Annotated in this window: 55 protein-coding genes and 2 tRNA genes (2 of these 57 only partly in view); 27 read left to right on the forward strand and 30 right to left on the reverse strand. The window is 60.6% G+C overall.

Going from position 1 to position 56,925, the window contains the following annotated elements:
- The 6 genes from ABD653_RS03825 to ABD653_RS03850 all read right to left on the reverse strand — a co-directional run.
- Nucleotides 1–762: the 5' portion of a carbon-nitrogen hydrolase family protein gene (locus ABD653_RS03825; protein WP_160779942.1), read on the reverse strand. 198 nt of this gene lie to the left of the window's left edge; the window shows 762 of its 960 coding nt (coding positions 1–762); the start codon lies at nt 760–762; its stop codon lies beyond the left edge, outside the window.
- A 4-nt stretch (nt 763–766) separates the two neighbouring features.
- On the reverse strand, nt 767–1,273 hold the full coding sequence (gene rimM / locus ABD653_RS03830) for a ribosome maturation factor RimM (RefSeq protein WP_160779943.1): 507 nt from the start codon (nt 1,271–1,273) through the stop codon (nt 767–769).
- 5 nt (nt 1,274–1,278) lie between these two features.
- Complete coding sequence (gene rpsP / locus ABD653_RS03835) at nt 1,279–1,830, reverse strand: 30S ribosomal protein S16 (RefSeq protein ID WP_160779944.1); 552 nt, start codon at nt 1,828–1,830, stop codon at nt 1,279–1,281.
- Between the two features lie 36 nt (nt 1,831–1,866).
- Nucleotides 1,867–3,348: a signal recognition particle protein gene (gene ffh / locus ABD653_RS03840; RefSeq protein ID WP_160779945.1), complete on the reverse strand. Its 1,482-nt coding sequence runs from the start codon at nt 3,346–3,348 to the stop codon at nt 1,867–1,869.
- A 111-nt stretch (nt 3,349–3,459) separates the two neighbouring features.
- Nucleotides 3,460–3,535: transfer RNA gene (locus ABD653_RS03845), tRNA-Ala, on the reverse strand.
- Nucleotides 3,536–3,748: 213 nt separating this feature from the next.
- Nucleotides 3,749–4,075 (reverse strand): TIGR02300 family protein, encoded by a 327-nt coding sequence (locus ABD653_RS03850; RefSeq protein ID WP_160779946.1) that lies wholly within the window; start codon nt 4,073–4,075, stop codon nt 3,749–3,751.
- A gap of 157 nt (nt 4,076–4,232) precedes the next feature.
- Here ABD653_RS03850 and aroA point away from each other — a divergent pair, with 157 nt between their 5' ends.
- From aroA to ABD653_RS03880, 6 genes are all read left to right on the forward strand, one after another.
- A complete protein-coding gene (aroA, locus tag ABD653_RS03855; RefSeq protein ID WP_160779947.1) occupies nt 4,233–5,561 on the forward strand; it encodes a 3-phosphoshikimate 1-carboxyvinyltransferase in 1,329 nt (442 codons plus the stop codon).
- 35 nt (nt 5,562–5,596) lie between these two features.
- Nucleotides 5,597–5,851: a CBU_0592 family membrane protein gene (locus ABD653_RS03860; protein WP_160779948.1), complete on the forward strand. Its 255-nt coding sequence runs from the start codon at nt 5,597–5,599 to the stop codon at nt 5,849–5,851.
- The gene (locus ABD653_RS03865; protein WP_160779949.1) at nt 5,848–6,471 is read left to right on the forward strand and encodes a (d)CMP kinase; all 624 of its coding nucleotides are present in this window, start codon (nt 5,848–5,850) and stop codon (nt 6,469–6,471) included. Before ABD653_RS03860 ends, ABD653_RS03865 begins: the two co-directional genes overlap by 4 nt.
- Before the next feature lie 326 nt (nt 6,472–6,797).
- Entirely contained in the window at nt 6,798–8,504 is a 1,707-nt protein-coding gene (gene rpsA / locus ABD653_RS03870; RefSeq protein WP_160779950.1) for a 30S ribosomal protein S1, read from the forward strand.
- 91 nt (nt 8,505–8,595) lie between these two features.
- Nucleotides 8,596–9,351 carry a hydroxyacylglutathione hydrolase gene (gloB, locus tag ABD653_RS03875; RefSeq protein WP_160779951.1) on the forward strand — a complete coding sequence of 252 codons (756 nt, stop codon included), beginning with the start codon at nt 8,596–8,598 and terminating at the stop codon, nt 9,349–9,351.
- A gap of 5 nt (nt 9,352–9,356) precedes the next feature.
- Nucleotides 9,357–10,331: an NADPH:quinone oxidoreductase family protein gene (locus ABD653_RS03880; RefSeq protein ID WP_160779952.1), complete on the forward strand. Its 975-nt coding sequence runs from the start codon at nt 9,357–9,359 to the stop codon at nt 10,329–10,331.
- Between the two features lie 86 nt (nt 10,332–10,417).
- Here ABD653_RS03880 and ABD653_RS03885 read toward each other — a convergent pair whose 3' ends face one another.
- The 8 genes from ABD653_RS03885 to ABD653_RS03920 all read right to left on the reverse strand — a co-directional run bounded on the left by ABD653_RS03885 (nt 10,418) and on the right by ABD653_RS03920 (nt 16,964).
- Nucleotides 10,418–10,951 (reverse strand): F0F1 ATP synthase subunit B family protein, encoded by a 534-nt coding sequence (locus ABD653_RS03885; RefSeq protein ID WP_407672775.1) that lies wholly within the window; start codon nt 10,949–10,951, stop codon nt 10,418–10,420.
- Nucleotides 10,944–11,438 (reverse strand): F0F1 ATP synthase subunit B family protein, encoded by a 495-nt coding sequence (locus ABD653_RS03890; RefSeq protein ID WP_160779953.1) that lies wholly within the window; start codon nt 11,436–11,438, stop codon nt 10,944–10,946. The genes ABD653_RS03885 and ABD653_RS03890 overlap by 8 nt, the downstream gene beginning before the upstream one ends.
- 87 nt (nt 11,439–11,525) lie before the next feature.
- Nucleotides 11,526–11,753, reverse strand: coding sequence for a F0F1 ATP synthase subunit C (locus ABD653_RS03895; protein WP_011414432.1), 228 nt, complete (start codon nt 11,751–11,753; stop codon nt 11,526–11,528).
- A 43-nt stretch (nt 11,754–11,796) separates the two neighbouring features.
- Nucleotides 11,797–12,555: a F0F1 ATP synthase subunit A gene (locus ABD653_RS03900; RefSeq protein ID WP_160780483.1), complete on the reverse strand. Its 759-nt coding sequence runs from the start codon at nt 12,553–12,555 to the stop codon at nt 11,797–11,799.
- Nucleotides 12,556–12,621: 66 nt separating this feature from the next.
- Entirely contained in the window at nt 12,622–12,960 is a 339-nt protein-coding gene (locus ABD653_RS03905; protein ID WP_160779954.1) for an AtpZ/AtpI family protein, read from the reverse strand.
- Between the two features lie 181 nt (nt 12,961–13,141).
- Entirely contained in the window at nt 13,142–13,531 is a 390-nt protein-coding gene (locus tag ABD653_RS03910) for a YdbL family probable chaperone protein (protein WP_160780484.1), read from the reverse strand.
- A gap of 11 nt (nt 13,532–13,542) precedes the next feature.
- Nucleotides 13,543–13,734, reverse strand: coding sequence for a YnbE family lipoprotein (locus ABD653_RS03915; protein WP_160779955.1), 192 nt, complete (start codon nt 13,732–13,734; stop codon nt 13,543–13,545).
- Between the two features lie 47 nt (nt 13,735–13,781).
- Complete coding sequence (locus tag ABD653_RS03920; RefSeq protein WP_344705280.1) at nt 13,782–16,964, reverse strand: intermembrane phospholipid transport protein YdbH family protein; 3,183 nt, start codon at nt 16,962–16,964, stop codon at nt 13,782–13,784.
- 70 nt (nt 16,965–17,034) lie between these two features.
- Here ABD653_RS03920 and radC point away from each other — a divergent pair, with 70 nt between their 5' ends.
- From radC to ABD653_RS03970, 10 genes are all read left to right on the forward strand, one after another.
- Entirely contained in the window at nt 17,035–17,745 is a 711-nt protein-coding gene (radC, locus tag ABD653_RS03925; protein WP_160779957.1) for a RadC family protein, read from the forward strand.
- An 89-nt stretch (nt 17,746–17,834) separates the two neighbouring features.
- Complete coding sequence (gene purB / locus ABD653_RS03930) at nt 17,835–19,145, forward strand: adenylosuccinate lyase (RefSeq protein WP_160779958.1); 1,311 nt, start codon at nt 17,835–17,837, stop codon at nt 19,143–19,145.
- A gap of 77 nt (nt 19,146–19,222) precedes the next feature.
- Nucleotides 19,223–19,615 (forward strand): hypothetical protein, encoded by a 393-nt coding sequence (locus tag ABD653_RS03935; RefSeq protein WP_160779959.1) that lies wholly within the window; start codon nt 19,223–19,225, stop codon nt 19,613–19,615.
- Nucleotides 19,612–20,286, forward strand: coding sequence for an orotidine-5'-phosphate decarboxylase (gene pyrF / locus ABD653_RS03940; RefSeq protein WP_160779960.1), 675 nt, complete (start codon nt 19,612–19,614; stop codon nt 20,284–20,286). Before ABD653_RS03935 ends, pyrF begins: the two co-directional genes overlap by 4 nt.
- Nucleotides 20,283–21,068, forward strand: a complete 786-nt coding sequence (gene bla / locus ABD653_RS03945; protein ID WP_160779961.1) for a subclass B1 metallo-beta-lactamase — start codon at nt 20,283–20,285, stop codon at nt 21,066–21,068. The genes pyrF and bla overlap by 4 nt, the downstream gene beginning before the upstream one ends.
- Nucleotides 21,069–21,080: 12 nt before the next feature.
- Entirely contained in the window at nt 21,081–21,710 is a 630-nt protein-coding gene (locus ABD653_RS03950) for a phosphoribosylanthranilate isomerase (protein WP_160779962.1), read from the forward strand.
- Nucleotides 21,707–22,921, forward strand: a complete 1,215-nt coding sequence (gene trpB / locus ABD653_RS03955) for a tryptophan synthase subunit beta (protein WP_160779963.1) — start codon at nt 21,707–21,709, stop codon at nt 22,919–22,921. Before ABD653_RS03950 ends, trpB begins: the two co-directional genes overlap by 4 nt.
- Nucleotides 22,918–23,691, forward strand: a complete 774-nt coding sequence (gene trpA, locus ABD653_RS03960) for a tryptophan synthase subunit alpha (RefSeq protein WP_160779964.1) — start codon at nt 22,918–22,920, stop codon at nt 23,689–23,691. Before trpB ends, trpA begins: the two co-directional genes overlap by 4 nt.
- A gap of 12 nt (nt 23,692–23,703) precedes the next feature.
- The gene (accD, locus tag ABD653_RS03965) at nt 23,704–24,552 is read left to right on the forward strand and encodes an acetyl-CoA carboxylase, carboxyltransferase subunit beta (RefSeq protein ID WP_160779965.1); all 849 of its coding nucleotides are present in this window, start codon (nt 23,704–23,706) and stop codon (nt 24,550–24,552) included.
- Nucleotides 24,553–24,560: 8 nt separating this feature from the next.
- Complete coding sequence (locus ABD653_RS03970; RefSeq protein ID WP_160779966.1) at nt 24,561–25,856, forward strand: bifunctional folylpolyglutamate synthase/dihydrofolate synthase; 1,296 nt, start codon at nt 24,561–24,563, stop codon at nt 25,854–25,856.
- On the opposite strand, the gene ABD653_RS03975 is transcribed toward ABD653_RS03970, so the two are convergent.
- Nucleotides 25,834–26,127 (reverse strand): hypothetical protein, encoded by a 294-nt coding sequence (locus ABD653_RS03975; RefSeq protein WP_160779967.1) that lies wholly within the window; start codon nt 26,125–26,127, stop codon nt 25,834–25,836. The genes ABD653_RS03970 and ABD653_RS03975 overlap by 23 nt on opposite strands.
- A gap of 6 nt (nt 26,128–26,133) precedes the next feature.
- Nucleotides 26,134–27,858, reverse strand: a complete 1,725-nt coding sequence (locus tag ABD653_RS03980; protein WP_160779968.1) for an AmpG family muropeptide MFS transporter — start codon at nt 27,856–27,858, stop codon at nt 26,134–26,136.
- 109 nt (nt 27,859–27,967) lie between these two features.
- Here ABD653_RS03980 and ABD653_RS03985 point away from each other — a divergent pair, with 109 nt between their 5' ends.
- Together ABD653_RS03985 and rsmD are read left to right on the forward strand one after the other, a co-directional pair.
- Nucleotides 27,968–28,747, forward strand: a complete 780-nt coding sequence (locus ABD653_RS03985; RefSeq protein WP_160779969.1) for a pseudouridine synthase — start codon at nt 27,968–27,970, stop codon at nt 28,745–28,747.
- A complete protein-coding gene (rsmD, locus tag ABD653_RS03990) occupies nt 28,744–29,298 on the forward strand; it encodes a 16S rRNA (guanine(966)-N(2))-methyltransferase RsmD (protein ID WP_160779970.1) in 555 nt (184 codons plus the stop codon). Before ABD653_RS03985 ends, rsmD begins: the two co-directional genes overlap by 4 nt.
- Before the next feature lie 20 nt (nt 29,299–29,318).
- Here rsmD and ABD653_RS03995 read toward each other — a convergent pair whose 3' ends face one another.
- Both ABD653_RS03995 and ABD653_RS04000 read right to left on the reverse strand, forming a co-directional pair.
- Nucleotides 29,319–29,798 (reverse strand): hypothetical protein, encoded by a 480-nt coding sequence (locus ABD653_RS03995; protein WP_160779971.1) that lies wholly within the window; start codon nt 29,796–29,798, stop codon nt 29,319–29,321.
- Between the two features lie 170 nt (nt 29,799–29,968).
- The gene (locus ABD653_RS04000) at nt 29,969–30,367 is read right to left on the reverse strand and encodes a GFA family protein (RefSeq protein WP_160779972.1); all 399 of its coding nucleotides are present in this window, start codon (nt 30,365–30,367) and stop codon (nt 29,969–29,971) included.
- Nucleotides 30,368–30,461: 94 nt separating this feature from the next.
- Here ABD653_RS04000 and ABD653_RS04005 point away from each other — a divergent pair, with 94 nt between their 5' ends.
- The gene (locus ABD653_RS04005; protein ID WP_160779973.1) at nt 30,462–32,783 is read left to right on the forward strand and encodes an ATP-dependent helicase; all 2,322 of its coding nucleotides are present in this window, start codon (nt 30,462–30,464) and stop codon (nt 32,781–32,783) included.
- Here ABD653_RS04005 and trhA read toward each other — a convergent pair.
- The 4 genes from trhA to ABD653_RS04025 all read right to left on the reverse strand — a co-directional run bounded on the left by trhA (nt 32,780) and on the right by ABD653_RS04025 (nt 36,444).
- A complete protein-coding gene (gene trhA / locus ABD653_RS04010) occupies nt 32,780–33,412 on the reverse strand; it encodes a PAQR family membrane homeostasis protein TrhA (RefSeq protein ID WP_160779974.1) in 633 nt (210 codons plus the stop codon). The two genes, ABD653_RS04005 and trhA, sit on opposite strands and share 4 nt — an antisense overlap.
- 86 nt (nt 33,413–33,498) lie before the next feature.
- The gene (locus tag ABD653_RS04015; RefSeq protein ID WP_160779975.1) at nt 33,499–34,314 is read right to left on the reverse strand and encodes a sterol desaturase family protein; all 816 of its coding nucleotides are present in this window, start codon (nt 34,312–34,314) and stop codon (nt 33,499–33,501) included.
- 52 nt (nt 34,315–34,366) lie between these two features.
- Nucleotides 34,367–35,779 (reverse strand): DEAD/DEAH box helicase, encoded by a 1,413-nt coding sequence (locus ABD653_RS04020; protein WP_160779976.1) that lies wholly within the window; start codon nt 35,777–35,779, stop codon nt 34,367–34,369.
- 113 nt (nt 35,780–35,892) lie between these two features.
- Nucleotides 35,893–36,444, reverse strand: coding sequence for a hypothetical protein (locus ABD653_RS04025; RefSeq protein WP_160779977.1), 552 nt, complete (start codon nt 36,442–36,444; stop codon nt 35,893–35,895).
- A 160-nt stretch (nt 36,445–36,604) separates the two neighbouring features.
- Here ABD653_RS04025 and ABD653_RS04030 point away from each other — a divergent pair, with 160 nt between their 5' ends.
- On the forward strand, nt 36,605–38,053 hold the full coding sequence (locus ABD653_RS04030) for an FAD-binding oxidoreductase (protein ID WP_160779978.1): 1,449 nt from the start codon (nt 36,605–36,607) through the stop codon (nt 38,051–38,053).
- A gap of 85 nt (nt 38,054–38,138) precedes the next feature.
- Complete coding sequence (locus ABD653_RS04035; protein WP_160779979.1) at nt 38,139–38,924, forward strand: SapC family protein; 786 nt, start codon at nt 38,139–38,141, stop codon at nt 38,922–38,924.
- 182 nt (nt 38,925–39,106) lie between these two features.
- On the opposite strand, the gene ABD653_RS04040 is transcribed toward ABD653_RS04035, so the two are convergent.
- Entirely contained in the window at nt 39,107–39,964 is an 858-nt protein-coding gene (locus ABD653_RS04040; protein WP_344705281.1) for an N-formylglutamate amidohydrolase, read from the reverse strand.
- Between the two features lie 185 nt (nt 39,965–40,149).
- On the opposite strand from ABD653_RS04040, the gene cpdR reads away from it, so the two are divergent.
- From cpdR to ABD653_RS04065, 5 genes are all read left to right on the forward strand, one after another.
- Nucleotides 40,150–40,542: a cell cycle two-component system response regulator CpdR gene (gene cpdR, locus ABD653_RS04045; protein WP_160779981.1), complete on the forward strand. Its 393-nt coding sequence runs from the start codon at nt 40,150–40,152 to the stop codon at nt 40,540–40,542.
- Between the two features lie 72 nt (nt 40,543–40,614).
- Nucleotides 40,615–40,689, forward strand: a tRNA-Val gene (locus tag ABD653_RS04050).
- Nucleotides 40,690–40,827: 138 nt separating this feature from the next.
- On the forward strand, nt 40,828–42,045 hold the full coding sequence (locus ABD653_RS04055; RefSeq protein ID WP_160779982.1) for an NADP-dependent isocitrate dehydrogenase: 1,218 nt from the start codon (nt 40,828–40,830) through the stop codon (nt 42,043–42,045).
- A gap of 96 nt (nt 42,046–42,141) precedes the next feature.
- Nucleotides 42,142–43,782 carry a bifunctional GNAT family N-acetyltransferase/carbon-nitrogen hydrolase family protein gene (locus ABD653_RS04060; protein ID WP_160779983.1) on the forward strand — a complete coding sequence of 547 codons (1,641 nt, stop codon included), beginning with the start codon at nt 42,142–42,144 and terminating at the stop codon, nt 43,780–43,782.
- 47 nt (nt 43,783–43,829) lie between these two features.
- On the forward strand, nt 43,830–45,590 hold the full coding sequence (locus tag ABD653_RS04065; protein ID WP_160779984.1) for a cation:proton antiporter domain-containing protein: 1,761 nt from the start codon (nt 43,830–43,832) through the stop codon (nt 45,588–45,590).
- 3 nt (nt 45,591–45,593) lie between these two features.
- Here the strand turns inward: ABD653_RS04065 and alaS are convergent, their stop codons facing one another.
- The 6 genes from alaS to smpB form a co-directional block, all read right to left on the reverse strand.
- Nucleotides 45,594–48,245, reverse strand: coding sequence for an alanine--tRNA ligase (gene alaS / locus ABD653_RS04070; protein ID WP_160779985.1), 2,652 nt, complete (start codon nt 48,243–48,245; stop codon nt 45,594–45,596).
- An 86-nt stretch (nt 48,246–48,331) separates the two neighbouring features.
- Complete coding sequence (locus tag ABD653_RS04075) at nt 48,332–49,162, reverse strand: class I SAM-dependent methyltransferase (protein ID WP_160779986.1); 831 nt, start codon at nt 49,160–49,162, stop codon at nt 48,332–48,334.
- Between the two features lie 286 nt (nt 49,163–49,448).
- On the reverse strand, nt 49,449–50,507 hold the full coding sequence (gene recA, locus ABD653_RS04080; protein WP_160779987.1) for a recombinase RecA: 1,059 nt from the start codon (nt 50,505–50,507) through the stop codon (nt 49,449–49,451).
- A gap of 136 nt (nt 50,508–50,643) precedes the next feature.
- Nucleotides 50,644–53,091, reverse strand: a complete 2,448-nt coding sequence (locus tag ABD653_RS04085; RefSeq protein WP_160779988.1) for a hybrid sensor histidine kinase/response regulator — start codon at nt 53,089–53,091, stop codon at nt 50,644–50,646.
- A complete protein-coding gene (locus tag ABD653_RS04090; RefSeq protein ID WP_234032203.1) occupies nt 53,088–53,672 on the reverse strand; it encodes a DUF2062 domain-containing protein in 585 nt (194 codons plus the stop codon). The genes ABD653_RS04085 and ABD653_RS04090 overlap by 4 nt, the downstream gene beginning before the upstream one ends.
- A 143-nt stretch (nt 53,673–53,815) precedes the next feature.
- A complete protein-coding gene (gene smpB / locus ABD653_RS04095; protein ID WP_160779989.1) occupies nt 53,816–54,298 on the reverse strand; it encodes an SsrA-binding protein SmpB in 483 nt (160 codons plus the stop codon).
- Nucleotides 54,299–54,562: 264 nt separating this feature from the next.
- On the opposite strand from smpB, the gene ABD653_RS04100 reads away from it, so the two are divergent.
- The gene (locus ABD653_RS04100) at nt 54,563–56,497 is read left to right on the forward strand and encodes an alpha/beta hydrolase family protein (protein WP_234032204.1); all 1,935 of its coding nucleotides are present in this window, start codon (nt 54,563–54,565) and stop codon (nt 56,495–56,497) included.
- 15 nt (nt 56,498–56,512) lie between these two features.
- On the opposite strand, the gene ABD653_RS04105 is transcribed toward ABD653_RS04100, so the two are convergent.
- On the reverse strand, nt 56,513–56,925 hold the 3' end of the coding sequence (locus tag ABD653_RS04105; protein ID WP_325065409.1) for a hypothetical protein. It continues 883 nt past the right edge of the window; 413 of the gene's 1,296 nt are visible here — the last part of the coding sequence; its start codon lies off the right edge, out of view; the stop codon is at nt 56,513–56,515.

The following is a 56,925-nucleotide window of genomic DNA, read 5'->3' on the forward strand; positions in this document are numbered from 1 at the left end:
CAGGCTGCGGCCTTTATTGAGCACATCGCCCTCAATCGCCTCGGCCAGTTCGCGCGCTGCTGCGTCGCCGCCGGTTCGCTCGATTCCATCCAGCAAATCGTCTTTCGTCTGAACCAGCCCCGCTGCGAGCACAAAGCACCGCCCCTCCATCGCATAGTGACGGCTGGCGATGGCGTATTGCTCGCGCACGGTCGGCCAGGCGGCGACGTGGACTGCCTCGCCGAGATTGTGCATCGCTGCGCGGGCGAGCGGCATCCAGTGTTCCCAGCAGATCAGGCTGCCGACGCGGCCCCATTCGGCCTGGTGCACGCCCAGCGTCGAGCCATCGCCGCGCATCCATACCAGCCGCTCGCCATGGGTGGGGACGAGTTTCCGATGGTCCAGCACTGGCAATCCCGGGCGGAAGGTCAGCTGGTTGTTGTAGAGCGAATTGCGCACGCGTTCGTGCGCGCCAATGCTGATCACCGCGCCGGTCTCGTCGCATAACTCCTGCAACGGCAGCAGCCGCTCGTCATTGGGAACGACCGCATTCTCCAACAGGATGCGATGCAGCGCCTTGCTACCCGGATGATCCCACAGCGCCGCGCCTGGTGCCTCATCGAGCCACAACGGATAACCGCCGAGGAAAGTCTCCCCAAACGCAACTAGCTGCGCGCTGCCGTCGATGGCTTCTTTGGCGAGCCGGGTCGCTTGCGTAATTCCATCGCCAATGGCGAGCGGGATCGGGCGGCCCTGGACGATAGCGACGTTAAGCGTGGTCATCCGCTCAGCCTTCGGCGAAATCAGCAGCAATCACAAGCCGTTCGCCGTCCCACTCGATCACCGCCTGTTTGGTCATCGGCACCATAAAGGTCTTCATGCCCTTAACCGGCACCGGATCTTTCTCGATTTCGATGACATCGGTTGCGCCGAAGTTCTGGACATCCACCACCTTGCCGACCGTGTTGCCCGTATCGGTGACGACCGCCAGACCCAACAGATCGGAATAGTAATACTCGCCCTCACCAAGCTCGGGGAGGGCATCGCGGGATATGGTGAGCGTGGTGCCGCGCAGCTTCTCCGCCTCGGTCCGGCCGGAGATTTCGGTGAAACGGGCGATTGCGCCGCCCTTGTTGTCGCTGCGGATCTTGCTGAGGGTCAATGCCCCCTGATTGAAGCTGCCGTGCTGTTTCAGGGCATCGATCCCGTCACCCAGCAGCTTCAGGCGGACTTCGCCCGTCACACCGTGCGCACCGGTTACGGCAGCCAGCGTGACGGACGTGTCCTGTGCCAACGGGCTTAGCCCTCGGCCTTTTCTTCGCTGTCGTCAGCCTTGGCGTCTTCGGCCGGGGCTTCTTCAGCAGGAGCTTCCTCAGCAGGAGTTTCCTCAGCGGCAGGTGCTTCTTCCGCCGGAGCTTCTTCGGCCGCAGGCGTTTCTTCAGTCGCTGCTTCTTCGGTTGCTACTTCTTCCTCGGCAGGAGCTGCTTCGGCTTCCTTGGCAGCTTCAACAGCTGCCGCAGCCTTCTCGGCTTTCTCTTCAGCGCGCTCGGTTGCTTTCTCGCCCGGCTTCGCCTTGTTCGGGTTGTTACGGGCTTCACGCTCCATGATACCCGCGGCATCGAGGAAACGCAGCACGCGGTCGCTTGGCTGGGCGCCAACACCGAGCCAGTAACGGGCGCGGTCTTCGTTCAGCGAAACGCGCTTTTCATCATCCTTGGCGAGCAGCGGGTTGTAGGTGCCGATCTGTTCCAGATATTTGCCGTCACGCGGGCTGCGGCTGTCAGCAGCCACGATACGGTAATACGGACGCTTCTTGGCGCCGCCGCGCGAAAGACGAAGTGCAATTGCCATGGTTTAGTACCTTTCCAATCTAAATCTTTGTAATTTCTATTTCTTCTTATTCATCAAATCCTGAAGCTCAGGCGGGATCTCTCCGCCACCGGAACCGCCGAGTCCGGGCAGGCCTGGCGGTGCGCCACCTCCGCCCATGCCTCCGGGCAGCCCTGGCATTCCGCCACCGCCGCCGAACATGGAAGCAAGCCCTTTCAGGCCGCCCATCTTCTTGATCTGTTTCATCGCGCGGGACATCTCCTGGTGCATTTTCATCACCTTGTTGATTTCCTGCACGGTCGTGCCCGAACCGGCCGCCACGCGTTTCTTGCGCTTGGCATTCATCAGGGCCGGATTGGCGCGTTCCTTGGGTGTCATCGAGCCGATGATCGCATCCATATGGACCAGCACTTTGTCGTCCATGTCGGACGCGGCCATTGCAGCTTTGGCCTTTTTCATGCCGGGCATCATGCCCGCGAGCGCGCCGATGCCGCCCATATTCTGCATCTGCTTGAGCTGCATGCGAAGGTCGTTCAGGTCGAACTTGCCCTTCTCCATCCGCTTGGCGAGCTGCTCGGCCTCTTCTTCCTTGATGGTGGAAGCGGCCTTCTCGACCAGGCTGACCACATCGCCCATGCCCAGGATACGGTCGGCCACGCGGCTCGGGTGGAAGGCCTCCAGCGCATCCAGCTTTTCGCCGGTACCGGCATACTTGATCGGCTTACCCGTAACGGCGCGCATCGAAAGAGCGGCGCCGCCGCGCGCATCGCCATCCATCCGGGTGAGCACGACGCCGGTAAGCGGCACTTCGTCGGAGAAATTCTGCGCGACATTCACCGCGTCTTGGCCGGTCAGGCTGTCGACAACCAACAGCACCTCGGTTGGCGCAGAAACACCCGCAACGGCTTTCATCTCGGCCATCAGCGCTTCATCGACATGCAGACGGCCCGCCGTATCGAGCAACAGCACATCGACATTCTGAAGCTTGGCCGATTCCAGCGCCCGCCTTGCGATATCGACCGGCTGCTGGCCATCGACAATCGGCAGCGTCGCGACATCGACCTGCTCGCCCAGCACAGCCAACTGTTCCTGCGCGGCCGGTCGATTGACGTCGAGCGAGGCCATCATCGGCTTCTTGCCGTGCTTCTCGCGGATATATTTGGAAAGCTTTGCAGTGGTCGTCGTTTTGCCCGAACCCTGCAGGCCAACCATCATGATGACGACCGGAGGCTTAGCCTCCAGCACCAGCGGGACATGGCCATCATCACCATCTCCGCCGCCAAGCATCGCCACCAGTTCGTCATTGACGATCTTGACGACCTGCTGGCCCGGAGTGACCGATTTGAGGACAGATTCGCCAACGGCCTTCTCGGTGACCTTGTCGATGAAACTGCGCGCGACCGGCAATGCGACATCAGCTTCAAGCAACGCAATGCGTACTTCGCGCATAGCATCGCGCACATCCTGCTCGCGCAGCGCCCCCCGCCCGCGCAAGCGGTCGAACGTGCTACCTAGGCGATCGGACAGTGCGTCAAACATCGCTGATCATGTCTCCATCCATCCCCAAACGGGGAAAACGCAAAAAACGCCGGCGAACGAAACCTCGTTGGCCAGCGTGCGGTTGGGTAACCGACTTTCTTCTGTTTCGAATGGTGGAGCCTAGCGGGATCGAACCGCTGACCTCAACACTGCCAGTGTTGCGCTCTCCCAGCTGAGCTAAGGCCCCAATCATTCGTGTGCAGTGAGCCTTACAGCACACCGACCCTTGCGGGAAGCGGCGCTTTATGAGGGCATTTTTCCTTTCGCAAGGAAAAAGTGCCTCCGCACGCCATCCGGCGCGCGATATCCTCGCACCTGCGGTGCTACGGGCGGGCGGTCGCCCGAGCTTATGCGAGGCAGCAAGGGGCGCGGACGCGTCCCGCCCGCAGGGTCAAAAAAATCAGGATTCCGGCTCTTCGTCGTCGCCTTTGCCCTTGGATACGCCAAGGTCATCGTCGCCACCCAGATCCACTTCGTTGTCCGGGGAATCATCGTCCTCGTCGACGTCGATATCCAGATCATCATCGGCAAGGTCGCTATCAGCTTCCTTGTCCTTTTTCTTCTCGTCTTCCTCGAACGGGATCGGCTGCTTGGTCTTGAGCACAGGCTCCGGAGACCATTCTTCACCGCACTCGATGCAGGTGACCGGATCTTCCTTGCCGAGATCGTAGAAGCGTGTCCCGCATTTGGGGCAGCTGCGTTTTGTGCCCCACTCTGGCTTAGCCATTCTCACTGTTCCTTTGGTCGGGCCCGGCACCATTCGGCGGGCCGCGCATAAAAATTCTCTATCTTGATGGGTAGCAATAGGCTCCGAATCAAGAGCGCCGCGCGCCTTGCCATAGGGGCATCCCCCTGTCAAAAGCCGCGCCCCGAAAGAGGCCGTTTTGCAAGACCATTCCAGACCCCATCGTTTCCTGCCATCCGGCCCCCTCACAGGCCGTGTGCGTGTGCCTGGCGACAAGTCGATCAGCCACCGGTCGATCATGCTTGGTGCACTCGCTGTCGGCGAAACCCGGGTCGCCGGCCTGCTCGAGGGTGAAGATGTCTTGGCCACCGCCGCCGCGATGCAGGCAATGGGCGCGCAGGTCGAACGCAAGCCCGATGGCAGCTGGTCAATACATGGCGTGGGGGTCGGTGGATTGCTCCAGCCCCATTCCTCTCTCGAAATGGGCAATAGTGGTACCTCCACTCGCCTGCTGATGGGCCTGGTCGCCAGCCATGGCATCACAGCGACTTTCACGGGGGACGCGAGCCTTTCGGGCCGCCCCATGGGCCGCGTTACCGAACCGCTCAGCCTGATGGGCGCACAGTTTCATGGCAATGCGCGCGGAACGTTACCGCTGACCACGGAGGGTATTTGCCCTGCCGTACCGATCGCATATCGCCTCCCTGTCGCCAGCGCGCAGGTGAAGAGCGCAATCATGTTGGCCGGGCTTAATACACCTGGCATTACGACCGTGATCGAGCCTGTGCCGACCCGTGACCATTCGGAACGCATGCTGGCAGGCTTCGGTGCCAAGGTCGAAATTGAAGAAGCTGACGGAGAGCGCATCATCCGGGTCCACGGCGACGCCGAATTGCGCCCGCAAGAGATCGAAGTGCCCGGCGACCCTTCATCCGCTGCCTTCTTCGCCGTTGCGGCCTTACTGGTCGAAGGGAGCGACCTCGTGATCGAGAATGTCGGTCTCAATCCTACGCGCGCCGGGCTGTTCGACGTGTTGCGGAAGATGGGTGGGTCGATCGAGGAACTGAACGCCCGCGAGGTTGGCGGGGAACCGGTGGCCGATCTGCATGTGCGCCACTCGCTATTGAACGGTATAGACGTCGATCCGGCAATCGCCCCCAGCATGATCGACGAGTTTCCTGTGCTGTTCGTCGCAGCAGCGCTGGCCAAGGGGCGAACCACGACCACCGGACTGGAAGAGCTTCGGGTCAAGGAAAGCGACCGGATTGCCACTATGGCCGCCGCCTTGAGCGGTGCCGGCGCACAAGTCGAAGAGCGCGACGACGGATTGGTTATCCATGGCACCGGCGGCGCACCTCTGCGCGGCAGCGCGAACAGCCGGACCAAGACCCGCCTCGATCATCGCATTGCCATGAGCATGGCAATCGCCGGTCTAGCGAGTCAGGACGGCGTAGAAGTCGACGACACGCGCCCGATCGCCACCAGCTTTCCCAATTTCATGGACTTACTTGCCGGGGCCGAAGCATGAGGCCCCTCATTCTCGCAACGCAGGAAGGTTAGGCCATGCCACTCGATTGGGCCTCTCTTGTCGGGTTTGTCGGCACCGCATGCATCATTGGCGCCTACGCCTATCTGACGCTGCACGAGGCGCCCAACCCTTTCATCCTGCACGGCACCAATTTATGTGGCGCGGCACTCCTCACCATCTCACTGGTCGTCCACACCAACTGGCCCAGCCTCGTTCTTGAAGGTTTCTGGGCGGCTATTGCGATTGTGGGAATTGCCAAGGCTCTGGCAAAGCGTAAGAGAACCGAATGATTATCGCCGTCGACGGCCCGACTGCCTCTGGCAAGGGCACAATTTCCAAAGCGCTGGCCCACCATTTCGGGCTGCCCCACCTCGATACCGGACTGCTATATCGGGCTGTCGGGCGGCAGGTTGCACTCAATGGGGGCAATCCCGACAATCCTCGCGATGCCTTGAAGGGCACAGAGTTTGCCGATTTGTTGCTGGAAGACGATATCCTGCGCAGCGAGGGATCGGGAAGCCTGGCAAGCCGGGTGTCGATCCATCCCGAGGTGCGCCAAGCCCTGTTCGAACGGCAGCGGAATTTTGCCACGCAGGACGGTGGCGCTGTGCTTGACGGACGCGATATCGGCACCGTCATCGCACCCGAAGCCGAGGTGAAACTGTTTATCACTGCCAGTGTCGATGCCCGGGCACAGCGGCGCCATGCCGAAATGATTGAACGGGGGGTGGAGAGCGGGCTGCAGGAAATTGCGGATGACCTGCGCCGCCGCGACCAGCGCGATATCGGGCGCAAAGACGCGCCCCTGATTGCCGCGCCGGATGCTCTTGTGCTGGACACTTCGACGCTCGGCAAAGACGCAGCTATCGCGGCCGCTATTGCCGCAGTAGAACAAGCGATGTCCAACTGAGCCCAGTGGCTCACCAGACAAACCCGCAAATTGGCGGTTTTGCTTGCATTTGAAGTAGTCCTCGCCTACCTGCGCGCCCGTCTGAAGGGCAAAAACAGGTCCGCAGGCAGGCTATTCTCGCATGGCCGGATTTATCAGGGCGCATTTGCCGCCCTTCCCATGCGTTGGTCCTGTCGCTCCGTTTCGCCCCAAAGACGCCAGAGGTGGCATTCGGCCCCGCTGGCAGTTCGGCCCTCTTGGCCCGCATAGGCAATCCCGCCGAAGCGGAGAAAAGACCCCGGGAAAACCGGTGGCCGGAAGCAAAAGTGAACAGGAATACCAACCCTATGGCGACTTCTGCCAATCCTACGCGCGACGATTTCGAAGCGCTTCTCAACGAACAACTCGGCGGCGCCGGCAATGAAGGCTTTGAAGGCCGCGTTGTCAAAGGCACCGTAACCGCCATCGAAGCAGGCATGGCGATCATCGATGTGGGCCTCAAGAGCGAAGGCCGCGTCGATCTCAAGGAATTCTCGCGCGTTGATGGCGAGCACGGACTCGAAGTCGGCTCCGAGGTCGAAGTGTATGTCGACCGCGTCGAAAATGCCGACGGTGAAGCAATGCTCAGCCGCGACCGCGCCCGCCGCGAAGCGGCTTGGGACAAGCTGGAAAGCGAATTCGGCGAAGGCAAGCGCGTCGAAGGCCGTATCTTCGGGCGCGTCAAAGGCGGTTTCACCGTCGACCTCGACGGCGCTGTGGCCTTCCTGCCCGGTTCACAGGTCGATATCCGTCCCGTACGCGATGTCGCTCCGCTCATGGACCAGCCGCAGCCGTTCCAGATCCTCAAGATGGACCGTCGCCGCGGCAATATCGTCGTTTCGCGCCGTGCTGTCCTCGAAGAAACCCGCGCCGAACAGCGCAGCGAGCTGATCGAAGGCCTGGCCGAAGGCCAGATCACCGACGGTGTGGTCAAGAACATCACCGATTACGGTGCGTTCGTTGATCTGGGCGGAATCGACGGCCTGCTCCACGTCACAGACATGAGCTACAAGCGCGTCAACCACCCGAGCGAAGTGATCGAGATCGGCCAGACCGTGACCGTTCAGATCGTGCGCATCAATGCCGAAACGCAGCGCATCTCGCTGGGCATGAAGCAGCTCGAAAGCGATCCATGGGATGGCGTGGCTGCCAAGTACCCGGTCGGCATGAAGCTGACCGGACAGGTCACCAACATCACCGAATATGGTGCGTTCGTGGAACTGGAAGCTGGCATCGAAGGCCTGGTCCACGTTTCCGAAATGAGCTGGACCAAGAAGAACGTCCACCCGGGCAAGATCGTTTCGACCTCGCAGGAAGTCGAAGTCATGGTGCTCGAAGTCGACTCCGAGAAGCGGCGCATTTCGCTCGGCCTCAAGCAGGCCCAGCGCAATCCGTGGGAAGAGTTCGCCGAGAAGCACCCGATCGGCACCGAAGTCGCTGGCGAAGTCAAGAACGCCACCGAATTCGGCCTGTTCATCGGTCTCGATGGCGACGTCGACGGCATGGTCCATATGTCCGACATTGCCTGGGGCATCTCGGGCGAAGACGCCCTGGCGCTTCACCGCAAGGGTGAAGAGGTCAAGGCGATCGTTCTCGATGTCGACACCGACAAGGAGCGCATCAGCCTCGGCATGAAGCAGCTCGAAAAGGGTGCTCCGAGCGCCGATGGTGCCGACACCAGCGCATTGCGCAAGGGCCAGACTGTCACCGTTACCGTCCTCGAAGTCCGCGATGGCGGCCTCGAAGTACAGGTTGGCGACGACGGCGCGACCGGCTTCATCAAGCGTTCGGATCTGGGTCGTGACCGCGACGAACAGCGTCCCGATCGTTTCCAGACCGGCAGCAAGGTCGATGCCATGATCACAGGCTTTGACCGTTCGAAGAAGCCGAACTTTTCGATCAAGGCACGCCAGATCTCGGAAGAAAAGGAAGCTGTGGCACAGTTCGGTTCTTCCGACAGCGGCGCATCGCTCGGCGACATTCTGGGCGAAGCGCTCAAGAAGTCCGACGACTAAGCAAGACCCGCATCGGCGGTTTCGGAAAGGCCCGTCTGCTATCGAGCAGGCGGGCCTTTCCTACGTCTGCAGGAAACGGTAGGCTTGGCAAATGCTTCAGATCCATCAGTTCCCCTGCCTGTCCGACAATTACGGCTTCCTCATCCACGATCCCGACAGTGGTGAGACTGCCGCAATCGATACGCCGGAAGCGAAGGTCTATCTTGCCGAGGCGGAGAAGCGTGGTTGGGCCATCACCCAGATCTGGAACACGCATTGGCATCCCGATCACGCGGGTGGAAACGAGGATATCAAACAGACCACCGGCTGCACCATCGTGGCCCCGCAGGAGGTGGAAAAGCTCTCCCCCATCGACACTCTCGTCGCGCATGGCGACACCGTTTCGCTGGGCGGTTTCAATGCTCAGGTGATCGATGTCAGCGGCCACACCAATGGCCACATCGCTTTTTACATTCCCGAAGCTGGCGTCGCCTTTGTCGGCGATTCTGTCTTTGCACTGGGTTGCGGGCGAATGTTCGAGGGCGAGCCTGCGCAGTTCTGGAAAAGTCTGGAGCGGATCAAGGCCCTGCCCCCGGAAACAATGCTCTATTGCGCCCATGAATACACGGCGGCCAACGCGAAGTTTGCCTCGCATGCGGACCCGGAGAACAGCGCGCTGGCCAATTATGTTGCCGAGATCGAGGCCAAGAGATCACGCAACGAACCGACCGTGCCGACTCAGTTGGAGCGGGAACTGGCGACCAACCCCTTCCTGCGCGCCGACGATGCTGCGTTAGCGGCCCGTTGGGGCGGTTCAGAACCACACGAGACCTTTGCCGCCCTGAGGGCCGCCAAGGACAGTTTCTGATCCGCATGCAGGCTCTACGCGTCGAGACCTTGTCGGACGATTTTTCCGGTGTACTCCTCACCGACCTGCCGCGACCCGAGCGCGGCCCGGGCGAGGTGCTGGTGCGAATTCAGGCCGCTTCGCTCAACTATCCCGACCTGTTGATGACGCAGGGCAAGTACCAATTCAAACCCGAACCTCCCTTCACCTCCGGCATGGAATTGGCCGGGGAGGTCATCGCAGCGGATCACGACGGCCCTTTCGCCACTGGAGACCGGGTCATGGGGGGTGCCAAGACGGGCGGATTTGCCGAGTTCGCGAGCGTCCCTGCGCGATCCCTGCGCAAAGTGCCCGAGGGCATATCTTTTCCAGCTGCTGCGGCCATGGGAGCTGCCTACAGCACCGCCTATACCGGTCTGTTCGAACTGGGCGGCCTGGAAGCCGGGCAATGGGTGCTGGTCCATGGTGCCAGCGGGGGCGTCGGCCTGGCTGCATGCGACCTTGCAAAAGCTCTGGGCGCTAAGGTCATTGCTGCGACTCATCGCGAGGACAAGATTGAGCGCCTGCAGGCAGCTTCGGGCGCTGACGCGGTGATCCTGAACCACGGCCGTTTCCGCGAACGCGTAAGCGAGCTGACAGACGGGAAGCTGTGCGATCTCGTGTTCGACACCGTCGGCGGTGATATTTTCGATGAGAGCACGCGCTGTGTCGCTTTTGGCGGCAAGTTACTGGTGGTGGGCTTTGTTGCCGGGCGCATTCCCGAGATTTCCGTAAATATACCGCTGATCAAGGGCTTCTCCGTGGTCGGCGTAAGAGCCGGGGAATATGCGCGCCGCTTTCCTGATCGCGGTGCCCGGATCATGGGCGAAATCCATAAGCTGGCAGTAAGCGGTGCGATCACACCGTATGTCGACGCCACCTTGCCATTGGCGCAATGGCGCGATGCCTTCGCGGCCATGCAAAGGGGCGATCTGATCGGCAAGATCATCCTGCAACCTTGAGTCGCCAGGCCTTGGCCAATTGATCGCCCGGAACGAAAAAGGGCGGCACACTGGCCGCCCTTATCCAGAAGACCTCAATACGCGGCTCAGATGCCGGCAATCACCTTGTCTGTCAGAGAGATGTCTGCGCTGGCGTCGTGCTTCTCGGCGATCAGCTTGCGACTGGCAGTGGCCGCAGCCCTCGCGGCAGTAGCCCGCACTTCGTCGATCGCATCGCGTTCGGCAGCGGCGATCTTGTCTTCGGCCATGCGCTTGCGGCGCTCGATCAGAGCCTTGCTGTCCGCTTCGGCCTTCTCGACCAGCGCTTCGGCTTCGTGCCTGGCATTCTCGATCATTGCTTCTGCGTCTTTTTCCGCATTGGCGATCTTGGTCGAATACTCGTCACGAAGCGCTTCGGCTTCGGCCCGCAATTTCTTCGCTTCGTCCAGTTGTTCGCGGATCGATGCGATCTTGGCATCCAGCCCGCCGGTGATCATTCCGGGAACCTTCTTCCACACGAAGATCGCAATCAGCACGACCATCGAGATCGACACGATCTGATAAGGCTCAAGCCCCCACAGACTCGGGCCGAGCGATTCAGGAATGTCCGTCGTGGTGAAGACTTCAGGTGCGTTAGACACGGGCCATTGCCTCCTTCACAGCCTTGGCGGCAGACGGCTTAGTTACCTTCACACCGGCCAGGCGCTGGACGATATCCTGCGCCGCTTCGGCAGCAACGCCCTCGACTTCGGCCATGGCTTCGGCGCGTGAAGTCGCAATGCGTTCCTCGGCCTCTGCCAATTTCTTGTCGAGACGCTTCTGCGCCGAAGCGATCTTCTTTTCCGACTTGTCAGCCGCATCGGCCTTCGCCTCGGCAACGATCGCCTGCGCAGCAGCGCGGTTTTCGTTCTCGCGGGTCCGCCAGGCTTCTTCCTCGGCATCGGCCTTGTCGCGCGCAGCCTGCGCAGCAGCGAGATCATCACTGATCTGCTGGTCGCGCTGCCCGACCGTCTCCATTACGCGCGGAACCATGCCGCGGCCGACAATGAAGAATGTGAACCCGAAAAAGACCAGCAGCCAGAAGATCTGGCTGGAATAGGTCTCTGCGAGCTGGGCTATCTGGGGCATGAATCCGGTCCCGGAAAGTCAGTCAGAAAGAAGGTTCCCGACGGGCCGGAACGCAGAGTCCCGACCCGGTCAGAAAACGAAGTGTCGTTAGGCGACGAAGATCAGGATCATCGCAACAACGAATGCCAGCAGGCCGAGAAGCTCGGCAGCGGCGAAGCCGATGAACAGGCGACCCTGCTGGCCGTCTGCTGCGCCCGGGTTGCGCAATGCGCTCTCGAGGAAAGAACCGAACACGTTACCCACACCGATAGCGGCCATGCCGGCACCGATAGCTGCGAGACCCGCACCAACGAGCTTTGCTGCTTCTGCGTCCATTGTAATAACTCCTTACGTAAAGTCTTGTTTGTTGATCAGTAACTTAGTGAAGATTCTCGGCGTCGTTGATATACAGCGACGTCAACAATGCAAAAACATAGGCCTGGATGCCGGCAACGAGGATTTCCAGCGCGCTGATGCCGATCATCAGGATGAAGCTGGGAACACCGACCAGGGCAGCGAAAGCCGGCCCGGCATTGGTGCCGTCAATCACGAAGCTGGACAGAACCTTGAGCAGGACGTGGCCTGCCATCATGGCCACAAACAGTCGCAGCGCGAGGCTGAACGGGCGCACCAGGAACGAGATCAGCTCAATCGGGAAGATGATCGGGATCATCGGCAACGGGGTACCGCTGGGCACGAACAGGCTGAAAAAGTGGAAACCGTGCTTCCAGAAACCGACAATCAGCACAATCGCGAAACTGATAATCGCGAGGACGCCGGTCACGGTGAAGTGGCTGGTAAATGTGAACGGATGGACACCGACAATGCCGAGCGGCAACAGGCCCAGCAGGTTGGCGAACAGGATGAACATGAACAGCGAGAAGATATAGGGCACATACTTGCGCCCTTCCTTGCCGATATTCGCCTCCAGCATGTCGTCGATAAAGCCGGTGAAGCTCTCCACCATCATCTGCCAGCGGCCGGGCACGAGCTCGCGCTTCATGCCGCCCCAGACGAACACAGTCAGCACGATGGTGGTAATAAGCATCCACATCGAGCTGTTGGTAAAAGCGATGTTGTAGCCGGCGATTTCCCACGTTTCCGAACCGAGAATCGGTTCGATGTGAAACTGGTGCATCGGGTCGACTTTGCCTTCTTCGGCGGCCACGTGAATTCCCTGTTCGTTTGTAAATGCGTTTCCCGGTCAACCTTCGTCGGAAGGCGTCTCGGTCGGCGCATTCGCCATCCGGAAAATATTCCTGAAAGCCACGATTATCCCGAGGAACAATCCGACCAACAGGCCCCATGGAGACGTTCCCGTCAGGGCATCGACTGCCCAACCGATAACGACACCACCCAGGATCCCACCGAGTAAATCCGCCAGGACCCGGTTGCCGCTGCGATAATTCGCATCAACTCCGGTGCCCGCTTGCGGCTGGTTGCGTTCCTCTTCACGCTCGCGTGCGGCTTTCAGCCGCTCTTCGAGCGCGTCAATTCGCGCATCCTCGGCAATGGGTTCCCGTGCGGGCTTTTCATCGCTCATGCTTTGCTCCTTTGTGAAGGTCTGCGCAGCACGGGCAACTCCTGCCCGCCAAGGGCGCCGCCCCCTTAGAAGGGGGGCATATGCAAGTCAACCGGACAGCACGGGATTCCGCACGTCCGGTTGAGAAAAATTGTGCACTGCAAGGTGCTTCGCCGAACCCGGGCCTATCTGCCCGAAAACTCTACGGGCAGCGAGGGTCACGCTGCGGCGGTGCACTGGTACGGGTTGCCCAAGAGCCGTCGGGCGCCTGGTAACGCTCGCCCGGCACGGTCCGGGCGATCAAAACGCATCCCTGGGTGAAGGCATATTCTTCCAGAGTCGCATTCTGCGCTTGCGCCCGCTGGGTGTAATTCGCCCGGCGTTTGATGTTCAGGTCGCGGACCAGAGCCTGCGTTGCAGACGACTGGCTGCCCACCGTGCCCAGATACCCGTCCATTTTCTCGCCCACCTGCCCGCTGGCGCGCGCAGCTGCATAGGCGGGATCACGCTGGAAATAGGCCGAGGCTGGCACTGCAAGCGCCAGTCCAAGAGTTGCAGCAATGGCTGCCTTGCCAAAGTTTGAAATCGTCATCATTCCCATCCTCAAAAGATATCCGGGTTCTCGTCGATGTTATCCTCAACATCGGCCGCGAGCCGGTAAATCACTTCCTGCCGGATATTGATGTTGAGCTCGATCACGATGGCTTCCTCGGGCGCATTGATATTGATGCACCCACCCAGCGTGACCAGCCCGACGACCGGCGCCATACTCCAGACGCGCTTCTGCCTCTTCATGTTGCGTTTCATTGCAGCGCAGGCAGAGAGCGTCAAATTGCATGTCTTCATGGCCTATCCTCGCTTTCGGGGTCCTGAATGGGTGGTTGGGCAGCGCTAACATCAGGCTGCCGGAATTCTGTGCCGTCGTCGGTCAGCAGGCCGACTTCGCGCGGGTCCCGAACAAAGGCGGGATCGTAGATCGACCGCACATTGGTCAACAATTGGTAGAACGGGGCGCGGATGTTGACGTTGAACCGGATCGGCAGCTTGCCCAACCGGCGGGTTACGAAATTGCGGCTTGCCCCCTCGCCCTGGCTTACACCTTCGAATGTCACGCGAGTCACGATTTCGCCGGTCAATGGGCCATCGACGCCGATGCGCATCTGGCGGTAATCAAGCGACCGCAAGGAATTGAATGCGAAATTGGCGATCGCCCCCATGTCTTCGTAAGTCAGCTCGCCTACATAAGAGAGGTTCCCGCCGGGTGCGCGCGAAAGCAGGAGCCCGTCTTCGATAAAACCATTGCCAACCTCATCGAACACGACCGAGATGGTCCCGTCGAATGTCCCGCGGGCGCTGAGATTGGCCAGTTCCAGCCGTTCTATGAACAGCGCTGCTTCGACCCCCTCGACCTCAAACGCATAGCGTCGCGTTTCCGGTCTGGAGAAATTCAACAGCACGGGCCGCATCGTCAGTCTGCCGCCAAGCCAAGGCCACTCGCCCCCCGCAACGTCGAGGATCTGCCCGTCCCGCAATGCGAACCGGATGACACCGTCATTCACTTCGATGCCGGGATTGATCGACTTGACGAAAAGCCGCTGATCGGGCGCAGTCGTGAGGGTGAGAAGATCGGTGAAGTTGATTGTACCCGATGCGCCCTCGACCGGTCCGAAAGCTGCGGCGAAATCAAAGTTCTTCGTGCTGAACTGACCAGAGCTTGTAATGTCCTGATCGTTCCAGTCGATCCTGCCGGTGCCAGTAACAACACCGTCGGCCAAAGCGATCACACCTATCGCGAGATCAGAAAGGTCGACCGGTTGCAGCGCTTCATCGAATCGCACGCCAGCAACGTTGAGATCAGCAGATCCAACGCCGCCGGAAAGATTGTGCCGCAATGTGAGGTCCACAATGGGCCGATCGCTCGAGGGCTCACGCAGCAAGGCTTGTGCACTGATCCGGCTATTTTCGAGACGCAAGGTCGCATCGCGCCCATGCAACGGGTTGAACAAGTCTTCTTCGGCCCGGTCTTCCACGATGAAGGCGCCCTCATCCAACTGCAGGACGCCATCAATGTAACTCCACCGCCCGTTGGCCTGAAGAATATCGAGCGGGACAGCGTCCAGCCGGATATCCGCATCGGCGATGGTGCCGGCAATCTCGCTCCCCAGATCGGCGTCGAGATTCGTAACCTTGAAACGGGCGGCATTGTCCTGGGGGCCGAGCACCAGATCAAGCTCGCGTGCGATCAATTGGCCCGGCCATGCAAAACCGACCGGTCCGCTCGACAATTGCACCGGCGTCCCCGCGAGCGAACCCGTCAAGGCCAGCCCCGGAACTCCGGCTGCAAGAGCCAGACCACGGCGGTCATAACGCAGGATGGGCGCTCCGTTGGCCGGGCACAGGGTCAGTTCTTGGTTCTCGAGCGTGAGTTCGGCGTAAGAGAGCGTACGGAATGCGATCGGAGTGCACTGGTTCCACATGCGCACATCACCTGATGCCGCGATAGTTCCTGTAATCGGCAGTGACAGTCCGCGTGCCTCGCCGCCTGGCAAGGGCCCGTCGGCAAGCATCGTGCCATCGACCGTAAAGGACCCGTCCCGCAACTGCGCCACCCGCAAGTCGGGAATCGCCAGCCTGCTTCCCTGCGCCTCGTAAGGGGCCATGCGCAGGCGGAATTGCGATTGTCCGTTGGCGCCACGCTCCATCCGGCCAGAGATTTGCGGCAAGCCTGCGCCGCCAATACGGATATTGCCAGCAATGCGCGGGGTGGACCCGCCGTCAAACCGCGCCTGGACGCGGGAGAGCGCGGCCAATGTGGTGCCATCCTGACTGCGCAAGGCGATCCTGGGCGCCACCGCCGTCATGGCGCCATCCATGCGCCTCAATGTCAGGTCGGCAGAAATGCCCCCGCCCTCCACGCCCTGATTGATAGCCCGTCGCAATCGCGCAAGAAGAGGCTCTATCAGCGATCCGGAAGCGGATTGTTGTGCGCTCGCCAATGCCGAGCCGAACTGGTCGCTGAGCGCGATGTCCTCGCCGCGCAGTTCGAGATCGGACTGTATTTGCGCAAAGCCTGCATCCGAGCGCATTGTTCCGCTCGCATTGACCTGAGACAGCGCAACGGCCTCAGCGGCAACGCGATTCATGGCGATGTCGTAACGCGAAACGATCCGCCCATCACGCAAGGTCAGGCGCGCATCGACTGCACTGTCCCCAACAGCCAAACCCGCAGCAGCGAGCGCGTTTACCCCGCCCTCAATCTCCGCATCGAAACCGTCGAGCGTCGGGTCGCCGACCAGCGCGAGCGAGAGATCTGTCTGCCCCGCATCAACACCGAGCTCTTCGCAAGCCAGCTGCGACATGCGAGCAGGCCCGGAGAATGAAGGGGCGCCATCGGCAACCGCAACTTTCCCGAACAACGTGATGCGATCGGCGTTGCAGCCTTCGAATGCGAACTGGGGTGCAATGGCTGCCAGAGTCCCCGTGAAACCATCGTCGAGCCGACCTTCGCCATTGGCCTTTACTCCGATGGTGCCCCACGGTGACTCGATCCGCGCACGCCCGTCGACCAGTTTGATGTCGAATGCCGGCAGAGCCGGCGGGTCGTCACTTTCGGCAAACAGCACCTTATCCAGCGAGCCGAAACTTACCCCATCCGGAGAAATCCGGCCGAACAGCCGTGGATTGATCAACTCGATCCTGCCCACTGACGGAAAACCAAACTGGAAATCGAGGTTCACGCTGACCCGATCGATCGTCAGATCAGGTGCAGCGGCATCGCCGATTACGACATTGGACAAAACCTGCTGGGACGGCCCGATCGATTCAATATCGTAAGTGGCCGGCAGATCATTTGCTTCGATCTGTTCGGCGATCACGTTCTCGGCAATCTCTTCGCGCGAGAACCAGACAATCGCCAAGCCCACCAGCAGCACGGCAAACAGCACCAGCACGCCGCGCAGTGCAACCTGCGTGGCGCTGCGGTGCGTCCGGGCTGCCGCGACCAGTGTTTCCTCGCCCTCTGCCATTGCTGTCCACTTGCGCGTTTCGCCCGCCAAAGGCAATGCAATCAAAGCAATGCGTCTAGTGGGAGCCAACTTGCCCGAAGCTGACCAGGAAAAGCACGCCAAGCAGGCGCCCCATGGTGGCACCGGCCATCGCACGCGGTTGCGCGAGCGTCTTCTCAACGGCGGAGCAGAGGCTCTCGCCGATTATGAAGTTCTGGAATACCTGCTGTTTGCAGCCTTTCGCCAGGGCGATACCAAGCCGGTTGCCAAGGCATTGATCGCGAGGTTCGGATCGCTTGCCGGGGTCCTGAATGCAGAGCCGGGCGCTCTGGCCGAAGTCAAAGGTATGGGCAAAGCCAGCGCTGCGGCGCTCAAGGCGGTATCGACCGCTGCACGCCGGATGGCCCGCAACGAAGTGCAGCAGAAGCCTGTGCTTGGCAGTTGGCAGGCCCTGCTCGATTACTTGACGGTGGACATGGCGCATTTGACGGTAGAGCGCGTCCGTGTGCTCTATCTCAATGCGCAGAACCGGTTGATTCAGGATCATCATGTCGGCGATGGCTCGATCGACGAAGCTGCGATCCACCCACGCGAGGTGATCAAGCGGGGGCTCGATATCGGCGCAACGGCCCTGATCCTTGTTCACAACCACCCCAGCGGCAACCCGGAACCGAGCCGAGCTGACATCCAGATTACCAGCCGTATCGCCGAAGCCGGACGATTGCTGGGGATTACTGTCCACGATCATGTAATCGTCGGGCGCGAAGGCCATGTGTCTCTACGGGCGAAGGGATTGATCTAGGGGGACTGATCCAGGGGGCTTGATCTCACCCGCCCGCCCGCTTAGCCGCCGCGCAACAGTTTCAACCTCACACATCCGGAGTAGACCCCATGGTCCCCCGCTATTCTCGCCCAGACATGACTGCCCTTTGGGAGCCAGAGGCAAAATACCGCATCTGGTTCGAGATCGAGGCGCATGCGACGGAAAAACTGGTCGAGCTCGGCGTCGTCCCTGAAAGCGCGGCGAAGGCGCTGTGGGATTGGTGGGCAACCGATCCGAAAATCGACGTAGCCGCGATCGACGCGATCGAGGCTGTCACCAAGCACGACGTCATCGCTTTCCTGACCTGGGTGGCGGAGAACGTAGGCGACGAAGCCCGCTTCATGCACCAGGGCATGACCAGCAGCGATGTGCTGGATACGACGCTGGCGGTGCAGCTTGCGCGCTCGACTGATATCCTGCTCGAAGACCTCGACGCGTTGCTGGCCGCGATCAAGCGCCGGGCCGAGGAGCACAAGTACACCCCTACTATCGGTCGCAGCCATGGTATCCATGCGGAACCGGTGACCTTCGGCCTCAAACTGGCACAGGCTTATGCCGAATTTGATCGCTGCAAGACGCGCTTGCTGGCTGCTCGCGAGGAAATTGCCACCTGTGCCATCTCCGGCGCGGTCGGCACGTTCGCCAATATCGATCCGTCGGTGGAAGAACATGTCGCAGAAAAGCTTGGCCTTACGGCCGAACCGGTGAGCACGCAGGTCATCCCGCGCGATCGCCACGCAATGTATTTCTCCACCCTCGCCGTCATTGCTGGATCGATCGAGCGCCTGGCGATCGAGATTCGCCACTTGCAGCGCACTGAAGTCCTCGAAGCCGAGGAGTATTTCTCGCCCGGCCAGAAAGGCTCGAGCGCGATGCCGCATAAGCGCAATCCGATCCTGACAGAGAACCTGACCGGCCAGGCCCGCATGATCCGCGCCTATGCGATGCCCGCGCTGGAGAATGTCGCACTGTGGCATGAACGCGATATCTCGCACAGTTCGGTAGAGCGTTTTATAGGGCCCGACGCCTGCATCACGCTCGATTTCGCCCTTGCCCGGCTAACAGGTGTCGTGGACAAGCTGCTGGTCTATCCGGAACGCATGCAGGCCAACATGGATCGCATGGGCGGCCTGATCCATTCGCAGCGGGTCTTGCTGGCGCTGACCCAGAACGGCGTCAGTCGCGAGGATGCTTATCGCCTGGTTCAACGCAATGCGATGAAGGTGTGGGAATCGGACGGCAAGCTGATGCTGCTCGACCTGCTGAAGCAGGATGAAGAAGTGACCGCAGCCCTTTCCGAAAGCGAGTTGGAAGAACGTTTCGACCTCGAATATCACTTCAAGCAGGTCGATACAATTTTCCAGCGCGTGTTCGGCTAGGTCACTAGCGACGGCACCCGCACCTAGACGCAGGCTGCATCGCGGCCTAGCATCAACTGCAAAAAGGAGGTTTAACCTTGCAGATCGTCCGTACCGCCGTCTGGGTCCTGATCCTTTTCGCACTGCTGCTGTTTTCCTGGTTCAACTGGAACCCGGTCGAAGTGATGATTTGGGAAAACCTTCTCATCGAAACCAAGGTGCCGGCGCTGGTGATCGTATCGTTCCTGCTCGGCCTCGTTCCGATGTGGATCTATCATCGCGGCGTTCGCTGGACCTTGTCACGCAAGGTTGCCTCGCTGGAGAACGCTGCGCGAACCAATATCGCGCCGCCGGTTTCGGCCAAACCGACCCCCGCTCCTGCAGCAACAGACACGCCCAAACCCGCGCCAGCTCCATCTCCCGAGTCCGGTTCGCCAGCACTACCCCAGGACGAGAGCGAAGATCTCAAGCCAGAGAGCAAGGCACCGTGAGCAATCCGGTTTTCCTTGCGCTTGACCTCCCCCGGCTCGACGCGGCCAAGGAACTGGTCAACAAGGTCAAAGCCCATATTGGCGGCGTAAAGCTGGGCATGGAATTCTTCTACGCCCATGGCCATCACGGGGTCCACGAGATCGCCCATTGCGGCCTGCCCATTTTTCTCGACCTGAAGTTGCATGACATTCCAAACACCGTCGCGGGCGCAATGCAGGCGATCCATGTGTTGGAGCCCGCCATTGTGACGGTCCATGCCGGCGGTGGGCGCGCGATGATGGAAGATGCCAAGGCGGCGGCCGCCGAGGGAACCAAGGTCGTGGGCGTGACCATGCTGACCAGCCTCGACGAACGCGACATGACCCAGACCGGGATCGGCGGCAGCTCGCACGATCAGGTCATGCGACTGGCCGAACTGGCCGATAGCGCCGGGCTCGACGGGATCGTCTGCTCTGGCCACGAAGTCGGTGCTGTCCACAAACAATGGAAGAAGGGTTTCTTCGTAGTCCCCGGGCTGCGTCCAGCCGGCAGCGCAACCGGGGATCAAAAGCGGGTCGTGACGCCCCGTCAGGCCCGCGACGATGGCGCCAGCGTGCTGGTGATCGGGCGTCCGATCAGCAAGGCTGCCGACCCGGTGCAGGCCGCGCGCGACATCGAGGCAACTTTGTGATCCGGAAATTGGCTGTTCTCGCAACGGCCCTGATTCTGACTGCCTGCATCCCGGGCGAAATCCGCGCGCCTATCGCGGTGCAGGAGGCGGAACGCGATGTTGTCAGGTTCGGCGACATTTCCTTCACCAAACTGGCCGATGGGGTGTGGCAACACACATCTTACCTCGATCTTCCCGGCATCGGCCCTGTGCCGTCGAACGGATTGCTGGTTGTCGATGGCGACCGGACCTTGCTGGTGGATACGGCCTGGACCGATGCTCAAACCGATTTGATTTTGCGTTGGGCCGAGACAGTTCTCACCAAGCCTGTCAGCACTGCGTTGGTGACCCACGCCCACAAAGACAAGATGGGCGGGATCGCGGCCCTGCATCAGGCCAACATTGCGACCTGGGCGCATCCCGTGACCAATGTCGACGGCCCCGCCAACGGGTTCGAACCAGCCCGCAACACATTCCGTTTCAATGGCGATGGTTGGGCGACGGGTGCTGGCGCTGCGTCTTTCTCTCCGCTCAAGATTTACTATCCGGGCGGCGCGCACACGGCGGACAACATCACGGTTGGCATACCTGCGAAGAGCATCGCCTTTGGCGGGTGTATGATCAAAGCGAGCAGCTCGCGTACACTTGGCAATCTCGCCGATGCTGTGCCGGAAGCCTACGCCCAATCGGTGCGCAATTTCGACGCTGCGTTCCCCGACGCGGCGATCATCGCGATGAGCCATTCGCCGGCAGAAAGCCGCAAGGCGATTGCGCGCACTATTGATCTGGCGGACGATCTCTAGCAACGCCGCTGCATGACCAAGATCAAGATCTGCGGACTTTCGACTCCCGAGACCATCGAAGCTGCCGTCAATGCGGGTGCAACCCATATCGGTCTGGTAAATTACCAGAAAAGCCCGCGCTTCGTTTCCGTCGCCGATGCTGCGCGGCTGCGTCAGACTGTGCCGAAGCATGTGAAAACGGTCTTGCTTCTCGTCAATGAAACAGCCGAAAACACCGCTCGTGCTATTGGCGCGATCAAGCCGGATATCGTGCAGTTTCACGGCGGTGAGACACCAGAATGGACGAGCCTTGTGCGCAAGCAGACCGGCCTTGAAGTGTGGAGAGCGCTGGGTGTGCGCGATGCGGCAACCCTGGAAAAGTCGCGGCGTTTCGAAGGTGCGGTAGACCGCATCCTGTTCGATTCTCCGGCCAAGGCGCTGCCGGGAGGAAATGGCGAGACATTCCGTTGGGACGTGCTGGCCGGCTTCGACCATCGCACACCCTGGGGCCTCGCCGGGGGGCTGACGCCGGACAATGTCGCCCAAGCCATCCGCGAAACCAGAACCGAACTGGTCGATGCTTCGAGTGGATTGGAAAGCGCGCCGGGCGTCAAGGACGTGGACAGAATCGCCGCCTTCTGCAAAGCGGCGCGCTCTGTATGACAAACCAACCCAATTCCTTCCGCACGCAACCCGATGACCGAGGGCATTTCGGCGATTTTGGTGGGCGTTATGTCGCCGAAACTCTTATGCCGCTGGTGCTCGATCTGGAGCGCGAATATCGCGCAGCGCAAGCCGATCCGGCGTTCCAGGCCGAATTCGACGACCTGATGAAACACTATGTCGGGCGCCCTTCCCCGCTCTACTTTGCAGAACGGCTGACGGAAGCGCTGGGTGGCGCGCAAGTGTGGTTCAAGCGCGACGAGCTCAATCACACCGGCGCGCACAAGATCAACAATTGTATCGGGCAGATCCTGCTCGCGATCCGCATGGGCAAGACCCGCATTATCGCCGAGACCGGCGCAGGCCAGCATGGTGTTGCCACGGCGACCGTGTGCGCCCGCTTTGGCCTGCCCTGCGTAATCTATATGGGCGCGGAGGATGTGAAGCGGCAGTCGCCCAATGTGTTCCGCATGAAGCTGCTCGGCGCGGAAGTCGTCCCCGTCACCAGCGGCGGCGCGACTCTCAAAGACGCGATGAACGAAGGGCTGCGCGACTGGGTCGCGAATGTCCACGACACCTTTTACATCATCGGCACGGCGGCAGGACCGCACCCCTACCCGGAACTGGTCCGCAACTTCCAGAGCGTGATCGGCACCGAAGCGCGCGCACAAATGCTCGATCGCGTCGGACGCCTGCCCGACCTGCTTATAGCCTGCATCGGCGGCGGATCCAACGCGCTCGGGCTGTTTCACCCCTTCCTTGACGATAAGGACGTCAAGATGCTCGGCGTCGAAGCGGCGGGGCACGGCCTTGATGGCAACGAACACGCGGCAAGCCTGCTCGGCGGGTCACCCGGCGTGCTCCATGGCAACAAGACTTACTTGCTACAGGACGATGACGGCCAGATTACCGAAGGCCACTCGATCAGCGCCGGCCTCGACTATCCCGGCATCGGCCCGGAACACGCCTGGCTCAAGGACACGGGCCGCGTGGAATACACCGCCGTCACAGACGACGAGGCGCTGGACGGTTTCCAGCTGCTGTGCCGCACGGAGGGTATCATTCCAGCGCTTGAGCCGAGCCATGCCATCGCTGCCGTCGCCAAACGCGCGAAGGAAATGCCGGACGACCAGATCATCCTGATGAATCTGTGCGGAAGAGGCGACAAGGATATCTTCACCGTGGCGGAGAAGCTGGGAGTGAAGATGTGAGCAGGCTAAGTGCCGCCTTCTCGAACCCCGCCCTCGTCTGCTTCATTACCGCAGGCGATGGCGACACCGCAGCCAATCTCGACGCGCTCGTCGCAGGGGGGGCGGATGTGATCGAGCTGGGCATGCCTTTCACCGATCCGATGGCCGATGGCCCCGCGATCCAGGAAGCCAATCTGCGCGCGCTTGGAGATGGCATCACAACGGCGGACATTTTTGCGCATGCGAGCGCTTTCCGCACCCGACACCCCGACGTGCCGCTTATCCTGATGGGCTATGCCAACCCGATGGTGCGGCGCGGGCCGGAATGGTTTGCCGATGAGTGCGCGAAAGCGGGCGTCGATGGCGTGATTTGCGTCGATATCCCGCCCGAAGAAGACGAGGCGCTTGGCCCTGCCCTGCGTGCCAGGGGCATTGCCCCGATCCGGCTGGCTACCCCCACCACCGATGCCGCGCGTTTGCCGCAAGTGCTCCAAGGTTCGGACGGGTTCTTGTATTATGTCTCCGTTGCCGGGATCACCGGCAAGCAACAAGCCGCTATCGAATCGATCGAAGCCAATGTTGCCCGCATCAAGCAATCGACCGACATTCCGGTAGCGGTCGGGTTTGGTGTGCGCACACCCGAACAGGCGAGCGCCATCGCCAAGGTCGCCGATGGTGTCGTCGTCGGCTCCGCCCTGGTCGAACTGGTCGGCGAATTTGGCAAGGATGCCCCGGCCAAGCTACAAGAGCTGACGACCGCCCTCGCAAGCGCCGTGCATTCGGCGCGCTAAGGAAAATTTGCCATGAACTGGATTTCCCGCGTCCGTAATTCGCTGCCCTTCGGCAACAAGCGTGAGACGCCCGACAATCTGTGGGTCAAGTGCCCTTCTTGCGCAGAGATGCTGTTCACCAAGGAATTCGAGGACAACCAGCAGGTTTGCCCGCGGTGTGACCATCATGGCCGGATCGGTGCAGACGAGCGGCTGAGCCAGATGCTCGACATCGGCTTTGAAGTTCTGCCCCAGCCCGAAGTGACTGAAGACCCGCTGAAATTCCGCGATTCGAAGAAATATACCGACCGCATCAAACAAGCCCGTGCGAAGAACCCGCATGCTGATGCTTTCACCGTCGGATCGGGCGAGATCGAAGGTCATCCCGCAGTCGTCGGGGTGCAGGATTTCGGCTTTATGGGCGGAAGCATGGGCATGGCCGTGGGCACCGCCTTTTGCGCCGGGGCCGAACGCGCGCTGACCCGAAAATGCGCGTATATCGTGGTGACCGCTGCTGGCGGCGCACGGATGCAGGAAGGCATCCTGAGCCTGATGCAGATGCCCAAGGCCACGGTGATGACCCGTCGCCTGAAAGCTGCAGGACTACCGTATATCGTCGTGCTGACCGATCCGACCACGGGCGGTGTGACCGCCAGCTATGCCATGCTCGGCGATGTCCAGATTGCCGAGCCTGGTGCGCTGATCGGCTTTGCCGGGCAACGGGTGATCCAGGACACGATCCGCGAGCAATTGCCCGAAGGCTTCCAGCGCGCAGAATATCTGCACAAGCACGGCATGGTTGACCGCGTCGTCCACCGCCACCAGCTGCGGGAAGAACTGGCAACCCTGCTCGGTTACATGCAGCCCAAGGCTGCGGCGTAAGCGCCTCTATGCGGGACTTCGCCCGCTCCGATCATCCCGGGGTCCAGGCCCAGCTTGACCGGCTGGGCCAATTGTCTGTGCCCGATGGCCGACTAGGGTTGGAGACCACGCGCGCCCTGCTGTTACGGCTGGGCGATCCGCACACGCAGCTGCCGCCGGTATTCCATGTCGCCGGGACCAATGGCAAAGGGTCCACCTGTGCCTTTCTAAGCGCCATGCTGGAGGCCGATGGCAAGCGCGTGCACGTCACCACCAGCCCGCATCTGGTCCGCTATAATGAGCGGATTCGCTTGGCAGGACGATTGATTGAAGACGATCCGCTGGCCGCATTGCTCGCGGAGGTTCTCGATGCAGGGGAAGACCTCAACCCCAGCTTCTTCGAAGTCACCATTGCGGCTGCCTTCCTCGCCTTTTCACGTGAGCCCGCTGATGCTTGTGTCGTCGAAGTGGGTTTGGGCGGACGTTTTGATGCGACCAACGTGCTGGAGCCAGACGTGCTGGCGGCTTGCGGGATTGCGGCGCTCGGGATCGACCACGAACGGTTCCTCCTCGCACCTGAGGAGGGCGTGCCCAAAGATCCGATCAGCCGGATCGCGTTTGAAAAGGCGGGGATTGCGAAAGACGGTGTGCCCCTGGTCACCCTTTCCTATGATGACGGGTCGACGCGAGAGATCGAGCACGCTGTGATGCGAAGCGGCGCTACTCTCAAAATGCGCGGAAGAAATTGGAATATGGATGGTGCTGGTGCCGAACTGAATTACTCGGATCAGAACGGCCTGCTCGAACTGCCACTCCCCGCTATGGCGGGCCAGCATCAGGCGGAGAATGCAGCGCTAGCCATTGCGATGCTGCGCCACCAAGATCGCATTCCGGTAACTCCCGAGGCTTTGTCGCAGGGGATGCGCACGGCTCAGTGGCCTGCGCGAATGCAGCGTCTGGCAGATGGGCCGTTGGCCAAACAGCGTGAGGTCTGGCTGGACGGCGGCCATAATCGCAGTGCGGGCGAAGCCATCGCGCGCCACTTTAACGGCCAGCGTGTTCACCTGATCATTGGAATGCTCGACAACAAGGACCCGCGCGCGCTGATTGATCCGATGGCGGAGAGAATAGCCAGCCTTACCGCCGTTCCCATACCGACCCATGCCAGCCATCCAGCGACAGCATTCGGTTCCAGTACGAAGGGGGCGAGCGATGTGCCTGCCGCCCTCTCCGCTTTGCCGGACGATGGACTGCCGGTACTGATCGCTGGCTCGCTTTACCTCGCTGGCGAAGTCTTAAGACTCAATCATCAGATTCCGGCTTAGCTAGCTTCGGGCGCATCGCGATCCAGCTGAGAATCAGAATGACCGCACTGATGGCAAGGATCAGACCAAATTCCTGCGTACCCGTCATTCCTTGTTTGAACTTGAAATAAACGAGGTAGGCAGTGATCGCCAAAGTGGCTGTCCCCGCCTTGGGGACGACCAGAAGCCTGCCGCAGCCCCTGCAATCAAACGGCTTGTGAAGCCCCCAGAACAAGAGCTTGGGTGAAGCCGGATGCTCGCACGCGGGGCAGCTCGGGATATGCGTCGGCACTCGCTATTATTCCGCTGGCTCGGCCTTGGCCTCGGGGGCTACCACACCGGCGGCCTTACCCAGTCGCGCCTGCCTGATCCACTCGATGATGCACAGGACCACTGCGCCCATGCCGATCAGTGTCGTCAGGATGAAGACGTCGAAATAGCCCTGCTCTTCGATCATCTGGCCCAGTGCTCCGCGCCCCAGCGTGCCGACCAGCAGAGTGAGCGATGACAGGAGCGCATATTGCACTGCGCTGTAACCCTTGGACACGATGCTGGAGAGATACGCAACGAAGGCTGCCCCGGCGACACCAACGGCGATGTTCTCGCCCGCAATGGCCATCATCAGCTTGGCCAAAGCCGGATCGCCGCCCAATTGGGAGACAAGCCAGGTAAAGCCGCTATTGTCCGCCACAGCCTGCACAACCGCTCCGCCGCGGGCAAGATCGGCGTAGAGGAGGTTGGTCGCTGCCGCGAAGAATGCCCCAAGCGTCAGGGTCAGCATACGTCCGATGGCCGTGAGCAAATAGCCGCCCAAAGCAAGACCCACCAACAGCGCACCAACGCCGAAGAACTTGGACGCCACAGCGACCTCATCTTTCGTGTATTGCAGTTCACCGAGATAGAAGGGGTAAGCAAAGCTGCCCCAGATCGCGTCGGTGATGCGATATGTCAGGACTAGCGCAATCACGATAATCATCGCCCAGCCCAAGCGCCCGATCAGGTCGGTCAGCGGCAGTACCAGTGCGCGGTAGAGATGATCGATCGCCCTGTCAGCGCTGGATTGCGCCGGTGCAGCCTCGGTCAGCAAGTTGGTGCCAGATCGTTCCTGCCGCACCAGCCACGCCGCGATCAGCGACGGTATCACCACCGTTGCCACCACGATCAGTGGCCCCATGGTCGAGATGAACTCGACCGAATCCGGACGCGTGTCGGGGTTGCTCGAAAGAGAGCGGACCATGAAGACGCCTACGGTCACCAGTGCCCAGCCCCACAGCAAGGCCACGGCGCCAAGTGACCAAGCCCGAAGGCGCGGCGCCAATTGGCCGGGCTTGCGCAGGCCGTATGGGTCGTTCTTGTCCTCGTCGCCGGTCGCCTCGAGCGCAGTCGCGTCGGCATCCGGTGCCCACAGGCCGGCAAATCCTACCACCAGCATCAATGCCCCCATGGTGAGATAAACGGTCGGCCAGTCGGTCCGCTCAGCCAGGAACAGCGCGAGGGCGCCACCGACCAGCGCCGCGATGCGATAGCCCATCTGGTAGACGGTCGAGAGGATATCGATGGTCGCGACCTCGTCTGCGACATCGACGCGCCAGGCGTCGATCACCACGTCCTGAGTCGCACTGGCAAAGGCTGCGAGGCCCGCCAGCAGACTGAAGATGCCGATTGTCTCGTTGCTGGGCGCGATGAAACTGAGCGATGTCAGCGCTGCGCCGATCACCAATTGGGCCGTGACAATCCATTGCTTGCGCTTGCCCAGCTTGCTCAGCACCGGAATATCGACCCGGTCGAGCGCCGGCGACCACAGGAACTTAAAAGCGTAAGCGAGCCCGATCAGCGAGAATACGCCCATCGTCTCCAGATCGATTTCGCCACTGTCCGAAAGCCAAGCGTAGAGCGTGCCCAACACAAGGGCATAGGGCAGGCCGGCAGCAAAGCCGAACAGCAACATATAGGCTGTCTTGCGCTGACCCAACGCGGCCAGAACGGCACGCCAACCCGGCTTTTTTGCGGCTGCATCAGACATAGAGGATCCCTTTACTCCCGTTGCGGCGACACTAGCGCGGTTCACGTGCGAGGGAAGCCCTTGTGCTTCGCGCTTCCACCGGCGTGAACAGGCGTGTAGGGGCGCGAGCATGACATCCAGCTATGATCCCCTCGATGAACGGCCCCCGGGCGATCGCATCGCGAAACTCCTCGCTCGGGCCGGCGTTGCCAGCCGCCGCGAGGTAGAGCGCATGATCGCCGACGGCCGCATCGCGCTTCATGGCAAGATTGTTGAAACGCCCGCGACCTTCCTCGAAAGCTTGCGCGGCATCACAGTGGACGGGAAGCCGGTGGGTAAGGCAGAGCCGACACGTCTGTTTGCTTTTCACAAGCCGACCGGCCTGCTGACGGCCGAGTTCGACCCCAAGGGGCGCCCGACAATTTACGATGCGCTGAAAAACGCCCTACCCAAGGATGCAGGGCGGGTGATGCCAATCGGGCGACTCGACTACAATACCGAAGGACTGTTGCTGCTGACCAATGATGGCGGGCTCAAACGCCGGATGGAATTGCCGTCTTCGGGCATCCCGCGCACATATCGTGCCCGCGCCTTTGGCGAGATCGCCCAGGAACAACTGGAAAGCCTGATCGAAGGCATCACGATCGACGGCATCCGCTACGGGCGGATCGACGCCAATATGGAACGGCGCACAGGCCGCAACCAGTGGATCGAGATGACGATCACCGAGGGCAAGAACCGCGAGATTCGCAAAGTCCTCGAACATTTCGGGCTGGAGGTTAGCCGCCTGATGCGCACTGCCTATGGCCCGTTCGAACTGGCCGATTTGCCGCGCGGCCAAGCGGTCGAAATCCGCAAGGGCGATCTGGGGCGCTTTGTCAGCACATTGAAGAAGTCGCCCAGCAAATGAGAATTATCGCTGGCGAATGGCGGGGCCGGAAGCTTGTCTCGCCCAAGGGCGACAGCACACGCCCCACAGCCGACCGCACGCGTGAAACGTTGTTCTCCATGCTGACCAGCCGTCTGGGCACGTTCGAAGGGTTGTCGGTCGTCGATCTGTTTGCAGGATCCGGCGCATTGGGATTCGAGGCTTTGTCACGGGGCGCGGCGCACTGCCTCTTTGTCGAGCAGGACAAACCGGCTCTCGACGCCATTCGCGCCAATATCGCGACATTCGATGCCCGCCGTCGCACCACCTTGAATGCCGGTTCGGTCATGGCTCTTGGCCCGGCCAAGGCACCATATGATCTCATCCTGCTCGATCCGCCCTACGAGACAGGGGCTGGCGCTGTGGCGCTCGACCGGCTCCTTCGCTTGGGCTGGATCGGTGAAGCAACATGGGTTGCGCTGGAGACCGGCGCCCGGGAGGACATCAAGGTCAAAGCCTTCGATGTCCTCGCCGAACGCCGGGTCGGGAAGGCCAAGCTGACCTTGCTGAAGCACCTCCCCGACTCCGACTGACGCATTTCACCACCGTCGGGTTAGATCCCGCGCGGCTCCGCCTTGTCATCGAGTAAGGGCGGGGTTGGATCTGGTGGTGACTGCGCATCGTCAGCCGCCATGTCTTGCGTCCCTTCAGGTCCGCTCGAAACCGGCGGGTCGTTGGAAAGCATGCGCTCCTCGACCATTTCCCACGCAGCAGCACGATCCGGTTCACTCATCGCGGTCAGGGCAAGCTTGTCATTGTCCGAAATGCGCCAGAACACTTCCTGCCGCGGCGGGGACAAGGTCCAGTAATAGGCCTGGGTATCGCCCGGCCAGGCGTCATACTGGGTGCGCTGCTCGGCGCTCCAGCTTTCATAGGCAGCCAGCCGTTCAGGCGTCAGCTGCGCGCCTGTTGCTCCCTCGGCTGCTTCGCTAGCGGGCCCGGCCGGTGGATCTCCAGGCATATCCTGCGCCACCAGCGACGCAGGGACGACCAGACCGGTCAGAACACACATATTCAGGGTAAATCTACGCATGGGATGCTCCTTAAAATTCCCGTGCGTGACGAACGCGACCCATCTCGTTTCGAGACAGTCACGTGATGGTCCACTTGTATGATCCCGACAAGCCAACCAGCCTGCGCTCATCGCGCAAATCCGGCCAATCGCCTGTTTCCGTGCCGCAAACGCGGCGAAATGCTTGCGGCCTATTCCTGTGGCGGGAAGCGCTCGAATTCCGGCAGCGTATGCACATCCTTCATCCACGCAATCCGGTCCGCCGTCTGGATATGGGCCTGCGCAGGCAAGGCTTCGGGTTCGTCTAGCGTTGCAGTCTGGGTGTCGACCAGCCCCGGCAGATTTTCGGCATTGGAATAGAACAAGCCGGTGCCGCACTGGACGCAGAAATAGCGTCGGCCATGTTCCGAGGAAGCATAGATGGAAGGCTCGCCGGTGATGGTCAGGTTTTCGTCGCTGGTCATGGCCCAGCCCACCATCGGCGCGCCTGTCGCCCGGCGGCAATCGGTGCAGTGGCACAGGGAGTGATTGATCACTTCACCCTTGATCTCGTAACGGATCGCCCCGCAATGGCAGCCTCCTGTCAGCATCTTACCCTCCTCTTCCTGTCTCTACCCATCCGGTAGAATGGCAGACAGCGCGCTTGCGGACAATGGCGATGTTCCCTAACTGTTCACTGATCGCATGACTGACACATCCCCTGCCCTCTACCCGCTGGCCGAAGCTGCCGGAGATGCCGACCTTCCGCCTTATGCGGAACGGCTGAACATGCCGCAGCGTGAGGCTGTGTTGACGACTGAGGGCCCGGTGCTGATGCTGGCCGGAGCGGGTACTGGCAAGACCGCCGCACTAACCGCCCGGCTTGCGCATCTGATTGCAACGCGCAAGGCCTGGCCGAGCGAGGTGCTATGCGTCACCTTCACCAACAAGGCCGCACGTGAAATGCGGCACCGTGTTGGACAACATATCGGCGATGCGGTGGAGGGTATGCCTTGGCTCGGCACGTTTCATTCGATTTGCGCCAAGATGCTGCGTCGCCATGCCGAACTTGTCGGATTGCAAAGCAATTTCACCATCATCGACACCGACGACCAGTTGCGCTTGCTCAAACAACTGATCCAGCAGAACGATCTGGACGAGAAACGCTGGCCTGCGCGGCAATTGGCCGGGCTGATTGACCGGTGGAAGAACCGCGGGCTCAATCCCGGTGATCTCGATGCAATCGAGAACGAAAGCTACGCCGATGGCAAAGGCAATCACTTCTACACATTGTACCAGGATCGTTTGAAAGCGCTCAACGCCTGCGATTTCGGCGATTTGTTGCTCCACATGCTCAACATTTTCCGCCGCGAACGTGGTGTGTTGGAGGAGTACCAGCGCCGCTTCAAATATATCCTGGTGGACGAGTATCAGGACACCAACGCCGTCCAGTATCTCTGGCTGCGACTGCTTGCGCAGGAGCGCAAGAATATCTGCGTGGTCGGCGATGATGACCAGTCGATCTACTCCTGGCGCGGCGCAGAAGTCGCCAATATCCTGCGGTTCGAAAAGGATTTCCCGGGGGCGAAAGTCATCAAGCTGGAGCAGAATTATCGCTCCACCCCCTATATCCTCGCGGCTGCATCGGGCCTGATAGGTGCCAATAGCGAGCGGCTCGGCAAAACGCTGTGGACCGAGATTGATGGCGGCGAAAAAGTTCGCGTGATCGGCGTTTGGGACGGCCCCGAGGAAGCGCGGCGCGTTGGCGAAGAGATCGAACGGCTGGAGCGTGAAGGCGCACCGCTGGATGAAGTTGCGATCCTCGTCCGCGCGCAATACCAGACCCGCGAATTTGAAGACCGCTTCATCCAGATCGGCCTCAATTACCGGATCATCGGCGGCTTCCGCTTCTACGAACGCGCAGAAATCCGAGATGCGCTCGCCTATCTGCGGGTCATCGCCCAGCCGCAAGACGACCTTGCGTTTGAGCGGATCTACAACCAGCCCAAACGCGGGCTTGGAGCCAAGACGTTGGAGAAGATGCACCAGCATGCCCGGCGCACCGGCCTGCCCCTAGCGGCTGCGTCACTGCAATTGGCAGATAGTGACGAGCTGCCCAAACGCGCCGCGGGCACGATTGCGGGGCTGATGGGCCAATTCCTGCATTGGCGTGAACAGGCCGAAGTAACGACCCCGTCGGAATTGCTGCGACAGGTCCTCGACGACACCGGCTATACCACCATGCTCGAAAACGAGAAATCGGCCGAGGCCAAAGGACGGCTCGAAAACCTGTCCGAACTCGCTCGCGCGATGGAAGAATACGAGACGCTGGGCGATTTCCTCGAGCATGTCAGCCTGGTGATGGACAATGACGCCAACCCTGATGACGAGAAGGTCACCATCATGACCATCCACGCCGCCAAAGGTTTGGAGTTCAACCACCTCTTCCTGGTCGGCTGGGAGGAAGGCGTATTCCCGAGTCAGCGTTCGCTCGACGAAGGCGGGTTGGCCAGCCTCGAGGAAGAACGCCGCCTCGCCTATGTCGCGATCACCCGTGCGCGGCGGCGCTGCACAATCCTGCACGCTGCCAACCGGCGCATTTATGGCCAATGGACCAGCTCCATCCCGAGCCGTTTCATTGAGGAATTGCCCGAAGACCAGATTGAGCAGGAAACAACCATGACCGGTGGTGCCTCGCTCTGGCGTGCCAATTGGAGCGAAAGCGACGATCCCTTCGCCCATGTCAGCGGGTCACGCCCCGATCGCTCAAACGCCCGCGGCCCCGGCTGGCAACGCGCCTTGTCGAGCGGTTACGACACCAAACAGGCCGTGGTGAAGGAAAGCCGGCGAAGCGCCGCCAGCTTCGCCGCCAAGCCGCGCACCGACATCGCCGTGGGTCAGCGCGTGTTCCACGACAAATTCGGTTACGGCTTCGTCATGGACCAGGAAGGCAACAAGCTGGAGATCGAATTCGAGACCAGCGGTCTCAAGCGGGTCATCGACAGCTTCGTGAAAGCGGCGGACTAGCTGGAAATCGCCACCCAGATCGCAGCAAAGAACGAGCCGCCACCGAGCGTGCCGAAGGCATGCCAGATCGGGTAGCGATAGCTGAGTCCTTTTTTGCGGTAGAACAGCGTACCGATCGTGTAAAATATCCCGCCTGCGGCAATCGCTGCAGTCGTAAATCCCGGAAGCTCGGCCCAGAAGTCCGGCAGAGCGATCAGGGCGAACCAGCCTAGCCCGAGATAGGAAACAAGCGACCAGCGCGAGTCGATTTCGGTAGCGAAGAATTTGAACCACATGCCCATGAGCGCGAAGAGCCAGATTACGGCCAGAATCATGCTCGCAGTCCAGGTCCCTGCCTTGACCAGCAGTGGACTGAACGTACCCGCAATAACCAGGTAAATGGCCGCATGGTCCCACCTGCGCAGTGTCGCCCGCCAATGGTGGCGGGGCAACAGGTGGTAGGCAAAGGAAATGCTGATCGAGAACAGCGCGGCAACGACATAGATCGCAGCTGCGATTTGTACCGATTGGTCGTCCAGCAGCGTCGTCTTTCGCAGCAGGAACACGCCCGCCACCAACAGGCCAACAAGGCCAATCGCGTGGACAATTCCATCTGCGATGCGTTCTGGCGGGGTCTTGCTCGGATACATGGCGGCTCCCTTAAGGCCGCCGACTCCAAAATCAAACCAGTGCCTTGATTGAATCGGCCTGATGCTTGCGCGAAGATTCGCGCCGGTCAGGCCGCTTTGGTCGTCGTGTCAGCGCGGCGAGTGCCGGCCCATGCTTCAAATGGCCGTGCGATCTCGCCCACAAGGCCGCGTGATCCGCCGTCTACGCCAGTGCGGCAATTCACATAGGGCGCAGGGTCGATATAAGTGCCGAACAAACGGTCCCACAGGGTGAGCACACCGCCATAATTGCTGCCGCACAGCTGGAGATCGTCGATATGGTGGAGGCGGTGTGCGGCTGGCGAGATCAACCATTTGCCAACCGGACCGAGAGTCCATGGCACGTCGGCGTGAATGAAATGGCCCCACCACGCGCGTACCAGTGCGCACGCTGCGATGGCCCATACCGGCAAGCCCAACAGCAACAGCGGCGCAGTATCCACGAACAGCGCGAGGATGTACGCCAGTGGATGTTTCCGCAGCAACGCGAGCCAGGTCATCGCTTCATCGGAATGATGGACGGCATGCATTGGCCATAGCGCCGGAAGATGCTCGATGCGGTGGCGCCAGTAGATCACGAATTCGCCCAGAAGCAGCGTGACGACCAATGTCAGGACAGGAGTTGCACCCGCCCAAAACGCGGCAAGCGTCTCGCTGACAACCAGCGCATCGGCCCACCATGCAGCGGCGCTGGCGAAAAAGGCTGCGAGGATCACATAGTTGATGATGACGAGGCCCAAATTGACCTCACTCTCATGCCGACTACGCTTCAGCGCATCCCAGACCGCGCCGCGCTTCACGACGAGCGCAAGCATAGCGAACAATACGGCCATCGGGGCCAATTTCGCGATTACTGCGAGAGTGGTGGCGGCAAGCACGTCCATATGGAGGCTCTTGCCAGAATCATCGCAAACAACCCGTTAACGGGCCGCGATCTTACTTGGTTGCCGAAACGCCGAGAAATCCGGGCTGCGGACCGTTCCACTCACCCGGCTCAGTCGGCTCTTCGTGTTCTTCACGCCGAGGCTTCCCGCCGCCACGCTTGGTTTCCGATCGCTTGGGCTCTTCCTCACGCTCTTCACGCTTCTTGCGTGGCTTGCGCTCGCGCGGAGCCTCGTCGCCAGTTTCTTCGCGTGTCTCTTGGCGGGCCTTGCGCGGTTTGCGTTGCGGCTTCTCGTCGCGCTCGTCGTCATCGGCAGGCTTGGACGGCGCCTCTTTCAGTTCGACCCGCACATCATCCTTGCCGAACACAGGGATCTTGGATTTGGTCAGCTTTTCGACATTGTCGATTGCTTCTGCATCTTCGTCAGTCACAAATGTAAATGCGCGCCCCTTGGCCCCGGCACGGCCCGTGCGGCCAATGCGGTGAACGTAGTCATCGGGGTGCCATGGGGTGTCGAAATTGAACACGTGGCTGACGCCCTTGATGTCCAACCCGCGCGCCGCAACATCACTGGCAACCAAAATGTTGATATCGCCGGATTTGAAGCGATCCAGTTCCTGCTGGCGCGTTGCCTGGTCAATGTCGCCGTGGATTTCGCCACTGCTGAAACCGGCGCGCTGCAAATGCTTGTTCAGTTCGCGCACAGTCGTCTTGCGATTGGAGAAGATGATCGCCGTTTCGACGTGGTCGTTGCGAAGCAGCCATTCCAGCGTTTCGCGCTTCTGCCGCGGCTTCACATTGACCCTGAAGGCCGTGATATCCTTGTTCGTCGTCGCCGCCCGGCTCACTTCGATCCGCTTGGGATTGCTCATGAACTGCTTCGACAATTTCTCAATCGGCGGCGGCATGGTCGCGGAAAACAGCATCGTCTGGCGCTGTTCCGGCAGTTTCGAGCAAATGAACTCGATATCGGGAATAAAGCCCATATCCAGCATCCGGTCGGCTTCATCTATCACCAGCAGCTCACACCCGTTGAGCAGGATCTTGCCCCGCTCGAACAGGTCCATCAGGCGGCCCGGAGTGGCAATCAGGACATCAACGCCTTCGTTCAGCGCCTTGATCTGGTCACCCATTTGAACGCCGCCAATCAGCAGCGCCATTTTCAGGTCGTGGTTTTCGCCATACTTTTCGAAATTTTCAGCAACTTGCGCGGCCAATTCACGAGTCGGCTCTAGGATCAGGCTGCGCGGCATCAGCGCCCGGCGACGGCCGGCTGCCATGATATCGATCATCGGAAGCACAAAGCTGGCGGTCTTGCCAGTCCCCGTCTGCGCGATGCCGATGATGTCTTTCATCATCAGGACGGGCGGGATCGCCTGGGCCTGGATCGGGGTCGGTTCACTATAACCGGCCGCATCAACCGCTTGCATCAATTCAGTTGAGAGGCCGAGATCGGCAAATTTCATTCAAATGTCCGGAGTTGGGTCGCCCGTAAGGGCGAGATTTCAAAGTGATGCTGCGAGAGAGCAGACCACAGGCGCGCCATTTGCCAGAACACCCCGAAATGTCAAGAAATGGCCTAGTTTCGAACGGGGACCATTTGGCGAATTCGCGACAATTCACACTTCGCACCAGTGCGCGATTGCAGCTTGTCCCGGTTGATGCAGAGATTTCCATCATCGCTCGGTTCGACATAGAAACCCGAATAGAAATCCCGCGCGCGACATGCTTTTTCAAGTTGCGCGCTGATCATACGGCGATCGCGCAGAAACAAGATCAATCGGCTGGCCCCGCCTGTCTGCACCGCCGCCACGCTGCGCATAGGGAAACACTTGCCCATCTTGCGTTCGGCAAAACGGTCGGGGAAACGCCGCGGCAAATCGGCCAGAACCGCTGCATTGCTAGGGCGGGCGGGCGATACCCGGATCACGACGCGTCGTTCGATCCGCACCTGCATCGGATACCCTTGTGGGCGCCAGGCCTCGAATGCTGTCCATTGCTGGTCAGATGCAGACGCTTCGGCAATCGGCTTCTTGGGGCCCAGCTGCGCTGGATTTGTGGCATCATCGGCAGTGCCTGCTGGGGGCAGCATCAGCGCTAATGGCGCGAACAAGGCTGTCCAGCTGAACATCGCGATCGAGTTTCCTGCCTCCCTTTGGTCGCCCGAAAACCGGTCGCGACCCGAATGATGTCGGCGGCAATAGCACCGACAATTGAATGGCGGCTTAATTGAGTTTTCAGGCAACGCAAGTTCTGGCGGGCACAGGGCGGGCTGTGCCATAGGCGCGATCATGAGCAACACCGAATCTTTCCTCGCCGATGCGCAGGCCCTGCTGGGTGCGCGTGGCCTGACCTCCGATCCGGACCTGATGGAGCCGTGGCTGACCGATTGGCGCGGTCGCTACACCGGGCGCGCCATTGCCCTGGCCTCCCCCAAAGACACCAGCGAAGTGGCTGGATTGGTGAAGCTGTGCGCGAAGTATCAGATCCCGATCGTTCCCCAGGGTGGCAACAGTGGCATGTCCGGCGGCGCGACACCCGACGATAGCGGCGAGGCGATTGTCCTCTCCCTGCGGCGGATGGATGCGATCAGGGATCTCGACACAGATAGCGGGCAGGTCGTTTGTGACGCCGGCGTCATCTTGCAACATCTGCACGAGGCCGCGGAAAGGGAAGGTTTGCGCTTTCCCCTGACGCTGGGTGGCAAGGGTTCAGCCACCGTCGGCGGACTAATTGCGACCAATGCGGGCGGTACCCAGGTGCTGCGCCACGGCACTATGCGCGCGCAGGTTTTGGGACTGGAAGCAGTCATGCCCGATGGTGGCATTTTCGATGGCCTAGTACCGCTAAAGAAAGACAATCGCGGGTTTGACCTGAAACAACTCCTGATCGGTTCGGAAGGAACGCTGGGAATCGTCACCGCAGCCAGCCTTCGGCTCCTGCCGGCCATTGGCAGCAGGACAGTGCTGTGGGCCGGATTGCCCAGCCTTTCGGCAGCACGTCAATTGCTGGTCCATTCGCAGAAGACCGCTGGCGAAGCGCTAGAAGGGTTTGAAGTGTTGCCCCAGCACAGCCTGGAAGCGGTACTGGACCATTTGCCCGATGCACGTGATCCGCTGACAGAGCGCCACGCATGGTATGCGTTGATCGAACTGGTGGCTGGGCAGAATGGTGAAGAAGCCCTCGCCCAGTTGTCCGAAGATCTTTTGGCCAGCGCACTGGAAGAAGGCTTGCTCGACGATGCAACGATTGCTGCCAACGAGACCCAGGCCGACGAACTGTGGCTGATCCGCGACTCGATCGCACCAGCGGAGCGTGCGATCGGGCCAGCGATGCAGCACGACATTTCTGTCCCCGTCGACAAGATGGCGGATTTCGTGGAATTCGCGGCGCCCGAAATGGAACGCCGCTTCCCGGGAACGACTTCAGTAGCCTTTGGCCACCTTGGCGATGGCAATGTCCATTTCCACATTCTGGCGCCTAAGGGAGCGGTACGGGGTGCGTGGGAAGAGAGTGAAGGCAAACTGATCAGTGCCGCTGCGCACGATCTCGTCACCGAATGGGGCGGATCAATCAGTGCCGAGCATGGGATCGGCCAAATGAAGCGTGATGAACTGGGCCGGCTGGGTGATCCCGTATCGCTCAAACTGATGCGCAGCATTAAAGACGCGCTCGATCCACAAGGGCTCCTGAACCCCGGTAAGCTTGTCCCGCTTGCACCGGACGCAATCACGCCTTAAAGCGCAGCCTTATCTAGCGTGGCGGCCCAGTCGCAAACCTTGTCGCCGCTCGAGACCATATTCCAGACTATTTCGGAGACCGTTCATGGCCAGCGCGCCTCAGCAGCCCAGCCTGCCCCTGTTTTACAATGACTTGATGCCGCTCAACACACGGGATCACAGCAATTTCAAGAGCAAGACCTTGGAATCGGCCAAGTGGTTGGCCGCGCAGCATGCGATTCCCTTGACCGTCGACGAATTCGTCCAGGCCCAGCGCGATTTCCCGATTGTTTTCTCTTCGGGCGACAATCCGCTCCCGCTGGCATTGATGGGCCTCAACGAGGGCGTGAACACGTTCGTCGATGACGAAGGCAAGATTAACGATCCGATCTACCTGCCAGCGTATATCCGCCGCTATCCCTTCCTTCTCGCGAAGCTCAACGAAGACAGCGACGACCTGTCGCTTTGCTTCGATCCGACTGCGGAATCGATTGGCGAATTCGAAGATGGCGAGCCTATGTTCAACGAAGATGGCTCGACGACCCAGCCGACCAAGAACATTCTCGAATTCTGCGAGAAATTCGAGGAAGCCGGCCTGCGCACCAAGGCGTTCGTCGACCAGCTGAAGGAAAACGACCTTCTGATGGATGGTGAAATCTCCATCGAACGCGTCGAAATGCCCGGAAAGCCCTATGTTTACCGTGGCTTCCAGATGATCAACCAGGAAAAGCTGCGCGAAGTCAAAGGCGAAACGCTGGAGACCTGGAACCAGAACGGCATGATGGCCCTGATCTACGGTCACCTGTTCTCGCTCGACCTGATGCGCTCGATCTTCGCGCGCCAGGTCAATATGGGCAAGGTTCCAGAACCGGCTGAAGAAGCCGCAGTATAGACAGCTACATTTTCGGCGGCACGGCTTCTTGAAGAATGTGCCGTCGATTACGATATTGAGGGTGACCGGGCGGCCATACCCCCCTCATCGGTTGTCCGGTCTGGTGCATTACGGTGCACCACCTCCCTGAACCTTGGCCTCCTCGTGCGATCTTCGCACGGGGAGGTTTTTTCTTTGAGGGGCTATTCTGCCGCGATCGGGAGGCCCTTGTCGCGCTCTGTACGTGAGACTTCGTCGGCCAAATTCCGGACCAGGCCCGCCAGCATCTTTGCAAGCGCGGGCAATCGGGCGCTGGGCTCCGACAGGCGCGAATCGAGATAGAGTGTGCGGCAGATTTCCAGCTGGATGGCATGGATGCCCAGTGACGGCTTGCCATGGCGATCCAGCACATACCCGCCTGCATAAGGGCGATTATGCGCCGCTCGCCTGTCTTGGCGAGCCAGATAACGCAGGGCAGCCGCCGAAAACATGCCGTCGCTAGAAGCACCGAACCGGTCGCCGATCACAAATTCCGCCGGTGTATCATCCGGATGGCGTTTCTTGAGGGGCGGCATGGAATGCATGTCGATGAGCAGAGCAGCACCCCATTGTTGCCTCAGCGCAGAAAGCGCCTGCGACACGGCCTTGTGATATGGCGCATGGACCGACTCGATCCGCGCAGTGACTTCGCCATGATCGATCCGCTGGCGCCAAATCTCACCCAACCCTGAAAGGCGGCGCGGAATAAGACCTAACCCACTGCGGGCACGCCGGTTGGAGCGGGAATGGCTCCCTCGCGTCGGCGACCCGTCGGCTATCATGGACCAGTCCATGTCATCATCGGCCCGGTTCAGATCGAGCATCGCACGCGGCGCGTGTGCAACAATAAGAGGGGCGCCGGTCTGTCCGGCCAGGTCGCGTGCCAGAACATCTACCATGCGATCTTCCAGTCGCAGGGTGGAGAATTCCGGGTCTCGCATCCTTTCACGCAGCGATTCAGGATAGTGACGCCCCGCATGCGGCACGGCCAGCAGGATCGGAACTGCAGACTTTTCAGCCATTTGGAGCGTGAACGCAGGGTGATTCGAGCCGGGAATCTGTCCCCCGTCCGTCACCCTGATCGACCTGCCCGGATCGCGTTTCGTCATGTGCCTTGTGCTGAACCGGATCGTACTGTGTGTCAAAGCAGGTCGCCTGATATGTCGCGAAAGATTTCTTAAGCGGTTCGATGTATAGGGGCCAGCATATGACACACCCAATACCTTCCCGCCGTATCCTGCTGGCAGAAGACGAGGAGGCCATGCGGACCTACCTCACGCGTGCCCTCCAGAATGCCGGATATGATGTCGTATCGGTGGATCGCGGCACTGCTGCGCTGCCGGCGCTCGAATCCGAACATTTCGATCTTCTCCTGTCCGACATCGTCATGCCGGAAATGGACGGAATTGAATTGGCACAACGCTGCAACGAAGTGAGCCCGCATACCAAGGTGATGTTTATCACAGGTTTTGCTGCCGTTTCGCTCAAGGCGAGCCGCGACCAGCCGCGGGCCAAGGTCCTGTCGAAGCCATTCCATCTGCGCGATCTGGTGCTGGAAGTGGAGCGCGTGTTCGAAGAACGCGAGCAGGCAACGGTTTAGGCCTTGCGCCCATAGAATCGCGTCGCTACATGGCGCGTCCTGTCACGGCCAATCGTGGCAGTCCGATGGTGCGGGCGTATAGCTCAGTGGTAGAGCACTGTATTGACATTGCAGGGGTCGGAAGTTCAACTCTTCCTACGCCCACCATCAGCTGAAAAGCCCGCCCGACCGGCGGGCTTTTTCGTATCGGAATGACCACATGCATCCGATCACCTTGCGTGAAACGGCCCCTCTGCTAAAGCGCGCGCAACCCAGAATCTCCCCGTAAGAGGCAACAGGCACATCATGCAGAAAATTCAGGTCAAAAACCCGGTCGTCGAGCTCGATGGCGACGAAATGACGAAGATCATCTGGCAGTGGATCCGCGAGCGGCTGATCCTGCCCTATCTCGATGTTGACCTGAAATACTACGATCTCTCGATCGAGAGCCGTGACGCAACCGATGACCAGATCACCATCGATGCGGCGAACGCGATCAAGGAACATGGCGTTGGCGTGAAATGCGCCACCATCACTCCCGACGAGCAGCGCGTGGAAGAGTTCGGATTGAAGAAAATGTGGGTCAGCCCCAACGGCACGATCCGCAATATCCTCGGCGGTGTGGTATTCCGCGAGCCGATCGTGATCGACAATGTCCCGCGCTTGGTCCCCGGCTGGACCGACCCGATTGTTGTCGGCCGGCACGCGTTTGGCGATCAATACCGCGCCAAGGACACGCTGATCCCGGGTGCCGGCAAGCTGCGTCTTGTTTTTGAAGGTGCCGATGGCGAGAACATCGATCTCGATGTGTTTGAATTCCAGTCCAGCGGCGTCGCCATGGCGATGTACAATCTCGACGATTCGATCCGCGACTTCGCCCGTGCCAGCTTCGCGTATGGCCTCGACCGGAAATGGCCGGTGTATCTCTCGACCAAGAACACGATTCTCAAGAAATACGATGGCCGGTTCAAGGATCTGTTCGAAGAAGTGTTCAATGCAGAATACAAGGACAAGTTCGAAGAGGCTGGTATCCACTACGAGCACCGCCTGATCGACGACATGGTCGCAGCGGCCATGAAGTGGAACGGCAAATTCGTCTGGGCTTGCAAAAACTATGATGGCGACGTGCAATCGGATGTGGTTGCGCAGGGCTTCGGCTCGCTCGGACTGATGACCTCGGTTTTGATGACGCCGGATGGCAAGACGGTGGAAGCAGAAGCTGCCCATGGCACCGTCACCCGCCACTATCGCCAGCACCAGCAGGGCAAGGCGACTTCGACCAACCCGATCGCCTCCATCTTCGCATGGACCCGCGGCCTGATGTATCGCGGCAAGTTCGACAACACGCCCGATGTCGTGAAATTCGCCGAAACGCTGGAGCGGGTCTGCATCGAGACCGTTGAAAGCGGCTCCATGACCAAGGATCTCGCCCTGCTGATCGGCCCGGAACAGAACTGGCTGACGACCGAGCAGTTCTTCGAAGCAATCGTCACCAATCTCGAAAGCGAGATGGCCAAAGGCTGACGACCAAGAATTTGGCCGGCATTGGCCACATGGCAATAGGGCGATCTATCCGGCAGGGTGGATCGCCCTTTGTCCTTTCTGACGGAATCACAAGTCATGACCCAGTCGAGTAGCAAAGCCCGTTTGGAAGTCCGCCAGGCAGAGCTCGCCGATGTGCGCGCCATCGCCGATCTCGTTCGCAGAGCCTACGCGGACCTGCCCGCTTACACCCATGGCGAAATCAGGGGGCAGCTGAACAACTATCCCGAAGGATGCTTCGTGGCGAAGCTGGATGGCAAGCTGGTTGGCTATTGCGCGTCGATGCGCCTTTCCGAGAGAGTAGCCCTCTCCGATCACAGTTGGGACGAGGTCACCGGCAATGGGTTCGGCAGCCGGCATAATGCCAAAGGCGATTGGCTATACGGCTATGAAATGTGCGTTGATCCGAAAAGCCGCGGCACACGCATAGGCCGTCGCCTTTACGAAGAGCGCCGCGCGCTTGCAGAACGGCTCGAGCTGAGCGGGATCGTGTTTGGCGGACGTATGCCCAACCTAGCCAAGGCGATGCGGCGCAAGCGGCATCCGGTAGATGGGCCGGAAGACTACCTCGCCCAGGTGACAGATTCAAAAATCCACGACCCGGTCCTGCGCTTCCAGCTCGCCAACGGGTTCGAGCCTCAGGGCATCATCAGCAACTACCTGCCGGAGGATAGGCAATCCAAGGCATTTGCCGTCCGGATGGTGTGGCGCAACCCATATGTCGACAGCGATTCCCCGAAGAAGCATCGCGTGCCGCGCGATGTGCAAAGCGTGCGGATCGCCACTTGCCAGCTCCAGGCGCGCGCCGTGTCCGATTTCGATGAATTCATGAAGCAAATCGAATATTTCGTGGACGTCGCAGCGGATTACGAGGCCGACTTCATTGTCTTTCCAGAGCTCTTCACGCTGATGCTGTTGAGCGCGGAGGACGAGGAACAGGCCCCGCTGGAATCGATCGAATTGCTCAGCCGGTACACACCGCGTATCCGCAAGGCGTTGAGCGAATTGGCGCTCAACTACAACATCAACATCATCGGCGGTTCGCACCCGACACGCATGGAGGACGGGGACATTCACAATGTCGCCTATGTCTGCCTGCGCGATGGATCGATCCACGAGCAGGAGAAGATCCACCCGACCCCGAACGAGGCCTATTGGTGGAATATCAAGGGCGGCGACAGCATCGATGCCATTCCGACGGATTGTGGCCCGATTGGCGTGCTGATTTGTTACGACAGCGAATTCCCGGAACTCGCGCGCAGGCTGGTCGATGAAGGGGCGCGGATCATCTTTGTGCCGTTCTGCACCGACAGTCGCCAGGGCTATATGCGGGTGCGCTATTGTGCGCAGGCGCGGGCCATCGAGAACCAGTGCTATGTCGTGATGAGCGGCAATGTCGGCAATTTGCCCAATGTCGCCAATATGGACATTCAATACGCACAAAGCTGCATCCTGACTCCGTGCGATTTCCCGTTTGCTCGGGACGGGATCGCCGCGGAAGCAAGCGAGAATGTCGAGACGCTAACGATCAGCGATGTGAACCTCGCCGACCTCAGCTGGGCGCGCGCCGAAGGTACCGTCCAGAATCTCGCGGACAGGCGGTTCGACCTCTATCGGATCGAGTGGGACAAGCGCGTTGGCCAGATCAGCCCGCGCATCGGGGAGGAACCGGACGGCTCTGCCCCTTCCACCGGCCGTCACGCAGGCCGCGGCGGATAAGCTTCGCACAGGCGTGACGCAGCGCAACACATTGCTATAGATGGGCAATGGCCGGCGAACTCTCCCCCTCCCCGATCCTTCAGGATGCGTTGGTGATTCTTGGAGCGGCAGGGATTGTGATCCCGGTTTTCGCCCGCTTCAAGATCACGCCCGTGATCGGGTTTATCCTGATCGGCATCCTAGTCGGGCCATTCGGCCTGGGCGCGCTGGTCTACGATTATGACTGGCTGCAATATATAACGATATCCGATCCCGAGGGGTTGGACCCCTTTGCCGAATTCGGGATCATCCTGCTGCTCTTCACAATCGGGCTCGAACTCAGCTTTAACCGCCTGTGGCAGATGCGCAGGCTGGTGTTTGGCCTAGGCGCCATGGAATTGTTGGTAATCGGCAGTTCCCTTGCCTTTGTCCTGGCCATGATGGGGCAATTCTGGATTGGCGCGCTCGCGCTGGGCTTCGCCCTCGCATTCTCTTCCACCGCCATTGTGCTGCCGATATCAGGCACGCGATCTCCGGTTGGCCGCGCCGCACTGTCCATGCTTCTGTTCGAAGACATAATGATCGTTCCGATCGTCTTCATTCTCGGCGCGCTGGCCCCTTACGCGCAAAGCGATGGGGACAGCAGCATCGTCACTGTGTTGTGGCAAGGCGGGCTGGTGGTCATCGCGCTGCTCGTCCTGGGCCGGATTGCCCTGCCGCGCCTGTTTGCCCAGGCTGCGCGAACGAAAAGCCCCGAGCTGTTTCTTGCCGCCTCGCTCCTTGTCGTCATCGGGGCGAGCCTGGCTACGGCGGCGACGGGCCTCTCCCCTATTGTCGGCGCGCTGATTGCTGGCCTGCTGATCGCTGAAACCGAATATCACGGCGAGGTCGAGAGCATCATGGAGCCGTTCAAGGGCCTCGCGCTCGGGATCTTCCTGATCACAGTCGGGATGAGCATCGATTTGCGCAGCATTTGGGAGAATCTGTGGCCGATTGTGGCCGCTGTCGTGCTGGTGCTGGTGTTTAAGGCGCTGGTGACCGGCATGTTGTTACGGTTCATGGGGGCACGGCGCAGCACCGCTGCCGAAACAGGCATCCTCATGGCAAGCCCGTCCGAAACGACGCTGATCGTCTTGTCCGCCGCCGGCTCAGCCATGTTGATCCAGCCCGGCACAGCGCAATTCTGGCAGATCGTAACTGCCATCGGCCTGACCGTCACACCGCTGCTGGCCATGCTGGGGCGCGCCATTGGTCGCCATGTCGAACCGGTGCCGGAACTGACCGAGGAAGAGCGCGGCGAGCCACGCGTGATCATCATTGGCGTCGGACGGGTCGGGATGCTGGTGGCCGACATGCTCAAGGCGCATGATCGCCCTTATGTGGCGATCGACAGCGATGCAGACCTGATCTCGGAAGCCCGCAAGCTCGGCTATCTCGCCACATTCGGGGATGCGGCGCGTGGCGACGCCTTGAGCAGGCTGGGGATCGAGAGGTCCCCGGCAGTCGTGCTGACCATGGATGAGCCGGTACTGGCGCAGCGCCTCACCCACAAATTGCGCAAGGCCTATCCGGATCTGCTCATCGTTGCTCGTGCGCGGGACAGTGTCCACGCTGCCGATCTGTACCGCGCCGGTGCCAGCCATGCGGTGCCTGAAACACTCGAGAGCTCGCTGCAACTATCCGAAGCAGTTCTGGGGGATATCGGCGTCCCGATGGGGCCGGTGATCGCCTCTATTCACGAGAAGCGCGACGAATTCCGGGACCTAATCCAGAAAGATGCAGGGCTGGAGCACAAGCCCAAACTGCGCACCAGCTCGCTGCAGAACTAGGTCTTAGCCGGCAATAATCGCGCGCACTGCATCGAGAGCCGCCTCACCTTTCGATCCGTCGGGGCCGCCACCCTGGGCCATATCGGGCCGGCCACCGCCGCCCTTGCCGCCAAGCGCCTCGACGCCGGCCTTTACCAGATCGACCGCGCTGAAACGGTCGATCAGATCATCAGTCACCGCTGCTGCAAAAGCTGCCTTGCCGTCATTCACCGCACAAATCGCAGCCACGCCCGAACCGATACGTTGCTTGGCTTCGTCCAGAAGGCCGCGCAGATCCTTGGGATTGAGACCTTCGATGACTTGTCCGCTGAAGGTGACATCACCAATGGTCTCATCCTGCGGCCCGCTTGCGCCAGCACCGCCGCCCAGAGCGAGTTGCTTCCTCGCTTCGGCCAATTCCTTTTCGAGCGTCTTGCGTTCGTCCAGCAGTGCCGAAACACGGTCTGCGACCTCTTCCGGATTGGTCCGCAATGCAGCGGCAGTCGCCTTCAATGCATCTTCGCGTTCGACCAGCCATTGGCGCGCCGCATCGCCGGTCAGCGCTTCGATCCGGCGGACACCGGAGCTGACCGCACTTTCCGATACGATCCGGAACAGCTGGATATCGCCAGTAGCACGGACATGGGTGCCGCCACACAGCTCGACCGAATAACTCAGCCCTTCTGTGCCCGGACGCCCCATCGATAGCACACGGACTTCCTCGCCATATTTCTCGCCAAACAGGGCCAAGGCACCCGCTTCGACGGCATCGTCCGGGCTCATCAGACGTGTGGTGACCGGTTCATTCGCCCGAATTTCCGCATTCACCTCCGCTTCGATCGCAGCGATATCGTCCTCGCTTAGGGGTTTCGGATGCGAGAAATCGAACCGCAGGCGCTCTTCGGCTACCAAGGAGCCTTTTTGCGTAACATGGCCACCAAGCCGGTTGCGCAAGGCCGCATGGACCAGGTGGGTCGCAGAATGGTTGGCGCGCACGCGATCGCGTCGGTCTGCATCGACATCAAGATGAAGCGTATCGCCGGTCCGGATAGTGCCGGTTTCGATTTTGCCCTGATGCGAATGCAAGCGCCCGAGGGGCTTGCCCGTATCGGTGATGTCGATCTTCACGCCATCAGGCGTGGACATTGTCCCCATATCGCCGGTCTGACCGCCGCTTTCGCCATAGAACGGCGTCTGGTTGGTCAGGATGATCACTTCGTCACCTGTTTCCGCAGTCTCGACCTCGGCGCCATCCCTGACCAGCGCGACGACCCGGCCTTCGCCGCTTGTCGACGTATAGCCGGTGAATTCGGTCGCGCCTTCGCGCTCGGCAATGTCGAACCAGACTTCACTGTCTGCCGCCTGGCCAGAACCCTTCCACGCTGCCCGCGCGGCTTGTTTCTGGCGTTCCATTGCAGACTGAAAGCCGGCCTCATCGACGGAGATGTTGCGGGCCCGCAGCGCATCCTCGGTCAAATCGTAGGGGAAGCCGTAAGTGTCGTAGAGCTTGAACGCGGTTTCGCCATCGAGCCGGTCGCCTCCACTCATCGAGCCAGTGGCTTCGTCGAGCAGTCGCAATCCCTTGTCGAGCGTCTGGCGGAACCGGGTTTCCTCGCGTTCCAGCGTTTCTTCGATAAGATCCTGGCCGCGCGTCAGCTCGGGATAGGCCTGACCCATTTCGGTCACCAGGGCAGGTACGAGCCGGTGCATCAGCGGTTCGCTTGCACCCAACAGATGCGCGTGTCGCATGGCGCGACGCATGATCCGGCGCAGCACATAGCCGCGCCCTTCATTGGATGGCAGAACTCCGTCGGCGATCAGGAAACTGGTGGAACGCAGGTGATCGGCGATGACGCGGTGGCTTGCGGTTTGGTCACCCTCTGCCTTCACGCCAGTCAAATTCTCGGACGCGCCGATCAACTCCTTGAACGTGTCGGTGTCGTAATTGTCATGGACACCTTGCAGCACGGCCGCGACGCGTTCGAGGCCCATGCCGGTATCAATGTTCTTGCTGGGCAACTCGCCAGTGACCTGCCCGGCAGCCTGCACGTTCTGCATGAAGACGAGGTTCCAGATCTCGACAAAGCGATCGCCGTCTTCATCCGGCGATCCCGGCGGACCTCCGAAGATATGATCGCCATGGTCGAAGAAGACCTCAGAACACGGGCCGCACGGGCCATCATCGCCCATCGCCCAGAAATTATCCTTGGTTGCGATACGGATAATCCGCTCTTCAGGCAGACCTGCGACCTTCTTCCACAGGTCGAAGGCTTCATCGTCGGTGTGATAGACCGTCGCAGTCAGGCGGTCTGCATCGATGCCCCATTCCTTGGTCAGCAAAGTCCAGGCGTGTTCGATCGCCGGTTCCTTGAAATAATCACCAAATGAGAAATTGCCGAGCATCTCGAAAAAGGTGTGATGCCGCGCTGTGTAACCGACATTGTCGAGATCGTTATGCTTGCCGCCTGCGCGGACGCATTTCTGCGAGCTTGTTGCCGTGGCGGCTGGGGGCGTTTCCAGACCGGTGAACACATTCTTGAACGGAACCATGCCCGCATTCACGAACATCAAGGTCGGATCATTATACGGCACCAGCGGCGCAGAGGCGATCTCGGCGTGGCCCTGACCGGCAAAATAGTCCAGAAAACTGCGGCGGATGTCGTTGGTCGAATGCATGGCAGCGAATTAGGCGCTGCACGCCGCCGGGACAAGCTTGGAAATGCGTCTCTGTACCGCGCCGCTACAAAGGCGACGCGGTGCCGCTAGCGACGCCCCGGCCGCGCGGAGACAATCCAGGCGCCGGCACGCAGCGCAACTATCGATCCATCGGCGCTGTTGGCAAGGAAGCGTCGTAGCCGCCCGACAAATCGCCCCTTCTCCTCGTCATCAAGTTCGGCCGCCGCACTGGCGGCGGGCCCGATCAACAAGAAGTGCTTTACCGCCTCCTCCACCGCGTCATCTCCGGCGCCGGCAACGAAGGCGTAATCAACCGGCTCGATGGAAATGTCGATCCAGCCTGCGCGAGAGAGGATCATTTCGACACGCTTGGGATCGGCAAACGCAAAGGGACCTGGGGCATACGGATCCGGAATATCGCCAAGGCCCGCAGGGAGCAGGCTGAGAATCCGTTCCGACCATGCGTTTTCGGAGGAGTCGCGGAAGCAACTGAAGACCAGGCGGGCGTCGTGATCAGCAATCGATGCAAGATGCTCGAACGAAGCGACCGGGTCATCGAAGAACATGACCCCATGGCGCGAGACCAAAAGGTCTGGTGCAAAGCCCGGCTTGCTCCATTCGGCTGCATCGCCGCATGCGAAGCTGACATTGGCAAGATGGCTGCCGCGATCCTTGGCAACGGCAATCAGCTCATCGCTGACATCGACCCCGATGATTTCGGCCATGGAATGGCCCCGGCCGAGCGCAAGCGACAATTCGCCTGCCCCGCAACCGATATCCAATGCCTGCCTGATCGGCCTGGCGCTGGCACGACCCAAAAGCCGGTCGGTCAGGCCTGTGAAGCTGCGGTCCGTTCGAGCCCAATGCGTTGCCCACGTCGTACCCACACGCCCTTGCCACGCTGCCTTGTCGGTCATGGTGCCCCCCGTTTGCTCGGCCTGTCACAAGCCATCGCCATCAAGTGCTGAGAATAGCTTGCCAATCAGGGTAAAGCACACAGGGCTGCATGCAAGGTTGCACCTGCCGGAGGCCAATTGCGATGGGTCCGCAAGGCGGTCAAGTCGCCCGGCGTCACCACGCCGGCAGATGAAATCCGCATGCAACGGAAAAGCCGGCCCGATCACCACCAGGGATCACGTGCCGGCTTTCCATGTGTTCGGGTGCCAATATTGGGGACAGTGGCACCCGCTTGAGAAGAGTGTCTCAGTCCTCCGCGTCAGGACCGGTCATCATCTCCTCGGCGACCTCGTCGGTTTTACCGCGGATGACGGCTTCCAACTTGTCGCGAACTTCAGGGTTTTCATCGAGATAGGTTTTCGAGTTTTCGCGGCCCTGCCCGATGCGGACACTATCGTAGCTGAACCAGCTGCCCGACTTCTCGACCACGCCGGCCTTGACGCCAAGATCAAGGATCTCTCCCGTCTTGGATATGCCCTTGCCATACATGATGTCGAACTCGACCTGCTTGAACGGCGGGGCGACCTTGTTCTTGACCACTTTGACGCGAGTCGAGTTGCCGACCACTTCGTCACGATCCTTGATCTGCCCAGTGCGACGGATGTCGAGACGGACCGAAGCGTAGAATTTGAGCGCATTGCCGCCGGTTGTGGTTTCCGGATTGCCGTACATCACACCGATCTTCATCCGCAGCTGGTTGATGAAGATGACCATGCATTTGGAACGGTTGATCGAACCCGTCAGCTTGCGCAAAGACTGGCTCATCAGGCGGGCTTGGAGGCCGACATGGCTGTCGCCCATTTCGCCCTCGATCTCTGCCCGCGGCACCAGCGCGGCGACCGAATCGACCACCAGCACGTCAATCGCATTGGAGCGCACCAATGTGTCGACGATTTCCAGCGCTTGTTCTCCGGTATCGGGCTGCGAGACGATCAGTTCGTCGATATCGACGCCCAAGGCCTTGGCATAAACAGGGTCGAGCGCATGCTCCGCATCGACGAAGGCGACACTGCCGCCAGATTTCTGTGCCTCGGCCAGAACATGCAAAGCGAGCGTCGTCTTGCCCGAGCTTTCCGGCCCGTAGACTTCAATCACGCGGCCCTTGGGCAGACCGCCAATTCCCAATGCGATATCGAGGCCGAGCGAGCCGGTAGAGATCGATTCGATATTCATCGCCTCTTTCGAGCCCAGCTTCATTGCCGAGCCTTTTCCGAAAGCGCGATCAATCTGTGCAAGGGCGGCGTCCAGCGCCTTCTGACGGTCCACGGTTTTTTCCTTTTCAACCAGCTTCAGATTGGCGGACATCGCATTGTCTCCCTCGCTTGCCTAGGGGCCCATTGCCCTTATCGACAAGCACCATGTATCGGTTTTGTTCTCATAGAACAAGAGGGGAACGGATTTTTTTCTCCATAGCGGAGCAATTCCGACGTCCCAGCGTCGCCTAGCGGTCTTGCGAGGCACCCAAAACCTCGCCCACTTTCTGGGAAATCTGCTGCACGCTGAAGGGTTTGGGAATAAAGTGCATGTTGTCGATATCGATATCGTTGCGCAGCTGCTCCTCGGCGTAGCCGGACATGAACAGGAACGGGATCGAAGGCGCTACACGGCGGATCGCGCGCGCCATGGCAGGGCCATCCATCCCAGGCATCACCACATCGGAAACGACCAGGTCAAAACTGCCGCCATTGGCAATCGCGGCCAACCCCTCTTCCCCATCTGCACATGCAGTCACTGCGTAGCCTGCGCGGCTCAGAGCGCGCTCGGCCACGGCCCGCACCATGTCCTCGTCCTCGACCAGCAGGAGCTTGCCCCCGCCCGACCATTCACTTGGCGGTGCATCGTCATCCTTCGAAGCCGCCGCAGGCACATCACCGTGATGGACCGGCAGATAGATCGTAAAGCGCGCGCCGCTCGGCTTGCCCCCGGCCCCGGCGACATTGTCCGCAAAAATGAAGCCGCCGGACTGCTTCACGATCCCGTAGACTGTCGACAGGCCCAGCCCTGTGCCCTTGCCCTGCTCTTTGGTCGTAAAGAACGGTTCGAAAATCTTGGGCAGAACATCATCGGGAATGCCACCCCCGGTATCCTGCACTATCAATGCGGTATAGTCGCCCACCGGCAAGATGTCGGACCCCATGCCCTGCACGTCTTTTGCCAACACCCGCCGGGTCGCCATCGTCAGGCGCCCTTTACTGTTGCCGCCTGACTGGATGGCATCGCGGGCATTGACGGCCAGGTTGATGATCACCTGTTCCAACTGGCTCGGATCGGCTCGGACCGGTCCCAGATCGCGATCATGACGAACTGTAAATTCGATCTTCTCGCCTACCAGCCGCTTGAGCAACTGGTTCACTTCGCTGACCACATCGGGCAGCTGGACCACTTCGGGCCGCAAGGTTTGCTGGCGACTGAAGGCGAGTAATTGCCGCGTCAGGCTGGCGGCACGATTGGAGTTCGCGCGGATCTGCTGGATATCGTCATAGTCGCTATCACCCGGCGTATGGCGCAACAGCATGAGATCGCAATATCCGATGATCGCGGTCAGTACATTGTTGAAGTCATGCGCGACACCGCCGGCCAACTGGCCGACCGCCTGCATCTTGGTCGCTTGCGCAACCTGGCGTTTCAGCTTCGTCTCTTCCGAGGAATCAGCGAGGCTCAGCAAGACCGCCGCATCACCAAGTCCGCGCACTCCGGCAAGGCCGAGCGAGACGGGATCTTCCGGCACACTGCGCAGCCGGATCGCCATGTCTCCGCTATTGGCCGATCCCTTGCCGAACCGGCGCACGGCATCGGCCAGCGCGCCCTTGTCTTCTTTCACCACCAGGTCGGACGGATATTGCGGCAATCCCTGCTCTTCGCGATCGATTGCGCGCAAGAAGGGCGCGTTGCCGAACAGGAACCGGCCGTCACGATCGGTCATCGCAAGGCCGAGGGGCAATGCGCCTAGCAATGATTCGAGCTGCGGTGTCGCATTCGCCGTGCCGGTGTCCTCGCCCGCTCCCAATGCGATACCATGCTCGACCAGCAGCATTAGCGAGGGCACCTCGTCGGCCGCCGCGCCGCGCTGGTCATCCGGATTGTTAAGCGGCACATGGACCAGCGCGTGCGGCGTGCCGCGACGGCCCTCACGGCTGAAGTAAATCCGGTCGCGTTCGTCAGTGCGCAGCAAGGAAACATAGTCCTGCCCGGCCAGAGTCGCATTGGCATCGCCCGATGCGCGTTCCGCGAAGCCCGGCGCGACTGCCCGGATGACACCATCCGCGCCTACCAGGGCAGCCTCCACTCCCGCACGCGAAAGCATGGTGCCAAAAGTTCCGCTGACCTGCTGTGCCAATTCTCCGGCAGCATCACCAGCTTCGAGCGAACGGAAACGCCACAGCAAATAGTCATCACCGCGCCCGGCCCGCTCCGCTTCGGCTCGCCAAATGCGGGCGCCATCGGGGCTGGAAACCCGGTCCGCGATCGAAGAACCATCGCGCCACGCCTCGCGCGCAACACGGGTCAGCGCTTCGTGCGACGGGCCATCAAGGGCAATATTGGGTGGTGCCTTGCCGACGCCGAACTGGTCGGCATAGCGGGTATTCGCGCACACAAGCCGGTTCGCCCGGTCAGTAATCGCAACTCCGGAATCATCGCGATTAATGGCCGCAACGGTTACCGACCAGTCCGGTTGAGCAAGCTCGTCCTCCTGCGCCACCGGCCGGGATCGACCCAATGCGATCGCCAACACCACCAAAGTCGCCAAGCCTGCAGCATAGGCAATGGTCAGGACCGGCAACTGGCTGACAAACCAGACCGCACCGATGCTGGCGAGCAAGGCTATGCCAAGACCTCCCCAGATCGGTGAAACCTTCGTCGTCCCCTGCCCCGACGGAACCAGTTTCATCCGCGGTTCGCCTCCAGGCGCTGGTTCAGGCGATCTTCCATCTTGCGCAGTCGGCGGCGGCGTTTGAGGTGAACGACCCGGCGCCACCACGCACCCGCTAGCAAGTATCCAACCGCAGCCGATACTACCGCAAGAACGACAAATCCGAAGGCTGTGACGCCCGCCAGCTCGAAGAAGCTTGCCAGCATGCCCTTGTCATCCGCCAATTGGCCGGCGGTACCGGCACCCATTGCGCGATCGATATTGAGCACAAGTTCACCGACCTTCTTCGCCACAACCGCCCAGAACGGGAAAGTGAACGGATTGGTCACGAAAGTCACCAGCGCCGATATCGGCACATTGGCGCGCGCCGGCAGAGCCATAAAGGCTGCAAGAAAAATCTGTCCGAGCGGAACGATGAAGGCACAGAATAGGCCCAACGCAACCCCGCGCGGAACGGAGCGACGGGTGAACCGCCACAGCTCCGGACTCAGGAACCGGTGGGCAATTGGCGCAAGATACTTGTTCTTCGCCATCTCTTCCCGAGAAGGCATGTAACGCCGGATCAGATCGGCCAGAAAAGTCTTGCTCTTGATGTTCATGACAATGCCCTGCCAATGCGCGAGGGCGCAGCAATAGGCAAGAAGTCGCCGCAATTATCAGACAGAATGGCCATCACAATCGATATGGGTAGCCTCTCGCAAATGGCCAGAGGCTGAATCGCGCCAGCAGCGCCAAAATCCGGCTAGCCGCGGTCTCGCAAAATCCGTGCCTTGTCGCGCTTCCAATCGCGATCCTTGACATACTCGCGCTTGTCCTGCGCCTTTCGGCCCTTCGCGAGCCCGATCTCGACTTTCGCGCGCCCGGTGGAATTGAAATAGATGCTGAGCGGCACCAGGGTCATACCCTTGCGCTCCACCGCCCCAACCAGCCGTTCGATTTCGCGCCGGTGCAACAGCAGCTTTCGCGGGCGGCGCGGTTCGTGGTTGAACCGGTTGCCGTGGCTGAATTCGGGGATGTTGGCATTGATCAGCCAGGCCTGCCCGTCACGGATCTCGGCATAGCTTTCGGCAATGCTCGCCTCTCCCGCCCGCAGAGACTTAACCTCGGTACCCTGCAGGGTCAGCCCGGCTTCGAACTTGTCTTCGACCGCATAGTCAAATCGCGCGCGCCGGTTTTCGGCGACGGTCTTTTGCTTGTCGAAGGTTTCGGGTTTGGGGCGGGCCATGATCGCGCGCATGTAGGGGGCCAGACGCGTTTGGGAAAGGCCTCTCTCGCTGCTTGTCTCCTCTCTGTTCACAAGAGGCGCGACGCAGCACTAGCTGACCACTCGACCAAACTGCCCTTCCGCCACTTCATCCGAAAGCGGAGCGCATGAGCACTCGCCATGCCGCCAAGTGACAGCTCGACCACTGTACTCTGCGTGTTGCATTCGGGATGCAAACCGGCTTTGGTGCCCTTGGTATATGGGTCAAATTCGGGTCTGAAATTCATGAAATCGTTTCGTTTTGGCGTAGCCGCAGCCGCGCTTTGCATCGTCGCTCCTGCCGCTGTTTTCGCCCAGCAAACGCCCCCGCTTGAGGCGTATGGGGATCTGGAAGCCATCGAAAGCGCCGAGATTTCGCCCAGCGGGGCGCATAGTGCGGTGGTGATGACTGTGCAGGGTCAACGGCTGGTGATGGTGTTCGATGCGACGGGTGCACCGAAACGCCAATTCGTTATTGGCGATGTAAAGGTCCGGGCCATCGAGTGGATTGGCGACGAGGCCATCCTCCTCATCCGCAGCGAGACCGGCCGCACAGGCTTCCGCTTCGGCAATCGCAAGCGCGAATGGGTCCGCGCCAATGTCCTTCCTCTGAGCGAAAGCAGCGAAGTCGTTTCGGTTTTCGCCGATCAGAACCGCATCGCGAATGCGATCATCGGATTTCACGGCGTGCGCCAGGTTGACGGCCAATGGAAAGGCTATTTCGGTGGCTTCCGCATGGGCAAGAGGTCGGGCGAAGACCCGCGCATCCTCGACAGCGCCCCCGCCCTGTTCGAAGTTGATTTGCGCAATGGAAAGGCAGAACAGATTGCCTATCCCGCACAATGGCCGGTGCTGCGGGATTGGCTGGTCGACGGTGAGGGCAAACCTGCGGTCACGCTCGATATCAATGGTGAAACCGGAAAATGGCAGATTGATGGGCCCGGAGGGCAGAAGCTGGCGAGCGGGATTTCCGAACGTGGCTCGGTCGATTTGATCGGGTTCGGTGCCGCTGGCGACACGGTTATCTACCAGACATTCGATGAGGATGAGGCAACTGCCAAGCGTTTCGAGGTCCCGCTGGCCGGAGGTGCCCCAGCGCGGGTTTATGAAACCCTGGTGCAGCAGTGGGTCAGCAATCCCTATGATGGCCGCGTACTCGGCGTGGTCGACAAGAGTCGCCAGCCCAGGCTCGAAAATGCGGACCAACAAGCGTCCGCCGAGAAGATCTTCGAGCTGTTCTCGCGCGTGAACGTTTCGCTCGCCGACTATACACCTGATCTTTCAACAATCATCGTACGCACCAGCGGCAATTATGACAGCGGTAGCTGGTACCGGGTCGATACTGCGACCGGCAATCGCATGATCATGGGGCTCGAACGGCCAGCCATCCAGGGGCAAGCGATCGGGAAAATCAGCACGTTCGAATATACGGCCGCAGACGGCCTCGATATCGAAGCAATCCTGACACTGCCACCAGGCCGCGCTGCGGAGAACCTGCCGGTCGTGATCCTGCCCCATGGCGGACCGACCGCGCATGACGAGCCCGTTTTCGACTGGTGGGCGCAAGCCTTTGCCAGCCGTGGCTATGCTGTCCTCCAGCCCAATTTCCGCGGCTCAACCAATCGCGGAGAGAGCTTCCGCGCGGCGGGAGACGGCGAATGGGGCCGCAAGATGCAAACCGACCTCTCTGATGGATTGGCCGCGCTGGCCGAGGCCGGAATTGCCGATGCCAGCCGCGCCTGCATTGTCGGTGCGAGTTATGGCGGATATGCTGCCCTGGCCGGCGTGACCGTCCAGAACGGCGTCTATCGCTGCGCTGTCTCGGTCAACGGGGTGACCGATCTGGAGACGATGTTCGGGGAGGAGCTTTCAGGCCGCCGTGACATCTTCATGAACGGTGTCGAGCAATTGCTGGGCGAAGATGCCGATCTGGATGCCCTGTCACCGCGCCAGATGGCGGGCAGAGCAGATGCGCCGGTCCTCTTGATTCACGGCCGCGACGATACGCGGGTTCCCTACGCGCAAAGTGTCCTGATGGAAGATGCGCTGGAAGATGCGGGCAAGGACGTCACACTGGTCTCACTCGATGGCGAGGACCATTTCCTGTCCAGCGCTGACACGCGCAAGCGGACGCTGATCGAGTCCGTCCGCTTTGTTGAGAGGCACAACCCCGCGGACTAAGCCCTGTCCTTCCGGCTACAGATCACCTGGCAGCGTCGGCTCGCTCAGCAGTTTTTCCATCCGGTCCCAACGCGCATCTTGCGAAGGGCCGGCCTTTTCGATGCTGGCCCGCACCATGTCCCGGCCAAGCCCGTAATTGATCACATAGCTGCGATAAGTATCGGTAAATTTGAGCGATTGCGCAGCGCGTTCCGGAGAAACAAGCTGATACTTCTGAAGCAACTCCTTGGCCTCTTCCGCCTCGATTTCTCCGCCCAGATATTGTGACGTGATCGTATAACGAGCCGGTCCGAGCGCGCGGGTAGCCTTGCGCAATCTGGCATAGGTTTCGAGCTGGTCCGTCGGCAATCCGGCCAGCGGGGCTAGCACTTCCTTCTCGAAAACAAGTTGCTCGTTGCCAGGAAACGCCAGTTCGATACCGTAATTGG

This window comes from Parerythrobacter jejuensis (assembly GCF_039536765.1).
Taxonomy (GTDB): Bacteria; Pseudomonadota; Alphaproteobacteria; order Sphingomonadales; family Sphingomonadaceae; genus Parerythrobacter; species Parerythrobacter jejuensis.

Bases quoted from the DNA above. Each gene is read 5' to 3' on its own strand.
- accD (WP_160779965.1), top strand. From the start codon at position 23,704: ATGAACTGGATTTCCCGCGTCCGTAATTCGCTGCCCTTCGGCAACAAG.
- ABD653_RS03970 (WP_160779966.1), top strand. From the start codon at position 24,561: ATGCGGGACTTCGCCCGCTCCGATCATCCCGGGGTCCAGGCCCAGCTT.
- alaS (WP_160779985.1), bottom strand. From the start codon at position 48,245: ATGCATTCGACCAACGACATCCGCCGCAGTTTTCTGGACTATTTTGCC.
- ABD653_RS03920 (WP_344705280.1), bottom strand. From the start codon at position 16,964: ATGGCAGAGGGCGAGGAAACACTGGTCGCGGCAGCCCGGACGCACCGC.
- ABD653_RS03895 (WP_011414432.1), bottom strand. From the start codon at position 11,753: ATGGACGCAGAAGCAGCAAAGCTCGTTGGTGCGGGTCTCGCAGCTATC.
- ABD653_RS04005 (WP_160779973.1), top strand. From the start codon at position 30,462: ATGACTGACACATCCCCTGCCCTCTACCCGCTGGCCGAAGCTGCCGGA.
- ABD653_RS04085 (WP_160779988.1), bottom strand. From the start codon at position 53,091: ATGAAACTGGTTCCGTCGGGGCAGGGGACGACGAAGGTTTCACCGATC.
- ABD653_RS03850 (WP_160779946.1), bottom strand. From the start codon at position 4,075: ATGGCTAAGCCAGAGTGGGGCACAAAACGCAGCTGCCCCAAATGCGGG.
- ABD653_RS04040 (WP_344705281.1), bottom strand. From the start codon at position 39,964: ATGGCTGAAAAGTCTGCAGTTCCGATCCTGCTGGCCGTGCCGCATGCG.
- ABD653_RS04090 (WP_234032203.1), bottom strand. From the start codon at position 53,672: ATGAACATCAAGAGCAAGACTTTTCTGGCCGATCTGATCCGGCGTTAC.
- rpsA (WP_160779950.1), top strand. From the start codon at position 6,798: ATGGCGACTTCTGCCAATCCTACGCGCGACGATTTCGAAGCGCTTCTC.
- rsmD (WP_160779970.1), top strand. From the start codon at position 28,744: ATGAGAATTATCGCTGGCGAATGGCGGGGCCGGAAGCTTGTCTCGCCC.
- ABD653_RS03950 (WP_160779962.1), top strand. From the start codon at position 21,081: ATGACCAAGATCAAGATCTGCGGACTTTCGACTCCCGAGACCATCGAA.
- ABD653_RS04060 (WP_160779983.1), top strand. From the start codon at position 42,142: ATGACCCAGTCGAGTAGCAAAGCCCGTTTGGAAGTCCGCCAGGCAGAG.
- purB (WP_160779958.1), top strand. From the start codon at position 17,835: ATGGTCCCCCGCTATTCTCGCCCAGACATGACTGCCCTTTGGGAGCCA.
- ABD653_RS04015 (WP_160779975.1), bottom strand. From the start codon at position 34,314: ATGGACGTGCTTGCCGCCACCACTCTCGCAGTAATCGCGAAATTGGCC.
- ABD653_RS04000 (WP_160779972.1), bottom strand. From the start codon at position 30,367: ATGCTGACAGGAGGCTGCCATTGCGGGGCGATCCGTTACGAGATCAAG.
- ABD653_RS03905 (WP_160779954.1), bottom strand. From the start codon at position 12,960: ATGAGCGATGAAAAGCCCGCACGGGAACCCATTGCCGAGGATGCGCGA.
- ABD653_RS03890 (WP_160779953.1), bottom strand. From the start codon at position 11,438: ATGCCCCAGATAGCCCAGCTCGCAGAGACCTATTCCAGCCAGATCTTC.
- ABD653_RS03880 (WP_160779952.1), top strand. From the start codon at position 9,357: ATGCAGGCTCTACGCGTCGAGACCTTGTCGGACGATTTTTCCGGTGTA.
- recA (WP_160779987.1), bottom strand. From the start codon at position 50,507: ATGTCCGCCAATCTGAAGCTGGTTGAAAAGGAAAAAACCGTGGACCGT.
- ABD653_RS03860 (WP_160779948.1), top strand. From the start codon at position 5,597: ATGCCACTCGATTGGGCCTCTCTTGTCGGGTTTGTCGGCACCGCATGC.
- ffh (WP_160779945.1), bottom strand. From the start codon at position 3,348: ATGTTTGACGCACTGTCCGATCGCCTAGGTAGCACGTTCGACCGCTTG.
- ABD653_RS03985 (WP_160779969.1), top strand. From the start codon at position 27,968: ATGACATCCAGCTATGATCCCCTCGATGAACGGCCCCCGGGCGATCGC.
- trpB (WP_160779963.1), top strand. From the start codon at position 21,707: ATGACAAACCAACCCAATTCCTTCCGCACGCAACCCGATGACCGAGGG.
- ABD653_RS03865 (WP_160779949.1), top strand. From the start codon at position 5,848: ATGATTATCGCCGTCGACGGCCCGACTGCCTCTGGCAAGGGCACAATT.
- ABD653_RS04020 (WP_160779976.1), bottom strand. From the start codon at position 35,779: ATGAAATTTGCCGATCTCGGCCTCTCAACTGAATTGATGCAAGCGGTT.
- ABD653_RS03995 (WP_160779971.1), bottom strand. From the start codon at position 29,798: ATGCGTAGATTTACCCTGAATATGTGTGTTCTGACCGGTCTGGTCGTC.
- trhA (WP_160779974.1), bottom strand. From the start codon at position 33,412: ATGTATCCGAGCAAGACCCCGCCAGAACGCATCGCAGATGGAATTGTC.
- ABD653_RS03900 (WP_160780483.1), bottom strand. From the start codon at position 12,555: ATGCACCAGTTTCACATCGAACCGATTCTCGGTTCGGAAACGTGGGAA.
- gloB (WP_160779951.1), top strand. From the start codon at position 8,596: ATGCTTCAGATCCATCAGTTCCCCTGCCTGTCCGACAATTACGGCTTC.
- rpsP (WP_160779944.1), bottom strand. From the start codon at position 1,830: ATGGCAATTGCACTTCGTCTTTCGCGCGGCGGCGCCAAGAAGCGTCCG.
- ABD653_RS04030 (WP_160779978.1), top strand. From the start codon at position 36,605: ATGAGCAACACCGAATCTTTCCTCGCCGATGCGCAGGCCCTGCTGGGT.
- ABD653_RS03910 (WP_160780484.1), bottom strand. From the start codon at position 13,531: ATGACGATTTCAAACTTTGGCAAGGCAGCCATTGCTGCAACTCTTGGA.
- ABD653_RS04025 (WP_160779977.1), bottom strand. From the start codon at position 36,444: ATGTTCAGCTGGACAGCCTTGTTCGCGCCATTAGCGCTGATGCTGCCC.
- cpdR (WP_160779981.1), top strand. From the start codon at position 40,150: ATGACACACCCAATACCTTCCCGCCGTATCCTGCTGGCAGAAGACGAG.
- ABD653_RS04100 (WP_234032204.1), top strand. From the start codon at position 54,563: ATGAAATCGTTTCGTTTTGGCGTAGCCGCAGCCGCGCTTTGCATCGTC.
- ABD653_RS04065 (WP_160779984.1), top strand. From the start codon at position 43,830: ATGGCCGGCGAACTCTCCCCCTCCCCGATCCTTCAGGATGCGTTGGTG.
- ABD653_RS04055 (WP_160779982.1), top strand. From the start codon at position 40,828: ATGCAGAAAATTCAGGTCAAAAACCCGGTCGTCGAGCTCGATGGCGAC.
- ABD653_RS04075 (WP_160779986.1), bottom strand. From the start codon at position 49,162: ATGACCGACAAGGCAGCGTGGCAAGGGCGTGTGGGTACGACGTGGGCA.
- smpB (WP_160779989.1), bottom strand. From the start codon at position 54,298: ATGGCCCGCCCCAAACCCGAAACCTTCGACAAGCAAAAGACCGTCGCC.
- ABD653_RS04035 (WP_160779979.1), top strand. From the start codon at position 38,139: ATGGCCAGCGCGCCTCAGCAGCCCAGCCTGCCCCTGTTTTACAATGAC.
- ABD653_RS03915 (WP_160779955.1), bottom strand. From the start codon at position 13,734: ATGAAGAGGCAGAAGCGCGTCTGGAGTATGGCGCCGGTCGTCGGGCTG.
- ABD653_RS03980 (WP_160779968.1), bottom strand. From the start codon at position 27,858: ATGTCTGATGCAGCCGCAAAAAAGCCGGGTTGGCGTGCCGTTCTGGCC.